This is a genomic window from Proteiniborus sp., assembly GCF_040308045.1.
Taxonomy (GTDB): Bacteria; Bacillota; Clostridia; order Tissierellales; family Proteiniboraceae; genus Proteiniborus.
The window spans coordinates 115,343-166,616 of the sequence record NZ_JAWRHZ010000022.1 but is presented as its reverse complement, the minus strand read 5'-3'; the positions used below and the strand labels follow the sequence as shown (position 1 = coordinate 166,616).

Here is a 51,274-nt window from a genome sequence, read left to right as displayed (position 1 = left end):
GTGTTCCATTTTATAAAGGGCATTTTCTACCCCTGAATACCCTGGCTTATCATCAAGGTTGAACACTATTACATTTTTAGATTCTTCTGCCTTCAGTACTGGCATCCCATAGATCGGTGTACCTTCTGCTGTATTTGCTGCTGGATTGACTACGTCAGACGCTCCTATTACTATTGCCACATCTGTTTCTTTGAATTTTTCATTCATTTCATCCATTTCTTTAAGCTTTTCATACGGTATATCTACTTCTGCCAATAGTACATTCATATGTCCTGGCATTCTACCTGCTACTGGATGTATTGCAAATTCCACTTCTTTCCCCTTTGACTCCAATAGATCAAACAATGTTTTCACTTGATTTTGTGCTTGAGCTACTGCCATTCCGTAACCTGGTATTATTATCACTTTTTTTGACTCTTCTATTATTTCTTCAATAGATTTCGCAATTGGTGCTTCTGGTGTTTTACTAGTTGTCTCTTCATCAATGCTTTTAACTTCATGTGAAGATAAACCTGTAGCACTTCCAACAGTTTTTTTACTTCGAGATGAACCGTTTAAAACATCAAGCAAGGATCTATTCATAGCTTTACACATAATTTGTGTAAGTATTAATCCTGAAGCTCCCACTATCGCACCTACTGATACTAGCAAAGGATCTCCAATTGTAAGTCCAGATATTGAAGCTGCAAGTCCAGAGAAAGAATTTAGAAGTGATATTGTAATAGGCATATCGCCACCACCAACTCTTAAAGCAAATACTATTCCGTAAGCAAGAGCAATCAATGCAATTAAAATTGAAATAGCTATGACAATTGAATTAGTAAATATTACTCCCAATATTATTAAAATCACTAAAGTTACAATAATAAGAGTTGAAATTATTTTATCTCCTGGCAATGATACAGGACGTTGAGAAATCTTTCTGTCTAGCTTACCTGCAGCTATGAGACTTCCACTTAAGGTTACTCCTCCTACAGCTAAAGCTAAAAGTCCAGAAAATTTATTGAAAATAGGCATATTACCATATCTTTCAGTAATCTCTACTAATGCAACAAATGCAGAGGCTCCACCGCCTAAACCATTTAATAAAGCTACCATTTGGGGCATCTGTATCATTTTAACCTTTTTAGCTAACAAAAGACCTAAAAGTCCTCCTAAAATTATCCCAGCCCACAATAATGGTATAGTAAGTATTTTATTATAGTACATTATACTCAATACTGCTAATAGCATGGCTAAAGCACTAATCATATTCCCTTTTCTTGCAGTTTTAGGGGAACTCATTAATTTTATTCCCCATAGAATTAATATAGATAAAGCAATAGAAATAATTTGATAAATCCCTATCATTTAGCTACACCCCATTATTTTTACTAAACATCTTTAACATTCTGTCCGTAACAACAAACCCTCCCAAAAGGTTAATAGTAGCAAATACTATAGCAATAAAACCCAGTATCTTGCTACCCTTTGCTACAGCAAAAGCAGTAGAAACTAAGGACCCTAAAATAGTTACTCCAGAAATAGCATTTGAACCAGACATTAGTGGAGTATGAAGTAAAGTAGGGATTTCCTTTATAATTTTATAACCTAGGTAAGACGCTATTACAAAAATAAGTATTAGTATCCACGCATCCATTCTTATTCACTCCTTATTTTAGACCCATCGCCTCTCTTGCGCCTTGATGAAGTAGCTCGCCATCCATAGTAACTAAAGTTGAAGCAATGATTTCATCTTCTCTATCTATTATGAATTGTCCATCTTTCACAAAAGCTGCAACTAAATTATATATATTTTTAGAAAACATCCAAGTAGAACTTGACGCCATCATTCCTGGAATGTTATTAGTACCATCAACAGTTACTCCATAATGTTCTGCAATTACTCCACTCTCTGAAAGTTCACAGTTTCCTCCTTGATCTATAGCAACGTCCATAATTACTGATCCTGGTCGCATGCTCTTAACCATCTCTTCAGTTATAACAACTGGTGCTAACTTTCCTGGAACTAATGCAGTAGCTATCACAATATCAGCATCAATTATAAGATCTCTTACTGCCTCACGCTCTTTTTCAATCCATTCTACAGGTAAGCTCTTAGCATATCCGCCTTTACCTATAGCTACTTCAGCAGGTACTCCTGGATCAAGAACTTTTGCACCTAGGCTTTTTGAATGTTCTATTGCGTCAGGTCTTATATCAACAGCAGTTACAACGGCACCAAGTCTCTTAGCTGTAGATACAGCTTGTAATCCTGCTACTCCAGTACCAATTACAACAACCTTAGAAGGTTGAATCATACCTACAGCAGTTCCTGTCATTGGAACAAATTTTGCAAGTTTATTAGCTGCTAAAAGCACACTCTTGTATCCTGCTACACAGCTCATGGAAGTTAAAGCATCCATAGTTTGAGCTCTAGATATTCTTGGAATCCCATCTAAAGTAAGACTAGTTGCTCCGCTCTTAGCTAATGATTTTATCATGTTATGATTCTTTGGAGCTGCAGGATGTAAGAATGTAATAAGTATTTGTCCTTTCTTTAGCATATCAACTTCATGTTTACCGATTTCTGAGTTAAATACTGGTTCTTTAACTTTTAATATGATATCTGATTGATTAAATAGTTCCTGTACATCAGCAATAATTTTGGCACCAACTTTTTCATAATCAGAATCTGGCATAAGTGAGTTTATACCTGCACCTTTTTCAACAAGGACTGTCGCACCATTTTGCACCATTTTCTCAACTGTCTCAGGTGTAGCAGAAACTCTTTTTTCACCTTTCATAATTTCCTTTGGAACTCCAATAGTTAATCCTTTAAATTGTGCATTTCCCATACTATTTAACCCCCTAATTTAATATTTTTATTTTTTGTAAATCTTTTCTTAATAGCTCGTTACTTCAAAGCTTTTGAAATAGGTTTTAAATAAAATGTAGAAATATAAAGTTAATAATGCAAACGTTATCAATTGCATTATATAACATTCCTTATAATGTTTACAAGACTTTAAAATTTTCTTAACAATCTACATATATAAAGAAAATACTCTTTTTCATAACTAAGCTAATTAAACATTTGTTAATACAAAAAAAACAGGTGTACCCACCTGTTTACATCAACGCTTTATTTAATTTCTTTATAGCTCTTTTTTCTATTCTTGATACATATGACCTAGAAATCCCCAGCATCTTTGCTATTTCCCTTTGGGTTTTACAGCCACCATTTAATAAGCCATACCTTAACTGAATTATAATCTTTTCTCTATCCTTTAAAACCTTATTCATTTTACAATATAATTTTTTGACTTGTATTTTTAAATCTACTTCATCTATTACTTCATCTGGCTCTGTTCCTAGGATATCTATCAAGGATAGTTCGTTACCTTCCTTATCCACACCTATAGGATCCTGAAGTGAAACTTCTGATTTTGTTCTTTTGCATGCACGAATAGTCATTAAAATTTCGTTATCTATACATCTTGCTGCGTATGTTGCTAGCCTAGTACCCTTACATCTATCAAATGTAGTTATTGCCTTTATAAGGCCAATTGTGCCAATAGAAATTAAATCGTCCACTTCTCTTCCTGTATTATGATATTTTTTTACTATATGTGCAACCAATCTTAAATTTCTCTCAACTAAAATATTTTTTGCATCTTCGTCTCCTTGCTCGTATAACAATAGATAATGCTCTTCCTCCTTCTGAGAAAGAGGCTTTGGAAAAGAACTACTACTAGAAACGTAGCCAACTAAAGGTAGAATAGGTTTTGTAACAAGAAGACCAAGGTTTGCTAACACTGCCACTAGCATTTAAGCAAACACCTCCATAATATTATGCGCTATAATTAATTATATGAAGATGTTTGGCTTTGTGTGCACGTACCACTTTAGTTTTAACCCTAAATTTCTATTTTTCAAATGTTAATTATTTATGTTTTTTATTCATTTCAATGCTGTAAATGCTTTTAGCAACTTCTTCAAAAATTGGTACCGAAGTCTTGCTACCAGAGCCTCCTTCCTCTATAAAAACTGTTAGAACGTATCTAGGATTTTTTCTTGGAAAATATCCCGAAAACCAAGCATGAGTGTTTTTTTTACCGTTTTCTGCTGACCCAGTTTTACCTGCTGCTCCACCGATATTTGACATGTCAATGTTCTTAGCAGTTCCAACATCTACAACGCCTTCAAGACATTTTTTTACTTGTTTACACAAATCTACTGGTAAAACTCTCTCTTCTTTTGCTCTCTCAACTTTCTTAACAAATTTCCCTTCTTCTGTGACAATACTATCTACAATTCCTATTTCTCGCTTGACACCATCATTTACAATAATCATCATCATATTAGATACCTGAAGGGGGGTAACTTCAATATTAGATTGCCCTATTGAAATGTTTCCAATTGAAGGACCTAACAACTCATCATTTTTAGGGAGATTTCCCCTTGATTCAATTAATATATTTTGGATCTTTTCTCCAAACCCTAGTTTTTTAGCCATATTTATAATTTTCTTAGCACCAACTTTTTGACCTATCTGTATAAAAACCGAGTTACAGGATTCAGAAAAAGCCTTATAAACAGTTAGCTCTCCATGTCCATCAGTATTATTGCATTTAATTTTAAAACTACCTAAGTCTACATATCCTTCGCAAATGAATGTATCATCTATGTCAGATAAATCCTCTTCAATGGCAGCAAGCAAAACAATGATTTTAAAAATAGAACCTGGTGGATAAGCTACCTCTATTGCTTTGTTGTAGAAGTCCATATCATCACTATTAAAATTTGCTTTTATATTATTTTGATTTAGATTTGGTCTACTTGCCATTGCTAAAATATCGCCTGTTTCAACATCTGTGACTACTATGGCTCCATTTACCTTTCTAGCATCCATGACTCTTTCTACTGATTTTTGCATGTCTATATCTACAGTTAACTTTATACTATTAGTGACGTACCTTTTTTCACTAATAGCTTCCGTATCATTTAGACCTGGAATAATTCTTTGCTTTCCATCTACGGTTACATATTTAATCCCCGAAGTTTCATTCATTTTCAGAATATCATCGTATTCTTTTTCTATTCCATATTCGCCGATATTTTCACTTTCTTTTATATAACCTATTACATGCGCAAGTAAATTACTTCCATCATATCTAATTATCCTATCTTCTATAACTATACCTTTTATAAAAGTATTATCTTCAACTACTTCGCCTAACGGTATTTCAACAATTCTATTATTAGATTTTTTTATTATTTCTATATCTTTTTCCGAAAGATTAAAAGTCTCTTTTATACGCTCTAAGATCTGACTATCTTTTAGCACTACATCTCTAAATATATAAATTGTTTTTTCAGCTGTATTATTTGTTAACTGAATGTTATTTCTATCAAATATATTACCTCTGGCTGGAGAAACTCTAATTTCTCTAATGTGTTGTTTTTCTGCCTCATGTCTATATTCTTGTCCCTTAACTAATTGAATCCAAAACAATCGAATTACAATCATTATAAAAGCCATAATAAAAAAAACGATTATTTTCATTGCTCTATTATTAATACTATTTTCAGTCTTCTTATCCATAAAAACACCTCCATAAAAGCTTATAGGATAATTATTCCCAACTTATTATGGAGGTATAATGATTTAAATATTGTTTTCTGCTTTTTTCGAAATAATTGATCTAACTTTTGTAACCATTAGATCAATAGCTACCTTATTGTATCCACCTTCAGGAATGATAATATCTGCATATCTTTTACTTGGTTCTATAAACTGCATATGCGCTGGCCTTACAGTAGTCATATACTGCTCAATAACTGAATCTAAAGTCCTTCCTCTTTCTTTGATATCTCTAGTTATTCTTCTAATTATTCTTACGTCTGAATCAGTGTCAACGAATATTTTAATATCTAGTAATTCTCTAATTCTCTCATCATCAAGTATCAAAATTCCTTCTAGAATAATTATATCCTTTGGATAAACAACTATACTTTCTTTTCTTCTTGTATGTTCTTCAAAGTTATAAATAGGTTTTTCAATAGGATTTCCATCCATTAAAGACTTTAAATGCTCTATAAGTAAATCATTATCAAATGCAAAAGGATGATCATAATTAGTCTTAATTCTCTCTTCGAATAGTAGGTGACTTTGATCCTTGTAGTATGAATCCTGCTCAATAATGACAATGTTTTTTTCTGGTAGCGAGCAGAAAATTTCCATTGCAACAGTACTCTTTCCTGAGCCAGTACCTCCTGTAATGCCAATTAAAATCGGTCTGTTCAAAACTATCATTCCTTTCTAGATTTTCTTAAAATATCCCAAGTCTCAACAGGCTTATCCATTTTAATTTTTATAATCTGTTGCGCATGAGGAGCAACCTCAATTTCATTATCATCTTTGTCCCACATTTTTTCAATTACTTGATTAAAATGTTCTTTATTTGGTCCAAAAACCTCAATTTCATCACCAGCAAATATTCTATTTCTTTGTTCAATTGTTGCTATACCTGTGTCATAGTTATAATCTAATACTAATCCAACAAAATCATATGTCCTTATATATGAACTACTAGCATATAGTTGCTCATTGCCAGTTGGTTTTTTAAAATAAAAACCCGTTGTATGATCTCTATGACTTGCTTTTTTTATTTCCTCAAGCCATTTTTCATCATATCTATAATTCAATGGATCAGCTAAATATTCATCTATTGCCATTCTATATGATCTTACTACTGTGGCAACATAGTAAGGGCTTTTCATCCTGCCTTCAATCTTCAAACTTTTAATTCCAGCACTAATTAATTCTGGTATGTGTTCTATTGTGCAAAGATCTTTTGAATTATATATATATGTTCCTTTTTCATCTTCATAAATTGGATAATATTCGCCTGGTCTTTTTTCCTCAACTAAATTATACTTCCATCTACAAGGCTGAGCACATTCACCTCTGTTTGCATCTCTATGTGTCATATAATTACTTAAGAGACACCTTCCAGAATAGGATATACACATTGCACCGTGAATAAATGTCTCAATCTCTAATTCGGGTGGTATTTTTTCAATAATTTCCTTAATTTCGTCTAAAGATAACTCTCTAGCTAATACTATCCTTCTTACTCCTAACTTGTGCCAAAAAATTGCTGATAAGTAATTTGTTGTGTTAGCTTGAGTACTAAGATGTATCTCCATGTTTGGTGCAATATCTTTTACTACCGATACTACACCAGGATCAGATACAATAACAGCATCTACACCAATTTCGTCTAAGGTTTCAACATATTCTGGTAATTCACTTAAATCTTCATTATGTGGAATGATATTTAAAGTTACATATACTTTTCTTCCTCTTGAGTGGGCAAATTCTAAGCCTTCTTTAATCTCATCAATAGTAAAATTCTTTGAAGAAGCTCTAAGACCAAAAACTTCTCCACCTAGGTATACTGCATCCGCACCATATGCTATAGCTATTTTTAGTTTTTCTAAGTCTCCAGCCGGAGCTAAAAGCTCAGGTTTATTCATCCTTTTTTACCTCCTTTTTATAAGTTATAGCAACACCATCTCCTATCGGTATAACGCTTGATTCAAAAGCATTATTACTAGTGATATAATCTAAATAATTTCTCATCCTTTTAACTATAGTTTTTTTTCTTCTTACAATTAATTCGTCACTAGCTACCATTCCTTTATACAGAACATTGTCTGATACAATAATTCCTCCATGAACTAAGTTTCTTATGCAATGTGGAAAAAACTCCATATACTGCCCTTTCGCAGCATCTATAAAAATAAAATCAAAATCATCATTTATGGTTGGTAGTACTTCCTCAGCTTCACCTTTAATTATCTTTATCATACTAGAATATCCATTATCTTGTATGTTCTTATTCGCAATGCTTATCATATCATCTCTTTTTTCAATTGTAGTCACTTTCCCATTGCTTTCCATTGCGCTAGCCATTACTAATGCAGAATACCCTATTGCAGTTCCAATTTCTAATATTTTTTTAGGTTTGGAGATTTTAATCAATACCCTTATGAGCTGTGCAACTTCTGGATGAATTATTGGTACATGATTAAGCACAGCATACTTCTCAATCTCCAAAAGAAAATTATCCTTTATTGGAATAAGATTTCTTATATATTCTTCTATACTACTTTCATTTATATTGCTCAATAGACTCTCTCCTTGTTGTAAAAAGTCACAAATAATACGTGGGTAAAGTCTCCACGTATTACCTATTTCTAAAAATATTCTGTCCAACAATACTAATTAAAATACTTATACCAGTATCCCTACTATTGCTGAAACTTTTAACCTATATGTTAATTTTATAAAGTTAAATCTATTTCTTTTTTCGTATTCTATTTATTGCTTTTAAATGTTCCTCATACGTTACGCTAAAAGTATGAGTACCTGTCTCATCCTCATTGAATACAAAATATTTATAATCCACATCAGCAGGGGTAACTGCAGCCTTTATTGATTCTATTCCCGGAGAAGCTATTGGTCCAGGTGGTAAACCTTGATTAATATAGGTGTTATAAGGTGATTCAATTAAAGTATCAGCATTTGATAATACTGGTTTTCTTTCACCTAGAATATATTGAACAGTAGCGCAAGATTGTAGCATCATTCCAGTTTCCAGTCTATTATGAAAAACGCCAGATATTATTTCTCTCTCACTTTCAGCTCTGCCTTCCCTTTCAATAATCGAAGCTAGAGTAACAACTTGATTTAAATTTAGGTTCAATTCTCTAGCCTTTGATTTTATTTCGTCAGTATATAATTTGTCAAATCTACTTAACATTTTTCTAATAATGTCCTTCTCACTTGCATCAATATATATTTCATATGTGTCAGGATATAGATAACCCTCAAGAGATAAATCTTCTGGAACTTCTTTCAAGAACTCAAATTCTGATGAAAAATTAGAAACCTTTGAAGTCAATTCGAGAAAGACTTTCATATCAGCTATACCCATATCACCTAATCTTTCTGCGATCTGTTTTAGCTCAAATCCTTCTGGTATAGTAAAGATAATAGAGTCCTTAGCAATTCCTCCTGATACAAGCTTCTTCATAATTTCTTCCTGCGTCATTCCATTATTTAGAGTATATTTTCCTGCCTTGAATTTCCCATCCATTTCATCATATTTAGCAAATATCCTGAAAATCAATTCATTTTTTATAAGATTACTGTCTTTTAAAATTTTCGCAATGCCACTTGTTGATGCACCCTTAGGTATTGTTATCTGTATTTCCTTAATATTTTCTATTGCAACTGGTTGCAACTGGTTGTCCACAAATATTTTAATGCTTATTACTGCTATTAGAATAACAAATAATATAACAGTAAAAAAGTAAAGCAAAACAGGCTTTTTACTTCTTTTTTTATTATTTCCAATAATCTGGGTCATAGCTCTCCCCCTTTTACTCAATTGTTTATTAAATTATACAATACTTACTATTTCAAATACAAGGAGTATAAACAAAAATCAACAATTAAGTACATTTTTTTACAAGTTCACATAATAATATTATGTGAACTTGTAGGTTCTTATTAAAAAATATTAATTATAACAACTTTTCTTCATTCTCTGATATGCGTATAATACTATATTGCCAAATAAGCCAACAGCAATTAATTCTCCAGTTCCTATACCAACGGCTACTGCCCAGTAAGTCATTTCAGGGAAAAAAGATGATACCCAAATTGATACTAGTAGGGCATTCAAAATAACTGGAGGTAAAATACCTAAAAATTTACTAGGCATCTTGCTAGTTAAATATGCAGAAACTAGCGTTATTAGGCTTCCTCCTACAACATCAATAAGTCCATATCCTGAGGAAAAAGTAAGTATTAGATTTGCAATAAAACAGCCAACAAAAACCCCTGGGATAGCTGCCGCTTCTACTAAAGGCAACAACACCAATGCTTCTGCAATTCTAACTTGTATAGGTCCAAAGGCAAGTTGCCCTAGTGGGATTTCAATTATTACTAAAATGACGTATAATGCTGCAATCATTCCTGCTTTTGATAAATATTTTGTATTCATTCTTTTCCTCCTTGCATAAAAATTGTTACTAACTAAAGAGAAGTCGTAGTAAATACTACGACTATTACACTTCCATAATAATTGGAAGAATCATTGGGTTTCTTTTAATCTTTTCATAAAGGAAATTTCTTAAAGCATCTTTAATATTTGATTTCAGTGTAGCCCAATCAGTAATTTTATTTTTTTCGCATTCAATTAAAACTTCTCTTACAATCATTCTAGCTTCTTCCATTAAATCTTCTGATTCTCTTACATATACAAAGCCTCTAGATACTATATCTGGTCCTGATATTACACTTCCATCTTGTTTACTTATGGTAACCACTATAACAATGAGTCCATCCTCTGAAAGATGTTTTCTATCTCTTAATACAATATTTCCTACATCACCAACACCGAGTCCGTCTACTAATATATTTCCTGCAGGTACACTCCCAGCTATAACTCCACTATCTTTAGAAAACTCTACTATAGAGCCATTTTCAGCAATAAAGATATTTTCCTTTGGCATTCCTAGTTCACTAGCTAAGCTAGCATGTCTTTTTAAATGTCTGTATTCACCATGTATTGGAATAAAAAACTTTGGCTTCAGTAAACTATGCAAAAGCTTTAATTCTTCTTGACAAGCATGACCTGAAACGTGTACATCAGCCAATGATTCATAAATCACATTAGCACCTTTTTTAAATAACTGGTTAATAACCTTTGATATTGTTTTTTCATTGCCCGGAATTGGACTAGCAGAAATAATCACTAGATCTCCTGGCATCAACTCCATCTTTCTATGATCTGAAGAAGCTATTCTTGCTAATGCAGACATAGGTTCACCTTGACTACCAGTAGTAATAACCACTATTTTATTATCAGGATATCTATTCATATCATTTATATCAATTAATGTACCCTCAGGTACATCCAAATAACCTAATTCTGTAGCTACTTTAACTACATTTACCATGCTCCTACCAGATACAACAACCTTTCTATCAAATAGAACGGCAGAGTTTATTATCTGCTGTACTCTATGGATATTAGAAGCAAATGTAGCTACAATGATTCTTTGCTTAGCAGTCGAAAATATATCATTAAATGTATCTCCAACTGTTTTTTCTGACATTGTGTATCCAGGTCTTTCTACATTAGTACTATCAGCTAATAATACAAGAACGCCTTTCTGTCCTATTTCTGCAAATTTATGAAAATCCATTACTTCTCCATTAATTGGTGTATAGTCAATCTTAAAATCCCCAGAATGAACTACTATTCCGACAGGTGTATGGATAGCCAAAGCTACAGAATCAGGTATACTATGACTAGTTCTTATGAATTCAATATTAAATTGACCAAGTTTTATGCTCTGAGATGGTTTTACTACGTTCAAAATGGTATTATTAATATTATGCTCTTTAATCTTGTTCTCCACAAGTCCAAGAGTAAGCTTAGTTCCATATATAGGTATATTAATCTTTTTAAGAACATAAGGCAATGCTCCGATATGATCCTCATGTCCATGTGTTAATATAATACCTTTTATTTTTTCCCTATTTTTTAATAAGTATGTTATATCAGGAATCACTACATCTATTCCTAGCATTTCATCTTCAGGAAAAATCAATCCACAGTCAATAATTATGATATCTTCTTCATATTCTATTACTGTAATGTTCTTACCTACCTCATATAACCCTCCTAAGGGAATTATTTTCAATTTTGATGATTTTTTTGCCACCTTATCACTCTCCTTTTAGTTTCTCGCATAGATATATAATTAAAAGCCCACGCTCAAATAATTTTATTTCATATCTCAATACCAATTTTATTTATTTCTTATTCCATCTATTATTATTCTGTCCATAAAACCATTAAAAATTTCAAAGAGTCATAGCATACAGAAACCATTATAATAACTTTTTCTTGATTAAGTAGGATAGTAATATTATATAGTTATAAAAAAATAAATCCCAAAATGGGATTTACTATTTACAATCTTTACAATAACCAAAAAACTTTACATTATGATCTAAAACTCTAAAATTTTTCTGTTTTTCGATTTCCGATTCAAGATTTTCAAGTAAGTCCAATTCAACTTCTAATACTTTACCACAATTTAAACAAATAAGATGATGATGTTGGTGGTCATTAGAAGCAGAACTTAGTTCATATCTACTACACCCATCATTAAAATTGAGCTTATATATAATATTTAATTGTTCAAATAGCTGTAGTGTTCTATAAACAGTAGCAAGACCAATTTCAGGATATTTATCTCTTACACTATCGTATATTTCTTCGGGGCTCAGATGTCTACCGTTATTCTCTAAAATAACGTCTAGTATAACCCTTCTTTGTGTTGTAAGTTTATATCCTTTTTCTTTAAGTTTTATTTTTAATTGGTCAAAGAAATTATCATCCATCGTTCCACCTGCTTAATTACTTTCTAATATATAGTCTATTATTATAGCATGTAAAAGTCAACAAATATGTAAATATTTATTGACGATTTCACTAATTAATGGCCCTAAAAAAGGTTTATTATAGCATTTCATCTACAATAGCTTCATATACAGAAACTGCATTTTCAAGTTCTTCTTCGTCTTCTATATTAACTAACACAAAATCTCCATTCTCATCATATTCGATTCTTAATATATATGCTCCATCTTCTGATTCTTCTTTTGTTAGTGGAAACAATACTGCATATTCATCTTCTTCAATATCAAATGTAGCCATGACTTCAAACTTCTGTTCCTTACCATTATCATCTATTAACGAAATAATGTTATCATCTTTCGACATGTTATCATTCTCCTTTCTTATATTTTTCTAGATAAGAATTTAAAATATACGTTGCAGCTACCTTATCAATAATATCTTTTCTTTTTTTTCTACTTACATCAGCATCAATTAGCAATCTTTCTGCAGATACTGTAGTTAACCTTTCATCCTGTAATATGACCTCATTATTGAATTTTTCTTTGAACTTATCTACAAACTTTAGGACTTTTTCTCCTTGTGGTCCAATAGTGTTGTTCATGTTTTTTGGTAATCCAATTACTACTTCTTTAACATCATACTCATTAATTAATTTAGCCAATTCAGCAAAATCACTTTTGATGCCTTTTCTCCTTATGGTGGTAATTCCTTGAGCAGTAATTCCTAAGGGATCACTTATTGCTACCCCAATAGTTTTATCTCCCACATCTAGTCCCATTATTCTTTTCATATATTCCTCCGATTAAATTACTTTTATACAGAACTCTGGACAAACTCTCGCACAATAGCCACAAAAAACGCATTTTCCAGCAACTGGAACTGCCTTGTTATTGACTAACTGAATTCCGCCATTTTTACAAGTTTTTACACACGAGCCACATCCTATACACCAATCTGCAATTTGAAGCTTTCTTTCTTTCTTTTTTAATCTTTGTTTTATATCATTAGGTATATACCCATAATTTATTAAACTTACATCTGCATCTACTTCGTCCTTGCTTTGCATTCCCATAGCAAATGAGTGTAAATAAGGTATTTTCCTCACAAAGTCTACTGCTTCCTCCACATTTTTAATTAGATGTCCTCCACCTAATGGCTTCATCCCATAAATACCCTTTCCACAATCATAGGATACTTTTAGTGCATCTATCATTTGCTCTACAGTTCCATCCTGTATTCCAATTCCTTCCTTGTTTATTATTGGAAATATCACTTCGATTTCATTATATTTATTAGCTGCTGTTACTGCTTCTATTCTATGAGTAGATATGCCTATGGCTCTTATAATTCCTTTTTCTTTAGCTCTTATAAAATATTCTATGGCTTCATAGTGCCCTCGAATTGTATGCTTACTTTCCTGTTCATGTAATAGAAAAATATCTATATAGTCAGTTCCTAATTCATTTAAAGCTTTTGATAAGCTTTTTTCAGCTGTTTCATTAGAATAAGAATATGATTTTGTTGCTATAACAATATCTTTTCTGTTAACTGTTTTTAGCGCCTCTTTAATATGTTGATAATTATTATATATTTCTGCAGTATCTATAAAATTTATGCCTTTCTCAAAGGCGTAGCTTATTATTTTAGCACCTTCTGAGATACCTAAATTTGCTTGTAGAGGGCCAATGGTTAATGACCCAAAGCACAACTCAGATACTTTTATCCCTGTATTGCCTAATATCCTATTTTCCACTGTTTCATCCCCTTATATTTCTGTCATATCCTCTAATGAATAATACATTAAAATAGCTAGCAAATATGTATTCGAAATAGCTGCTAAAAGTACTCCAGAATCATTTACTAATAACCCTATGATGTTACCTATTAGCACACTAATAAGCCCAATTAAAAAAATTCTATTATTTTGAATGATTCTAGTTATTTGTTTCTTACAACCTAATATCATAAAAACTTCTGCTAAGACAGTTGTTAATAACACTTTTGACCATATAGAGCTTCTTATTAGCTTTATATTCATCTGAATCTTTCTTAGTATAATACTCACTATTGACATAGGTCCGTTGTTAATAATCTCCATAAGTGTTCTACCTAAATGCGTGGGATTGGGATTAATATAAATATCGATTATGCCAATAACTAAAATAAATAACAAAACAATAATACCAATTAAAATAGATTTTTTCAAATCAATCTTAATTTTTAAAAATTCTAACAAAAAAATTATAGATGCAAATAATACGGAAATAGTTCCTCCTACATTTGCTCCTAAATTTGGATGAGAAACACAGAAAACTGTAAGCGGTAATAGCAATAGAAAGAATTTGTTTCCTTTTGTCCTTTCCATATAAAAAGTAGTAAGGAAAACCATAGCAGGTAAAATGATGCCTACTAATTCATTCCCAATTCCAAAATATCTAGCTCCTATAATTGGATCATAACTTAGTACTGAATATTTTAGAAGATTACCTCCTAATAATAAATCTATCACTAAAGCTAAATAAGTTATAGTTAGCAAAGTAATAATTTTATTATTATTCTTAATAAAACGCAAAACAATCAATATTCCTACTGTCATTAAAAAAGAAACTATAAAAAACGCATAAGAATTCGTCAAATCAAAGACTGCAATTAATAAAAAAACAAGTGGTAGAGTTAATATTAATAAAAGTAAAGACTTTATCGTTCGAGTTATTCTATTAATAAAAATCCCTTTCATAAACATTGCAAATATCCCTAGTATAATAATAGCTATAACTAAGATGCTATAAAAATTTAGATACGGTGCTCTAAGTCTTGAGACCATATTAGTTCTGTTATTAAGATGATTAATAAATGTTGTTTTATCGTTAGTAACTGCAGTAGTTATCACATGACCAACAAAAAAGTTATTATCTGCATTTATGTAATTTGTAATAGTTGGTGCAATATCAATGTTAGCTACTATACCAATTCTTCTAGTTGTTCCCGATGTTAACATTCCTTTATGTTCTCCTCCATCCCAAATTACAAGTGGAGAAAGTTTGCTATTATCTATTCTGTCTTCCGGAGAATTTGGGCTAACAACCATTAACATAGACTTATTATCAATAACTTCCTTCATTAGTTTCCCAATAAATTCATCAATATCTCTTAATATTATTTTTCTTTTCTCAAAAAAAACATCATCAGAAAGATTACTGCTATAGTAGCTTAGTCTATTTAAATCTCCTGTTTCAATAACAAAAAATGAAGCATCTGTTTTTTTATCTTTTATTTCACTTAACATTTTATTAAAATCAGTTTTTAGACCAAAAGGATAACTATTGTCACTAGTAAGGATATCATCGATGTTCCCGAAATCTAACAATCCATTGCTATCCATTCCAATAAGACAGTTGGTTCTAATAAAACTATCAGCAGTATCTGAATTACCAAATACTGCTGTCTTATGGCTACTATTATGCAAATTATCTCCCAAAGCACCTATTACAGAATTATAATTTTTATTATTATTTATACTATTAAGCCTGTTTATTTCAATATTAGCTATATTATACGCTTTTGCAGACTTGCCTGTTCTTCTCTCGTAAATACTCTGGACTTCCTTGTCCAAATTAAAAAAAGTCGCAGTATCATAGCTTGAATAAGCCTTAGATGAAGCATTGATAGTAATGTATCCCTCAGCCCCCTTATATCCATTGACACCTCTTGTATTCATAAGCCCGATGCTTCCATCGTCAATTATAGTTTTTAGATTATTCATATAGTCAATATCATACAAAGACAGTCTATTAATTATAACCATATAAACTTTTTTGTCATAGGTAACATTATCATCTGCATATGTAATTGATGAAAACATTATAAATAAAAATAAAATAAAACAAACTATGCTTTTCTTCTGTAAACCGCTCAGCAATTAGACCTCTCCTATTATTTTTTTTCTAAATATTTCTTTAGTATTTCCTCTAGAAGTTCATCTCTTTCTAGTTTTCTAATAAGTGTTCTTGCATTATTATGACTTGTTATATAAGTAGGATCTCCGGACAATATGTACCCTATTATCTGATTTATTGGATTATAGCCTTTTTCTTCTAATGCTTCATAAACTGAAAACAATATTTCTTCAGCTTTACTTCTATTATCCTTAGAGACACTGAATTTCATTGTTTGGTTAATGCTGTTCATGAAAACACCCCCTTATATATTTATATCATATATTTTTAATTGTATACACATATTTATTAAAATTCTACCTAGTGGTATCAAAACATAATAGAAATATACTATCTAAATTATAGAAATGTTTGCTCAACATTTCTATTTTGTTTCCTTGGTTCATATATTGTACAAATCCACTAGGTAGCTTTAATAAATAAACTACTTAAGCTGAGATATTACAATATCTTTTACTATACTCAAAGCTTCATCTACTTTTGAAGGATCTTTACCACCAGCTTGAGCCATATCTGGTCGTCCACCTCCACCTCCACCAGCTATCTTTGCAACTTCTCTGACTATGTTACCTGCGTGTATTCCCTTGCTTGTTAAATCTTTAGTTGCCATTGCTACAAATGAAACTTTATCTTCTAGTACTGATCCAAAAACAATTAACACAGAGTTCATTGAATCTCTTGTTTTGTCTCCTAATTGTCTAAGGCTGTTCATATCCATTCCATCAATTCTTTTGCTTATGACTTTAACTCCATTAATATCCATGCTTTCATTAATTATATCATCTAGTTTAGACATAGCCAAATCTGATTTTAATTTCTCAACTTCTTTTTCTAAATGTCTTATTTCGTCAGCTACTTGTTGTGCTCTATTTATTATGTCCTTTCTATTCGATTTTAGAATATCTGAAATTTGATTTATCTGAGTATCGATATCAGCAAAAAATTCATATGCCTTTTTCCCTGTAATAGCTTCTATTCTTCTTACTCCAGAAGCTACACCAGATTCACTAATTATCTTAAACATGCCTATCTGACTTGAATTAGAAACATGTGTACCTCCACATAATTCCTTACTATATTCTCCAATTTTAACTAATCTAACTACATCTCCGTACTTTTCATCAAATAAAGCTGCTGCTCCTTGTTTTCTAGCCTCATCTAAAGATGTCTCAATAGTATTTACTTCAAGTCCTTCAAATATCTTATTATTAACGATTTCTTCAATTCTATCAATGTCTTCTTTTTTTATAGCTTCAAAATGAGTAAAATCAAATCTTAACCTTTCTGGCATTACTAAAGAGCCTGCTTGATTCACATGTTCACCAAGAACCTCTTTTAAAGCTTTATGAAGTAAATGAGTTACTGAGTGATTTCTGGCAGTCGATAATCTTTGTGATTTATTTATTTCTGCATGAACTTCAGCACCATTACTTAATGTTCCTTCTAGCACTTCTACAAAATGTAAAATCTGTCCAATATTATTTTTCTTTGTATCATCTACTTTGGCAACAAAATCATTTCCCTTTAACAATCCAGTGTCACCAACCTGACCTCCTCCTTCTGGATAAAAAGGAGTTTCATCTAATAATATTATACCCTTTTCATTAGTACCTAATAATTTTTCTGAATTTCCTTCCTTTAAAACTTCAACTATTTTTGAACCTAGGCTAGTTTCAGTATATCCACTAAATTCGGTCTTGAGCTTAGTATCTATTGGTAGCAAGCTATCTTTACTCCAAGCTTGATTATCTCCTTCTTCTCTTGCTTTTCTAGCTCTCTCTCTCTGTTTTTCCATTTCTGTGTTAAACCCATCTTCATCTACTGATAAATTATGTTCTTCTAGTATTTCTTTAGTTAAGTCAAGAGGAAAACCATAAGTATCATACAGTTTAAAAGCCATTCCTCCGCTTAATACTTTTTCATTGTTTTCTATAATATTTTCAATGTATTCATTAAGTATGTTTATTCCTTGATCTATTGTTTCTTGAAATTTCTCTTCTTCAATCTTTATTATTTTTTGAACATGAGGTAGCTTATCAATCAAATCAGGATATGCCTCTCCCCATAATTTAGCTACTGTAGCCACTAAAGTACTTAAAAAATCATTTTCTATACCTAAAAGCTTCCCATGTCTAGCAGCTCTTCTGATTAATCTTCTTAGAACATAACCTCTTCCCTCATTACTTGGCAATACTCCATCAGCAACTAAAAATGTCATAGCTCTAATATGATCAGTAATTACTCTTATGGACATATCTTTCTTTTCATTTTCTCCATAGGTAATTCCACTTACTTTCTCAACCTTATTTAACAGTTGTTTAATTACATCAGTATAAAATATGTTTTCTGCATTTTGCATTACTGCAGATATTCTTTCAAGACCCATACCAGTGTCTATATTAGGATGTGGAACTGGATTATAATTGCCTTTTTCATCTTTATCAAATTGTGAAAAGACAAGATTCCAAACTTCTACATACCTATCACAATCACAACCTGGCTTACAACTTTCACTACCACATCCATATTTTTCTCCTCTATCCACATATATTTCAGAACAAGGTCCACATGGTCCTACTTCAAGTTCCCAAAAGTTATCCTCTTTTCCCAATTTTACAATTCTGTCAGATTTAATTCCTATGTGCTTATTCCAAATTTCATATGCCTCATCATCTTCTTCATAGATAGATACCCATAGTTTCTCAACTGGTATCTCCATTCTTTCAGTCATAAATTCCCATGCCCATTCAATTGCTTCCTTTTTAAAATAATCTCCAAAAGAAAAATTACCTAGCATTTCAAAAAAAGTAGCATGTCGAGCTGTTTTACCTACATTTTCAATGTCTCCAGTTCTAACGCACTTTTGACAAGTAGCCATCCTTCTTCTAGGTGGTTCTTGAGCACCTGTAAAATATGGCTTCAAAGGTGCCATACCTGCATTTATCAGTAATAAGCTTTTGTCGTTCTTAGGCACTAATGAAAAACTTGGTGCAACTAAATGCTCTTTTTCACCAAAAAATTCCAAAAATTCTTTTCTAATTTCATTTAGTCCTACTTTTTTCATGTTTTTCTCTCCTCTCAATAAAGTATTTAAAAATAAAAAAACCCATCCCTATATCCAAACTTAGGGACGAGTTTACCCGCGGTACCACCCTACTTACTAAAACCTAGCCTCTCGATAAGATAACGGATAAACCGGGAACCTCTACAAAACTTTCAAGGATCCAACTCCAGGGTTGCTTCAATATTCTCTCCTAAACGCCTTCCAGCCATGAGCATTCTCTCTATAAGGTTTGAAATATTTACTAATCCCTTTCATAGCCATTTATATTAAATTTTACATTAAGTTTTCATTAAATACATTATATGCTGAGTTATTCTATAGATAGGATTATAGTTTAAAAGCCGTATTTTGTCAATACAGGTTATATTCGAGAAATTTTATCTATTATAAAACCTGAAGTTACCTTTATAACTATTGCTACAGGAATTGCAAAAATCATTCCAACAATTCCAAAGTAACTTCCCCCTATTAATAATGCTAACATAACTCCTACTGGGTGAATTCCAACACTATCTCCAACAATTTTAGGTTCTATAACATTGCACTCTATTTGCTGAATAATTATAAAAGAGATAATAACCCATAGTGCTTTTAAAGGACCTTTTAATATTGCAAACACTAATGCAGGAACTATACCTATTATAGGCCCAAAATATGGGATTATATCTGCTATACCAGCAACTAAGCCAATAATTATGGCAAAATCTACACCTATTAGTAGTAACGCAATTGAAGTTGATATCCCAACAAATGCACAAACAAGCAATTGTCCTCTAACAAATTTTCCTAGAACTTTATCAACTTCTCTCACAATCTGCATTATATCGTTTCTTAGATTTTTAGGAATTATAAGAATTATCTTTTTCTTAAAATACTCCTTATCCTTCAAAAAATAAAAAGTTAGAATTGGTACTATAATAAAACTTATCATTTTTGGAAATATACCAATTAAAGAGTTAGTAATATTTCTTAAATAACCAAGAAGTAATGCTTGAACATCTCTAAGATTTTCTAAAAATATCTTTTTTACTTCTTGAAACCCCGGTGGTAATTTGTCTAGATGCTTAGAATACTTTACAAAAAAATTATTAAAGTAATCATATGTCTTATTAAAATAGCTAGGCATTAGCTTTACTAAGTTTTCAAATTCACTAAATACCTTTGGTACAAGAGACAATGAAACTATAACAATAATAGTTATTAGAAATAAATATACTATCAATATGCTATAGGATCTTTTAATCCCTTTTTTTTCTATTAAGTTAACTAACGGATTAAGCAAATAAGATAATACTATAGAATAAAACGTTAACAATAATATTTTAGTAATCTTGCTAGGACCTTTAAACAAATTATATAAAATAACCATAAGAAAAATTGTAATGGAAGTAATAATTATTTTTCTAGGTAGAAAATGAAGTCTTTTTTCAGGCTTTACATATTTGTTACCAATATTTATTAAAAAATATATAAATAACCCAATTAGTATCGTTATAAATATATTTTGTAAATAATCACTTAATCTTAACAAATTGTCCATAATATGGCTCTCCTGATGTGAATTAAAGGCAGCTAAGCTGCCCTATTAAAGTAATCCTATGTTGCTAACAACATTTGACATTATTCTTTTACTAGCCTTCATCATCCTTCTTCTTTGTCTTGGACTCATCTTTGTAACTGCATACATCCCTGCTGTAGCACCTATTAGACTACCTGCTACAATTCCTGAAAAAAATCTTCCTTTCATATTTTCACCCCTCTTTAAAGATTCTCTATACTTAGTTTGATACAAATCCCTAAAGTAATTCTAGAAGTTTTTTGTAATCTTCCTTATATCTGTCAAATAAACTTTTCGTTTCGTTTGAAACAATGACTGAGTTCTCTCCAAAAACTATTCCTGTAGTATAAGGTAAAACGTTTCTTCCTTCTTTTATATCTTGGATTAATCCATCTGTAAGAATAAACCCAATAATCTTTCCTTTTTCTTCATCTATTAGAATATCTTTAATATGTCCCAAGCTTTCACCTTCTTCAGTTAATACTTCTTCCTCAACTATTTTCTTTTCATTTAATAGTTGATTTAGTTCTGGCAATGTACTACATGTTTCTATTACATTTTCGTTCTTTACAATCAGTGCATCTTTTCCAATAAAAACAATATTATTTAACTGTATTATTTTAGCCTCTCTAAAAATACTTCCCTCGCTTACAACAAATCCCATTATCCTATATTTTTTCTTTGAAAAAATTGCTTCTTTTACAGATGCAATTCTAGCTCCACTTTTTTTACATACTACTGGAATTCCTATTAATTCACTTACTTTTCTCAATTATATAACTCCTTTAAAAATTTCTGTATTATTAGTATTCCACATTCGTAAGCTAATATTATTTAAGTTTTCTTTCTATAACTGAAACTAAAAAAGCTACTGTTATCCAGTAGCTCTAAGCTTAATTACATATGATCATGAACATCTTCATCAGGATTAAAATCTTCTAATCCTTTTATTATTATGTTGTTTTTCTTAGAGTAATCAAATAAAGCTGACTTAATAGCTTGCTCAGCTAACACAGAACAATGCATTTTAACTGGAGGTAATCCATCTAATGCTTGGGCTACTGCTTTATTTGAAAGCTGCATTGCTTCCTCTATGGTTTTTCCCTTTATCATTTCTGTAGCCATACTTGAAGAAGCTATAGCAGAACCGCATCCAAAAGTTTTAAATTTCACGTCTACAATAGTGTTATCTTCAATTTTTAAGTACATTTTCATTATATCTCCACATTTAGGATTCCCAACTTGGCCAATCCCATCAGCATTTTCAATTTCTCCTACATTTCTTGGATTCATAAAGTGATCCATTACTTTTTCTGAGTACATTTATTTACCCCCTTATCTCTTTCTTATTTTTACATTTTCATATAGCGGTGACATTTGTCTTAATCTGTCAACTATCTTAACTAAGTTATTTACTACATAATCCATTTCTTCCTCTGTATTAAAATCTCCTAATGTTAGCCTTAAAGAACCATGTGCAATTTCATGAGGGAGCCCTATAGCCAATAAAACATGTGAAGGATCTAACGAACCGGATGTGCAAGCTGATCCGCTAGATGCAGATATTCCCACCATATCTAAACTTAGTAACAATGCTTCCCCTTCAATAAATTCAAAGGAAAAATTCACATTTCCAGGAAGCCTTTGTTCAGAGTGCCCATTTAATCTAACATAGTCAATATTTGCATAAATATCTTTTATTAGTTTATCTCTTAATTTTGTAAGCTTTTGATTATGTTCATCAATAGTCTCATATGCTAATTCTATAGCTCTTCCAAAACCTACTATTCCAGGGATATTTTCTGTACCAGCTCTTCTGTTTTTTTCTTGTGCACCTCCATGTATATATGGATGAATCTTTATTCCTTGTCTTACATAAAGAGCACCTGCCCCTTTTGGTCCATATATCTTATGTGCAGACATAGACAGTAAGTCTATATTTAAATCTTCGACATCAATTTTAATATTACCTATTGCTTGAACAGCATCTGTGTGAAAGTATATCTTATTTTCTCTGGCAATTTTACCAATTTCTTTTACTGGTTGTATAGTACCAATTTCATTATTTGCAAACATTATTGAAATCAATATTGTCTTGTCAGTTATTGAGTTTTTTAATTGTTCAATATCCACTAATCCATTTTCATCTACGTCTAAATAAGTAACTTCAAAACCATTTCTTTCTAAATATTCACATGTATGAAGAACTGCATGATGTTCTATTTTTGAAGTAATAATATGATTGCCTTTATCCTTGTTTGCTAGTGCAACTCCCTTTATTGCCCAATTATCAGCTTCTGAGCCACCAGAGGTAAAGAAAATTTCTCTTGACCTAGCGTTAATTACCTTCGCAACCTTTTCCCTAGTTTCATCAATGGCTGCTCTAGTTATCTGTCCAAGCCTATAGATACTAGATGGGTTTCCGTACTTTTCAGTGAAGTATGGAATCATCGAATCAAGAACTTCTTTTTTAACAGGAGTGGTTGCTGCATTATCTAGATAAACTTGTCTAATCATTTTTCATCCTCCCAACAAGATGTACATATTTAGGTATACTGCTAAATATAGTACATATATCCTTTCTTTTTATCTGTCACTATGAAATCATCAACCATATCTTGTAATGTTATTGAATCAATCACTTCATTAATACTATTTTTAATCTTAATCCATACGTTCTTTGTAACACAATAATCTTCTTTTAGACATTTACCAATATTCTCATCTAATACACAATCAGAAGGTGCAATATCCCCTTCTAAAGCTCTTATGACATCTCCTACTGTAATATTTTTGGGTTCATCATTTAGCAAGTATCCTCCCTGAGCTCCTCTTACGCTAATTGTTAGCCCATTCTTTCTTAGCACTGCAATTAGTTGCTCTAAATAATGCTCGGAGATATCTTGACTTTCAGCTATATTTCTTAAAGGTATAGGACCTTCTCCGTAGTGAAGAGCCAATTCAAACATAGCCTTAAGTCCATATCTTCCCTTCGTTGAAAGCTTCATTGAACCACCTCTTTATAATTCCAAGTATATTACTAGGCTTTCTTTTCTAAGTATATTATACCCTACCATTTCTGTCAACATTCAATTATTAAAAATATTTCTCATCCTTTAATAATTTCACATGACTTTATGTACTTTTGCAAACAAATGTATTAAGATTCTAACAATGAGTCACCAGATACACAAAACATACTTTGAAGAACTTTTATTATAAGACTAGAATTTTCTACTACCTTATAAAATAAATTCTTTAAAAATAAAAAAGGCCACTAACTTAGTTAGCAGCCTAAGAGGAGCGAAAAAGCTCCCCTTTTTTTATGCATCTGGAAACAAATCTTCAAATTGAGGAGGGAAGAAATCTGGGAATGGTTCGTAGTCAAAGTTATCACATATATCTGTTGGACTAAATTCCTCGCACTCAGGCGGTTCTGGGCAGAAGCCAAATGCTGGAATAAGTAATTGCACTCTTCCTACAACTTTTACAATTATAAATACTCCAACGGCAAATGACAGCACACAACCACTTAGAGTTGGTTCTCCTAAAACTCTTGAAGCTGTTTCTACTACAATTCTAAAATCGAATTCATCTCTTGCATCTGGGATAAATAATATTATGTCTTTTAAAATGTCTGGTAAAAATCCATTAATAACACTTCCGTCAGTTGTTATTACTTCGAACGGTACTCTCAATGTAAATCTTACTCTTCTAAAATTTGGTCTGTTTTGTATGTCTGTTACAACTAATGTGTTTTCTACAATAAATCCAGGTCTAAATCTAATGCTTGCAAATTTTTTATCTTCCAAATCAACTTCTATCTTTGGAAAACACTCTCTTTGTTGACAATGAGCATATACCTTATCAGTAATAATACATACTGTCTCAGTAATATAACTTAGATCATCTGGCATGAACGGGTCACCAGGACTTGGATCAAATCCGTTTACCATAGCTTTTCACTCCTTTACCCAAATATAATTTAATAAAATCATCTTTACTTTCATATTATGAATTATAGATAGAATTGTGATTGTTTTTTAATATGTTTGAAAGGATGATAATTAATGAATATTTTCGAAAAAAATAACTACATAATAAAAAATTCATCAGGAGAAACTCTTAGATTTTATTTAGACAAAAATAAAAAAATTAACTATGACTTATACGACATTACTAACGTTCTAATTGATCAATACTTAATATCTGATGATGCTATTAATAGCCTTTCATTGGATATAGATATTAGGGATAGGATACATTTGATTTATCTTACTAATGATGGAAGTTTATTCTATAGTCTTTATTCGAATAACAAATGGGCAAAAAAAACTTTGACTCAATTTGATATAAGATCAAATCATTATAGTGATTTAACCTTAAGAGTTAATAAGGAAAATATTCATATATTGTATTCCTTCTCTAATTTAATAAACCCTAAGGTATGGACTATCCAACATCTTATGGGAACTAAAGGCAATTGGGAAAAGATTAATGTAATAAGCTTCATGTCTCCTAAAAAAGTACCCTCTTACTCAATTGATTTTGATAAATTTGATAATATTCATATGGTTTATACTTCGATTATAGATGGTATACAGAAAATATATTATGTCTTCTTCAATTCATCTACAAGAAAATGGAGCCAAGTTCCCAAATTATTATCAGAGCATTCAAGCAATAATAGGCATCCTTGTATTTTAATAGACAAAATTGATAATATCCATATTTCATGGTTAGTGCATGAAAAAAACAAATATGAGGTAAAGTATATGCATCTTGCCCAGCTAGGTAGCAATAGAAACACGTGGAAGGAAGAAGCCCTTCCTCCTATAAATAATGAATTCATATATCCGATAATCCTAGAGGATAAGGATTCAATTCAAATTTTGTTGCAAGGAAATAGCGAGATTCTTTTCTTGATTTCACAAGATTATGGTTACAGTTGGAAACTAAATAACATTCTTTATATACCACAAGATATTAAAATCAATATAGCCAAATATCTTACAAATTTATCTACAGAAAAAAACATCATAAAGATGTCTCAAGTTTTATTCTATCTAGACAATATGAAGATTTTGCTAAATCAAGATTTTATAGATTATATAAATAAATATGCACAATTAAGCAAAAAAGATAATAAGAAAATTAGCATGGAAACTAAAGGATTCATGACTTCAATAGATTATGCTGATAATAGAGACTTTCCGTCAAGTGATAATGAAGAATCTTTTAAAAGGACGAAAGAACGCTATGATAATCCAAATGAAATTGAGTTAATCTTACATAATTTATCAGACATATCAAATAATCTTGCAAAGATAATAGATATTACCAATAATTTTGCTTCTCAATTTATGGATATAGACAATACTCTACTTGCACTTAAAGAATCCATCGATATTAGTAATCAATGTTATAATGACATAGATAGGAAAATAAAAGAAATCATTGATAAAGACTCCAAAAAAGGATTTTGGTCAAAACTTTTTAGACGTGCCTAACTGCTTATATTAAAATTGATAGCTTCATACACCTTAATACCATCTTTTCTTTCTACGCAATAAAGACCTTGTATTTCTTCGCTAAAATCTCTCGAGTACTGCTTTAAATAATTTAAATCATTAAGCTTATTAAATTTAATAGAGTAGCTACATCCTCCTCTTAAATGACAAGGTGTAGATATTAACTGAAATATTCCATAACCTGATTTCTCTAGCTTGTAATATAGTTGTACAGCATAGTTTTTAGATTTGAATACGGTTATATAGTATTTTCCTCTACTTATTGTTTTAACATCCATAATATCACATCCTTTATGTTATATGATATAAATATGTTTTTAATGGTTAATATTGTTACAAAAACTTTTCTCCTTAAGGAGTGTAAATGTGAAAAAAATTTCTGTTATTACTTGCACAAATAGGCCAAAATATATTGATAATGTTTTTGAAAACTTTAATAGACAACTATATAAAGATAAAGAACTAATAATTATATTAAATAATAATAAAATGAATTTAAAAGAATGGATAAAGAAATCAAAAAAGTATCCTAATTCTTCAGTTTTTCAGGTAGATGAACATAAATCCTTAGGTTACTGTTTAAACTATGGTATTGAAAAAGCAAATTTCAATATAATAGCTAAGCTAGATGATGATGATTATTATGGCCCTGAGTATCTTTCTCAAGCAGTTAAAGCTCTAAAGTATGCTGATGTAGTTGGTAAATATACTACCTACGTTTACTTCGAAGACAGTAAAATCCTAGCTATTAGAAATCCAAAAAGAGATAACAGATATGTATATAGAGTAGAAGGGCCCACACTGGTATTTAAAAAAGAGATATGCGATAAAATAAAATTTCATAATAAATCATTAGGAGAAGATATACAATTTTGCAAGGATTGTATTAGAAATGGGGTCAAAATATTTGCTACAGATAAGAACAATTTTGTATACATAAGGCATGGTTCATTAGATAAACATGCTTGGAATATTAAAGATGAGCTATTCAAGAAATTATGTAGAATAATTGGTAAAGTTGATGATTACAGAGTATACTCTGATAATTATGACAAAAATAATATAGACAACTAAATTGGAACCTATTACTTCCAACTTAGTTGTTTTTCTTATCTAATTATAATGTTTTCTCTGAGCCATGTTCTTCTGTTATCACAAATGCCTACGTCACACATAAAATAAACTAAGATAGGTTTCTACTATTTACAGTTCCAAGACTTTCACTATTTTATAACCCAGAAAGATAAACAACTCATCTGTAATGTGCAAAAAGTCTTTCCATAACAATCTTAGTATTTAGAATAAAATCCACTATTATGTAGGAGGTAAAAATTTGAATAAAAAACCTATAAGCAAATCTAAATCCTCTTATCTCAAAAGAAAAAATTCAACAAAAGTAAATAGTAATAATATATATTTATCTAAAATAAATAACATCAGTCTACCTAAGGTAACAGTTGTAGTTAATACAATGAGAGAACACTCTCTAGAAAATGTATTTGAAAATTATGACCGTCAACTATATACAGAAAGTGAAATGATAATAGTTCTAAATAATAATTGCATGAATCTAAAAAGTTGGAGAGTAGAAGCATCAAAACATAAAAAAGTTAGAGTCTATCAACTTGATGAGGATATTACTGCAGGCAGTTGTCTTAATTTTGCTATATCTAAGGCTAAATGTGATATTATTGTAAAATTTGATGATGATGACTACTATGGCCCTAAATACCTATATAGCATAGTCCAAGCTTTTAATAGAACTAATGCAGATATAGTTGGAAAAGCTGCTTCATTTGTATATTTTAAAAAGTCAAAGATATTAGCAATTAGGCATCCTCAAAAAGAAAACAAATATGTTTACCATATGGATGGGCCTACTATGAGTATAAGAAAGTATGTCTTTAATAAAGTTAAGTTTAGGGATATATCTAGGGGTGTTGACACCTACTTTTCTAAAGATTGTACAGCAAATGGATATAAAATTTATTCTACAGATAGATTTCATCACGTCTATATAAGACAAGAATCTCCTCAAAAACATTGTTGGCAGATTAGTGATGAGGAACATTTAAAGATGTGTGAAATAGTTAAAGAAAATATAGATAGCTTTACAAATATTGTCGATATATAATTCCTTACCAATGTTTAATTAAGGAGGAAAAAATGATTCAAAAGCCTGTAAATAAAGTTATGAATAAAATAAAAAAAAGTAAGAAAATAATAAATAATAATAAAGAAGAGATATCTGTATACCATAAAAAAAATAAGTCTCCGTGCATATCTATTATTGTATGTACAATGAGAAAAGACTCTTTGGAAAATGTATTTGAAAATTTCGATAGACAATTATATGAAAATAAAGAAATGATAATAGTTTTAAATAATAATAAAATGAGCATAAAACAATGGGAAAAAAAAGCTAAATCCTATGAAAATATTAGTATATTTCAACTTGATGAGAATATCACTTTAGGTAGTTGTTTAAATTTTGCTGTTTCTAAGACCAAATATGATATCCTAGCCAAATTTGATGATGATGATTATTATGGGCCAAAATATTTATCAGATTCTATTAAATTTCTAAAAAATGCTGATATCATCGGTAAAGCGGCTTCCTTTGTTTATTTCAAAAAAAGTAAAACTTTAGCTATTCGTTCTCCTTTAAAAGAAAATAAATATGTAAAACATATGGATGGGCCTACATTAATTATAAAAAAACATGTATTCGATAAGATATTATTTTCTGATATCCCTAGAGGCGTTGATACACAGTTTTCTAAAGATGCTATTAGTATAGGTTTTAAAATTTATTCTACTAATAGATTTCACCATGTATATATTAGAAGCGAATCATCAGAAAACCATACTTGGAAAATATCTAATAATGATTTGTCGAGATTATGCAGAAAAGTTAAACAAGGAATTGTAGATTTCACCCCATTTGTTGATATCTAATATGTAAAAAAGGCTATTATTTGAACTAATAGCCTTTTTGTTCTTTTTAATTTGATTTCCCTATTGAATAATATTCAATACCTTTCTCCCTAACTTTCTTTCCATCTAACATATTTCTTCCATCAATTATCATAGGATAATTCATACTATCTTTAATTTTGCCTAAATTTAAAGAATTGAACTCATCCCACTCAGTACATATGATTATACAATCAGAGTTTTCTATTGCATCATACAAATTATAACAATACATAATATTAGAATAAATATTTCGAACCTTATCTATCGCTATCGGATCATAGCACTTAATATTAGCATTGTTTTTTATCAATTCTTCAATAATAGTTAGTGATGGTGAGTCTCTTATATCATCCGTTTTTGGTTTAAAAGATAGCCCTAATATGGTAATAATTTTTTTTTCTAAACTTCCATACTTATTTAGCAATATTCTAATAGGTATAAATCTTTGTTTTTCATTAACTTCAATAGCCCCCCTAACTATTTTAAAATCAATACCATGTTTATCACCAATTTTTACTAAAGCTTTAGTGTCCTTGGGAAAGCAAGAGCCTCCATACCCAATGCCTGCTCGTAAAAACTTAGGAGAAATCCTTTCATCTAATCCCATTGCATAAGCCACAGTTTCTATATCTGCACCTACTTTATTACACAAGTTTGCAATCTCATTAATAAAAGAAATTTTAGAAGCTAAAAAAGCATTTGAAGCATATTTTGTTAGCTCAGCAGTTTCAGGTGATGTATATATAATTTCGCATGTAAAAGGCTCATATAGCTCTTTCATTATTTTCTTTGCTCTAAGTGAATCACAACCTATTATGATTCTATCTCCATTAAAAAAATCGTGTAAAGCTCTTCCTTCTCTTAAAAATTCTGGATTAGAAACAATATCAAAACTATCTACTGAAACACCATTCTCAAGAAATATCTTATTAACTTTCTTTTGAGTTCCTATGGGAACAGTACTTTTAATGACAATTAATCTATAATTTAAAATATTGTTTGAAATTTGACTTATTACTTCATAAACTTGACTCATATCAATATCCCAATCATTCTTCTCAGGTGTCCCTACAGCAATAAATATCACATTGGATTTTTCTATTCCTTCAATAATATTGTTACTGAAAGTAATGTTTTTCTTCTCCAAACACTCTATAAGCATATCTTCAAGTCCTTCTTCATATATGCTTGGTATTCCATTATTTAAACTAACAACTTTATTAATATCTATATCAACACAAATTACATTATTACCTAGTTTAGCAAAGCCTAGTGAAGTTACTAGTCCTACATACCCGGCGCCAATAACACATATTTCCATTTCCTCACCTTCCTACTTGTATATTCAATCAATAATTAATGTGACATCAGTTTAATATATTTTATGAAATACATAAACTTTGTGATAGCTTTTAAACACTTTTGCACCAATACTTCTTCATTTCATATATTGAAGTAGGATTAAATGAGTTCTATATAAGTTACAGAATAACTCATTGGAAATTTAATAATCTTGTTTATGTGTTTTATGGATATGTATTTTTCTTTTATATTATCTAGAATACTAATTAATTCCTTTAGGGGTGTAAAAATGATAAAAAAAAATAAAGCTGTTAATAAAACTAGTAAAATAATAAAAATTAATAAAAATCATGAGAACAAAAAAGTAGCTCAAAAAACCAAATTAAATCTCATCGGTAAAAATAACACTAATATGCCTAAAAAATATATACCAGGAAAAAAGATGGTTATTATATGGAGCGAATTTAACACAATGCCCTTCAGTAATAAAAGATTTTCTGAAAGCTGGATAGAAAATAGAATAAATGTTTTTATGAAGTTTACTTTGAATAGCTTAAAGTCCCAAACAAACCAGAATTATTTAGCCTTAATAAAATATGAGGATAAATCTAAAGACATTATCACTAAGATACTAAGTAAGTATCCAAAGCTTCCAAATAACGTTACCTTTATTGCGAAAAGTAAATATGAAAAAAAGGTAATTGAAAAAGCAAAAGGGTTTGACTATTTATATTTAGTGCGTCTCGACTCAGACGACATGTATCATAAAAGCTTTATACAGCAGCTATTTGATTATAAACACCATATATCCACAGAAGCAATTATAAACCAGAACGGGTATATCTATGACTCTATAAAAAAACAAATAGCGAAGTTTCCTCAGATATCTCCAAACTATTATACTTTAATTTATAAGGTAGATGATTATATATCTGGAAAAAGATATAAAATACCAGGTGGACATCCAAATGTAATAAAGCTTCTCAACCACGAAATATTAAAAAAGCCAAACTACATCCGCCTTGTTCATTCTACAAATGATTCATCTACATTTAGACTTGCTAATCGAAAATATATTATTAGTGATAAAAATAGAATGAATAAAATCTTAAATGATTTTATGTAATGGTGCGATAGTTCAAATCAAAGGAATTATTATACCTTGAAAGGATGTCAATAATGTCTAAGAATAAATCTGTCACTTCTTTAAATCCTGTAAATAATAAGAAAATCAGGCAAAAAATACTATGTCTAGTCCTATGAGAAAGGAAATAGATAAGAAATCAATAAAGGTTAATAATACTTTTTCTAACTTATCTGTTTCAATTTTAGTTTCTACAAATAAGCCAAAATATATGGATAATATACTTGATAATTATAAAAGGCAAATTTACAAAAATAAAGAATTAATAATTATTTTAAACAATAATGACATGGATATTAATCTCTGGAAGAAAAAAGCAGAGTCATACGATGATACAAGAATTTTTCAAATTGATGAGAACAAGGATTTGTCTGATTGTATAAACTTTGGAGTATCTCAATCATCATCAGATTTAATAGCAAAGTTTGATGACGATGACTATTATGGACCTAATTATCTAAACGAAGCAGTAAATGCTATTATTTCAACAAAAGCAGGTGTAGTAGGAAAATCTAAATATTATGCTTATTTCGAAGGCATAGAAAGAATAGGTATAAGAAAAGGTGGTTCGGAAAATAAATACACAAATTATATTCATGGACCAACTCTTGTTATGAAACGAAGTATAATCAGAAAATACAAATTTAAGAATATGAGTCATGGCGCAGACCAACGTTTCTTAAAAGATTGTCTAAAAAACAGCATAAAAATCTATTCTACAAGCAGCAAAAACTTTATCTATAATAGACATACCTCACTAAAATATCATACTTGGAAAATAAAAAATGAGAACTTTATGAAACAGTTTAGATTATTGCCAAAATCTAAAAATTACAAGAGCTATGCAAATTAGTAACATTATATTAAAACATCATTCATTGGAGGATTCAAAATGAAATGGATTATAAAAAATCCCTCTTCTACAGATTATCGTCAAAAGAAATGGGGAGACTATCATGTTGGCAGGTGTCTTTCTAAATATTTAGAAAGACTTGGAGAGAATGTAGAAACTGATTATCATAGTAAATGGTATAATGGTAAAAAAGCTGATATAATATTAGTGCTTAGAGGAAAATATCCTTATAAGGTTAAAAAGCATTCTGGGCTTAATATATTGTGGAACTTTGGACATCCTGAGGATGTTACTAAAGAAGAGTATGAATCATATGATATAGTTTTATTAGCTTCAAATCAGTATTTTAAAGTCTTAAAAAAGCAAATTAAAAAGCCCGTATATCCTTTTTTACTTTGCACTGATCATGAAGAATTTAACAATAAAAATAAAGATAATGTTTTAAAAAGAAAAGACTTCATTTTTGTTGGCAATACCCGTGGAGTAAAAAGAAACTGCGTGTCTTGGGCAATAGAGTACAATGTGCCCCTTAAAGTATGGGGGCGAGGTTGGGAAAAAATGATAGATAAGAAATACATTGTTAGTCAATATATGGCAAATGAAAAACTTGCAGATTTATATTCAAGGGCAAAAGTTACCTTAAATAATCACTGGCCAGATATGCTAAAATACGGATTTGTCAACAATAGAGTCTTTGATGCTCTAGCATGTGGTTTACCAATTATATCTGACTATAGCGAAGAACTGTTTAGCTTATTTCCGAAGGAAATTCTATATTATCGAAATAAAAAAGAATTTAAAAAATGTATAGACGAAATTAATTCAAACTATTTTGCTATAAAATCAAATGTGGATAAAGCCAATAATAGAGTAACGAAAGAATTCACATATGAAAAAAGAGCTAAAGAATTAATTGAATTAATAAAGTCAAACAGATAGATAAAAAAATCGACAAAATATTATTGCCTGGGGGATTATTATGGTAGCAGGTGCATCAAGTATATTAAGCATTTTATTGATAATCGCAGTAGGTTTTATAATCTCAAAAATTGGATGGCTTGAAAATAAGACTGGAGATGTTTTTTCTAAAATTATCATAAACATCTCCCTTCCATCTCTTATGATAACAAACATTTCTCAAAGATTTAGCAATAACACTTTAGTCCAATACAAATATGGAATAATTATTTCCTTTGCTTGTATACTAATTTCCTACTTGATTAGCTATATTATTGGAAAAGTAACAAAGATTGATAAAGTTAAGCTAGGCTTATTTTGTGCATTATTTACTTTTTCAAATACAATATTTATAGGATTACCTGTAAATATTGCTATATATGGAGAAGATAGTATACCTTTTGTATTATTATACTACTTTGCGAATACAACATTATTTTGGACATTAGGTGTGTATAATATAAAGAAAACCAAATACAACAAAAAGGTAAAGCTTTCTATTAATATGGCTATTAAGAAAATACTTTCTCCTCCTTTATTAGGTTTTATAATTGGTCTCATAATAGTATTGTTAAATATACAGCTCCCTATTTTTATAGCAGATGGGCTAAAACACATAGGTAACTTGACAACTCCACTATCCATGTTTTTTATTGGATTAGTCATTAGTTCTGTAAAGCTACAAAACATTAAATTTGACTTATACAGCTGTCTGATAATAATAGGTAAATTCTTTATTACTCCATTTATTGTTTTTATGTTCTTACACTTTTTTGATTTTCCAGCATTAATGAAAAATGTTTTTATTCTTGAAGCTTCAATGCCCATTATGGCGCAAATAGCTGTTGTAGCAAAACACTATGAAAATAATTCCGAATATACTTCTTGGCTAATAACCTTTACCACGATAATAAGTATTATTATTGTCCCTTTTTTTGCTGTGCTCCTTGTATAGAAAAAAGAACATTACTTCTCATGTCTCATTAGAAAAGTAATGTTCTTTAAATTATAGAATCTCGCCGTCTCTTTGAATATACTTTATTCTTAAATTCCAATCAATTAAGGTATCATACCAATTTACTGTTCTTGTTTTTGGATCATTCCAATCTAATGTTTTATCCTCTAATCTATTCCATATTTCAATCGCTGCTTCTTCTATAGTATGTTTAGTTTCAAATCCTAGTGCTCTATTAATCTTATCAAAACTTACTCTATAAGATCTTTTATCAGGATCTCCATACCAAGCAAATTCGAAAGGCTTCCCAATTCCCTTACTTATTTTTTCTCCTAACTCCAATATCTGAATATTAAAATCGTTTGAGCCTACATTGAAAATTTCTCTGTTTACCTTATCTACATCAGCTTCCATTACAGTAATAAAAGCCCTTGCTGTATCTTTAACGTGTATGTGTGGCCTCCATTGTGTTCCATCTCTTAAAAGATTAAAATACCCCAGTTTAAAATATGAACCAGTCATTCCATTTACTACTAAATCAAATCTCATTCTGTATGAAAAGCCAAATACTGTAGCTTGCCTCAATGCTGTAACACAAAAATCCTTATCTCCTAAAGGTAAAACTGCATTTTCTACTAGATAATTAGCTTCTGCATAAGTTGTTAAGGGATTTACCTTAGATTTTTCTGTTAATTCTCCTTCTTGAAAACCATATATGCTACAAGAACTAGCTAAAATATATCTTTTTACCCCAGCCAATTTCGCCAAATGTGCAACTCTACACCTACCTAGATAGTTTATATCAAGAGTTTTTTGTTTATCTAATTCACCAGAAGGATCATTAGATATTGCAGCTAAATCCATAACAGTATCAATATCCTCAAAAACTTCTTTCCTTGCATCCCTAATATCGCCTTTTATTATTTCTATTTTATCCTTAATTTCCTCAAGAGAGTCAATTCCAAAAAATAATCTATCTAAAACTCTAACCTGGTACCCTTTTTCTAACAATAATCTGACTAGAGTCGAACCAATATATCCAGCGCCACCTGTTACAAGAACTTTGCCCAAATTTCTCACTCCTCTAGCTTCTTAATATAGTATTAAATTGCTATCTTTACCTAAAATAAAAGTATTCGCCTTTCTGTAGGAATTATTTGAAACAATAGTACTGTTTCTCTCTATAATACTAGAATCAATAATATTACTAATTTTCAGTATAGAACATTTATCTAATACAATACTATTTTCTATCTGAGAATCTATTATTTTTACATTATTCATAATAGAAGTGTATGGTCCAATATAACTATTTTCAATTATTGTATTGCTACCTATAATTGCAGGACCTCTTATTATACTATTAAAAATTTTAGAGTTGTCACCAATTGATATACTGCCAACTATTTTGCTTTTCTCATCAATTAGCCCTTTATTGTTTGGATTTACTTTACTTAAAAGGTGCTGATTAACATGCAATAATTCATTATAAGTTCCCAAATCCATCCATAATGAATTTGAAATATTGTATGTTACTTTATAGCTGTTATTTAGTAACCATTTTATACCATCAGTAATCTCATATTCCCCTCTCCAAGAAGGTCCAATTTCTTTGCAAGCCTTAAAAATGTTTTTATCAAAAATATAAATTCCTGTTATAGCTAAATTAGTCTTAGGGTTTCTAGGTTTTTCTTCAACATCTAAGATTTGACCTTCTTTTACCTCGGCAATTCCATAATTATAGGGTTCATCTACTTCGTGTAGAAGAATGCTACAATTACTAGATGTATCATAAAAGTCGCTTATTAAGTTTTCTAAATCCAATTCATAGTAGTTGTCTCCTATTACTACAATAAAATCTTCATCTTTCACAAAATCTTCTGATACTGAAACAGCATCAGCTAATCCTAGCGGTTGCGATTGCTGAATAAACTTAAATTTAATTTCTTTATCTTCATAACCTTTAAGAACTTCTTTAAAAAAATCTTCATTGTCATTAATAACTATACCGATTTCATTAACTTTTGCCTTAACTAAAGAATCTAGAATATAATAAATAATAGGCCTATTTGAAATGGGTATAAGCTGTTTTGGAATAGAATATGTTATAGGTCTTAACCTAGTTCCTAATCCACCACATAATATGACTCCCTTCATTTACACACCTCCAAAATATCCTAAAGCATATTATTATATTGCTGTCTAAGTTTCCATAAAATAGTTGTATCATCAATTTCTATATCTTCAAAAGTAATAGGACTGTCAATTTTGATTGGTTTTATAACTCTAACTCCTTTTGCAAGACCTATAGGCAATAGTTTTTCTTCCTTTATAGTCTCTGCTTTATCTATAAGGCCATAATAGCTATATCCTCCTATGCTATCGAGCGTATCTCCAGGAAATAAATCTTTTTTGGCCACTGTTAAAACATCTGCTATAGGTTTACCTAAAGGCTTTATTGTTGAATCACCTTCTATAACAGCCCTAGCTATCCCTACTGCCATTTCAAAAGAGCATAAATGATAAGGTCTATAAAATAAATAGTTTGGCCCATCTCCCATTTTATAATATTGTAAATCTTTTCTAATTCTAGGGTGTGATGTAGTAGCGATAACATATACTCCACCACTAGGCTCCACACCAAATACAATATCTATAACTCCCTTTGAAGATAAAACACCTCCGTTTTCTTTGGTATCTAAGACTTTGGTTACTGTTTCTAAAGAAGCACTAGGCAGATGCATTCCTCTAATATCAGGTACTAAACCAGTAGCATTGGAAACTAAAGCCATTTCTATACTCATTTTGCTACCATCAGTAAAACAAGATATTTTATAAGGATTCTGCTCTAATTTATCTGCCCATTTTCTAACTGTTGTAGGATTTGCATGTTTATCATAAAATTTCTTAAACTTTCCTGCAGCAACAATATCTAATCCCAATAATCTCGCAAAGCGATGTAACCCCATTATTACTCCAGGCTCATCTCCTTCTTGATCACTAAATGTTACTCCATTTTCCTCTGCAATTTTACTTAATACCGGCCCTACAGTAACATCCGTTTCTGGATTTGCAATAAAATGTTTTTTATTATTAAGTGCTGCTAAAGCTAAACTGGCTCCAACCATTACATCCCCTGTAGTATCTACAACTATTTCAGCCTCTGATTCAGCCAATAGTAAAGGGTTAGATACTATCGCAATCTTTCCTTCTCTTATTGTCTTATTTAATTCATATTCATCTTTACAAACTTTACTTAGCTCTCCGATTTTACTTTGTTTTATAACTTCTTCAGCTTTATCTACACTTCTATTTGCAACAGCAACTACTTTTATTCCTTTCATTAAACTGATTTGATTTATTAATCCTCTCCCTATAAAACCAGTCCCTGCTACTGCAACTTTAATAGGGCATCCTTCGATTTCTCTCTCGTTAAGTTTATTAATAAGACGTTGTGACACCATCATTTGAACCTCCAATTATAAAATCCAAAATTAGCTTTCATATTTCTTATTTATAAGTCTATTTTTATTTTTAAAATCTTCTAGTGTTCCCCATTTTTTATCTTGTTGTGACAAGATAATCTCTTGAGAACCACTAATAGGCCAATCTATTTCAAGAAAACTATCATTCCAAATTATTCCTCCCTGATCTGTTGGAGTATAAAAGTCAGTACACTTATACTCAAAAATTGCATAATCCGAAAGTACATAGAAGCCATGGGCAAAACCTTCTGGTATATATAACATTTTTTTGTTTTTCCCTGATAATATTATTCCATACCACTTCCCAAAAGTATGGGAATCGATTCTTAGGTCAACTGCAACATCATAAACTTCTCCTACTATTACTCTAGTTAATTTTCCTTGAGGCCTACTATTCTGAAAATGTAAACCTCTTAAAACTCCCTTTATAGAAAAAGAAACATTATCTTGAACAAATTTTTTATCTATTCCATATTTTTTAAACTCATTCTCATTATATGATTCATAAAAGTGTCCCCTGTTATCAATGAATATTTCTGGTTCAATAATAAAAAGCCCATTAATACAAGTGTTTACAATATTAAACTCAGCCATAAAAAGCCTCCCAATCATTAAGAATACTACTAATAGTTTTGCTACTTCATTATATGAATCAGGCTATTATCTGACACCTCTAATTCTACTATTGCTCGGGTAATAGCCAAATAGCGACATATATACTTTTTTTCCTTAATTTAATATACTTTTATGTAATTATATGTAAAGAAAAGTATAATCATATAATAATAGATAAGGTGATAATAGTTATAAAACAGTTATTTATATTAAATTTATTTATATTTTTTAAAAACAAGAAAACCTTAGCTTCAGTAAGCTAAGGTTTTCTTATTTATATTTATTATGTTATTTTCCGAGTTTGATTCTTAATTTTTCTAGCATATCACTAGTCATTGATGACAAATCATATTTTGGATTCCATCCCCATTCTTCACGAGCTGCACTATCATCTAGGGAGTTTGGCCATGACTCAGCGATTTTTTGTCTTACAGGATCAACATCGTAATCCATAACAAAATTAGGCATATGTTTTTTTATCTCTGCATAAACATGCTCAGGAGCAAAGCTCATAGCTGTTACGTTAAAAGCATTTCTATGAATCAATTTACTAGAGTCTGCTTCTGCAAGTTGAACAATAGCATTTATGGCGTCTGGCATATACATCATATCCATATATGTCCCTTCTGCTATAAAACTAGAATATTTTCCTTTTTCAATTGCTTCGTAGTAAATATGTACAGCATAATCTGTAGTTCCACCACCAGGAAGAGCTTCATATGAAATCAATCCAGGGAATCTAACTCCTCTAGTATCAACTCCATATTTCTGATAATAATAGTCGCATAATAATTCTCCTGCAACCTTTGTAACTCCATACATAGTAGTAGGTCTCTGTATTGTGTCTTGTGGGGTATTATCTGCTGGAGTAGTTGGCCCAAATGCTGCTATTGAACTAGGTGTAAATACAGAAACTCCAGTTTCTCTCGCTACTTCTAAAACATTAAATAAACCACCCATATTAATTTCCCATGCAAGAGTAGGATTTTTTTCTCCCACTGCAGATAATAATGCAGCAAGATTAATAACTGTATCTACATTATGTTTTTTAACTACATCTGCTATTTGTTGAGCATTAGTGACATCAACAAGCTCAAATGGGCCAGATTGAATTAATTTTTCTGATCCTGCTTTTCTACTTCTGCTACTGGCGATTACATTATCTACACCATAATTATTTCTTAAATACATAACTAACTCAGTACCTATTTGACCTAAAGCACCGGTCACCAATATTTTTTTCATGCTTTCACACCCCCATAATTTTACTAAAAATCATTTTAATAACTCCGTGACTATTATATCACATTCTTCTCTAAACTTTAATAATATTATTGTTACACTTTTTTTATATTATAGTATCCATCTTAGTAATTTTTAACCACAATATATTGTCTTTATCTTAATTCAATTGATAGTAAAAAAGAGCAGAATTTTCTTCTGCCCAAATCTTTATTTTATATCCAGTTGGATTAGCTTTTTAATTAATAGAGTCTTTTACCCTATTTAATACTGCAGCTATTTCTGCTCTTGACATTTTCGCTTTAGGTCTAAATGTACTATCTTCAAATCCTTTAAAAACACCTATATGGTTCATTTTAACAATTGAACTGTATGACCACCCAGATTTAACATCAATAAAAGGATTTTTGTAATCTGCAGTTTCTTTATTCCTATCAATAATCCTATCTAAAAGAGTTGCCATTTGTTCTCTTGTTATGTGCTCTTCAGGAGCAAATTTATTATTACCTACACCTGCAAAAATATTCTTTTCTGCAGCTATTTGTATTTCCCTATATGCCCAATGCTTTGAAGGTACATCTATAAACTTTTCTCCATTAGAAACGTCAATTTTATCTATACCTAGAGCACGAACTAAGGTAACTGCAGCTTGTGCCCTTGTAAAAGTCATATCGGGAGAAAAGTTTACACTAGAAGTTCCTTTCATCCATTTATTCCCTACTATAGAAATTATATCATTTTTTGCCCAACTGCTTTCAATATCTGTAAAGTACTTACTATTAAGCCAAAGCTTATAATAATCCCAGGTATCAGGTAACTCTTGTCCTAAAGACCAACTACCAGTACCTTTCAAATTATATTTATGGACTAATTGAATCTTGTCCTTAATAGAATCTTCATTTTCAAACCATATTGTATAGGTTCCAGAAGATAATTGGCTACCATTAACTAATAATTTGTTGTCATTTTCACTGATAGTAAAAGTTGCATATGGTGACATATAGATTTTATCAAAATATACACTTCCATTATAGTGCTTAACCACTACATCTGCCTTTGCTAAACTTATACCATTTCCTCCTAAGGATTCGTTACTATTCCAGTATCTGCCGAAAAAAGGTATGCCTAGGACTATTTTGTCTGGACTTACTTTATTTAACGCATATTTTATTGAATTTTCTACAAAGGATCTACTAGCTACGGGTCCTGGCTTACTACCATAATAACTTTCATCGTAAGCCATTATCATTAAATAATCACTGTATTTGGCTAATGCTTCATAATCATATGAACCATGCCAACCTGTAGTAAATCCTTTAGGATTAGCTGCAACTGCAACTGATAACTCCTTTTCTTGAGGAAGTTTGCTTCTCAAAATTCTCACAAAGTCTGTATAATTTTCTCTATCAGTTTCAGTTACATTTTCAATATCTACATTGATTCCATCAAGATTAAATTTCTTAATAGCTGTGACTATTTCTTCTGCTAACCTTTCTCTATTAAGTAATGCCGCTCTTCCTGAGTCTCTATCCCAATGATTGCTTAAAAAAGGAACTACCTTTATATTTTGATTATGCATATTCCTAATGAAATCTGTATTAAGCAAACTAGTGATTTCTAAGCTTCCATCATTATTCACATTAAAATAATTTGGAGAGATTACATTTATAGAATCATTAGTTTGATCAACTAATTTCATTTGATTATTTACATCTCCAAAATACAAATATGTCATATTAAATTTATTATCAGCTTGTCCTTCTTCGGTGCTAACAAAAAATACGGCTAAAATTACTATAATTATTAATGGTATTGTAACTAATAGAATCTTTTTCTGTTTCATATAATCCCTCCTTTATATACCTTATAGGAATATAAACAGGAATTCAACGAACAAATTATGTCAACTAAATTTTGCAAATATTTATTTGTTGATATATTTCACTAATAGTATTATAGCTTGCTTAATTCTACAGATAATTTTGCTGCTAATCTCGCATTATTGTAAACCAATTTGATGTTTGATTCTAGACTTTTCCCTTCAGTTATTTCTTTTACTTTAGAAAGCAAGAATGGAGTAGTTTCTTTTCCTCTTATTCCTCTGCTCTCTGCCTCTAATAAAGCTTTATTTATTGCTTTATTAATATACTCATGGTTCATTTCATATTCATATGGTATTGGATTTCCTATAACTAAGCCACCTTTAAGCTGCAAATCCCACTTTGCTTTTATTGCTTTTGCTAGTTCTGCTTCAGAATCCACTCTATAATCTACCTTAAAACCACTCTTCCTAGTATAAAATGCAGGGAACTCATCCGTTCCAAAACCTACAACTGGTACACCTTGAGTTTCTAAATACTCTAAAGTAAGTCCAATATCTAATATAGACTTTGCTCCTGCACATACGACAGCAACATTAGTGTTAGCCAATTCCTGCAAATCTGCAGAGATATCAAAGGTTTCTTGAGCTTGCCTATGGACACCACCAATTCCGCCTGTAGCAAAAACTTTAATTCCAGCTATAGCTGCAATTATCATAGTAGCTGCAACAGTTGTAGCTCCGTTCATTTTTTTAGCTACTATAAAAGGTAAATCTCTTCTGCTTGCTTTTACTATGTCTTTACTCTTTCCTAATAGCTCCAGCTCATCTTCGTTTAATCCAACTGTTAACTTACCATTTAAAATGGCAATAGTTGCAGGAACTGCTCCATTTTCTCTTACAATTTTCTCAACTTCTACTGCAGTTTTTATGTTTTCTGGATAAGGCATCCCATGAGAAATAATTGTTGATTCTAATGCTACTACTGGAAGTCCATTTTTTATCGCTGAATCTACCTCTGGTTTTATTGATAAGTAATTGTTTAACATACTATTCACTCCTCATTTCATTTAATATTTTTTCAGCTGTAATATTTGGGTTAATTGTATTCTCATGGCTTAAGGCCATCCCAGCTGTTACTAAAGAAAAATGTATTGTATCTTGTATTCTCATATCATTAATAAAACAATAAACCAACCCTGCCATAAAAGCATCTCCTGCTCCTGTAGCATTTACTACTTTTATATTTGGTGCATCTACACACATGCTAATAATTTTATCTTTATAAAATACTCCATCTTTACCTAAGGTTATAAACACTCTTTCTACACCTTTATTTAATAATATTTCTGCAGCTTTTTCTAAGTCACTATCCTCAACTATTTTAATCCCAGTTAACTCCTCTATTTCATATATATTAGGTTTTATGGTATGAAAACAACCTATAAAATCTTTCACTTTTTTAGCTTTTGTAGTGGATACAGTGTCAACAAAAAAAACTTTATGTCTAAAGTTATTTATAAGATATTCAATAATATCTTCTGATAAATTTGTGTCTATGACTATTGCTGCTGAATTCTCGATAACATGAATCTTAGATTTTATGAAATCTACATTTAATTTGTTGATAATATCCATATCCGAAATAGCAACTTTCATATCACCATTCTCATCTAAAACTGACAAATATGATGATGAAGGTGAGTTTTTTAGAACTAGGCAATTGTCAATATCAATTCCAGCTGTTCTGCACTCATTTGCAATCATATTACCATATAAATCATCACCAAAAGCTGTAATCAATTTCGTTCTAACACCTAATCTAGATAAATTCTCAGCAATATTCCTACCTACTCCTCCTGCAGAAACTTTTACTTTTCCTGGATTTGAATCATTTAATTTAAGTTTGTTAAAAGAAAATCCTTGAATATCGACATTAGCTCCACCAATAACGGTTACATATTCTTCTTCATTTAAAACATACCCTTTGCCTCTTATATACCCTTTTTTAATAAGATTACTAATATGAACAGCAACTGAAGATCTAGTAATGCCTAAATAATCAGCAATTTCTTGTTGACTTATCATTGGATTTACTTTTATCATTGAAAGAATTTCTTTTTCTCTTAATGTCATCTCAACACCAACTTTTGTTTATTGTTTAAGCTTGTGCTTAATAGTATATCAAACTATTAAAAGTATTACAATAAAGATTTGTAAAATTCTAGTCTTAAATTTTGATTTTATAGTTTTCAATATAAAGCGACTTCTAGAATAAAAAAAATCAGAGTAGAAATCATCTTGATTTCCACTCTGAAAAAAGTCTAGCTTTTTGGATTCACATTAATGAGGCCAACTACTTTTTTATTAGAAGCTATAAAACAACTCAAACTATTTTTTTAGAAGTTCTTTTATTTTTTCCTTAATATACTCAGTAATCTCTAACTCTCCTATATAAGTATTTTCATCAACAAAATCTGGTCTTACTCTAAAAAAGTTAATTATTAATTTATTCCCTGATATAATATATTCTTCAGTATGGAAAGGCACAAAAAATACTTCGATTGTATCATAATCTGCATTTCCATTATATTTGTTCAATTCTTCAACTAATGAATCAAGATGCAATTTTTTTATTGGCTGTATCATTGCATCTGTATACTCTAAATCTTCCATCATCCAAAGATTGTTGTTCCAGAATCTTCCTTCCTTCTTGTTTTTACTTTGAAATGGTTCTCTGTTAGATACTGCACTCATAGCTCTTCTAACTGATTCGTTATTGAATTCATCATCATATATGAGTTTAAAGCCTTCCATGTCTGCAACATCATTTAAATATTTTTCAGATACTTTTTCTTTATCCTTTGTTGTTTGCCAAAAATACAACATTGCTTCTACAGCTTCAAAGTTTACCTTTATTCTTTCTACCATTTTATTTTCCTCCCATACTCTTTTGTTTTTTATCTGCTCCTTATAACAAACTATTTTCCGCAGCATTTTTTGTACTTCTTTCCACTTCCACAAGGACAAGGTTCATTTCTTCCTATTTTCTTATCCTTCACTATTATCTTAGAGCTTCTATATTCTTTTGTAATTTCTTTTTTCTTTTCTTTAGTTAGTAATTCATCCCAATGAGGTAATTCATAAAGCCATGGTGCTTTAGCATCTAGCATATTAAAATACAGTTTTTCAAAGTCAATTTCAATTTCCAATTCGCTATATTCCTCTATGTTCTCCATGTCAACAGGATTTATCAAGCTTGTATTTATACCATCTAAAAAGCCTACAAATGTAACTACATCTAGATTAAACTTTTCTGATAGTTCTACCAGCTTCCCTTTTAATGTACTGTTTTTGCTCTCTAAAATTTTAGCATACACATTTTTTTCTTTCTCTAAGTATTCATTCCAAAATCTATTATATTCTTTTTCATCTCTTTCTTCATAGGCAATTTCTGTCCAACTTTCATATAGGCTCACACTTCTTCCTCCTCACAATTAGTGCTTATGGCACTAGTCAATAATGCAACTAGTACCATAACCAATTTGTTTTTTGTTAGAATTCTGCTGAATTCACTGTTCTAGGGAAAGGAATTACATCTCTAATATTGCTCATCCCTGTCATATACATAATAGCTCTTTCAAATCCTAATCCAAAACCAGCATGTTTAGTACCGCCATATTTTCTTAAATCTAAATACCACCAATAATCCTTACTGTCAAGATCTAATTCTTCCATTCGTTTTTTCAAAATTTCTAGTCTTTCTTCTCTCTGACTTCCACCAATTATCTCTCCAATACCTGGCACTAATAAATCCATTGCTGCAACAGTTTTATCATCGTCATTTAATCTCATATAAAAAGCCTTGATATCTTTTGGATAATTAGTTACAAATACAGGTTTCTTAAATACTTCCTCTGTTAAATATCTTTCGTGCTCTGTCTGAAGGTCGCATCCCCATCCAACAGGATATTCGAACCTATCTTTAACTTTTTCTAGTATTTCAATTGCTTCTGTGTAAGTAATAATTCCAAAGTCAGAATTTACTATATTGTTAAGTCTATCAATTAGACCTTTATCAATAAAGGAATTGAAAAATTCCATTTCTTCTGGAGCATTTTCCATAACATATTTAATAATATATTTAAGCATATCTTCAGCCAACTTCATATCATCTTTTAAATCTGCAAAAGCTATTTCTGGCTCAATCATCCAAAATTCTGCTGCGTGTCTAGCTGTATTTGAATTTTCTGCTCTAAAGGTAGGACCAAAAGTATAAACATTTCTAAATGCTAAAGCATAGCTTTCAGCTTCAAGCTGACCACTTACAGTCAGATTTGTCTCCTTGCCAAAAAAGTCTTGTTCATAATCAACCTTTCCATCCTTATCCTTAGGTATATTTAACAGGTCAAGAGTAGAAACTCTAAACATTTCTCCTGCTCCTTCAGCATCGCTTCCAGTAATAATAGGTGTATGCACATAAACAAACCCTCTATCTTGAAAGAACTTATGAATTGCATAAGCCGCTAAGGATCTTACTCTAAATACTGCAGAAAAAGTATTGCTTCTTGGTCTTAAATGAGCAATAGTTCTTAAATATTCCATACTGTGCCTCTTCTTTTGTAGTGGAAAATCCGTAGTAGATGCTCCTTCTAATTCAATTTTATCAGCTTTTATCTCAAAAGGCTGTTTTGCATTTGGTGTTTCAACCAATACTCCTTCAATTATTAAAGCAGAGCTTATTGCAAACTTTGATACTTCTTCGAAGTTTGGTAAGGTTTCATCATATACTATTTGGACGTTTTTAAAGAAACTACCATCATTTATTTCAATAAATCCAAAAGACTTAGAGTTTCTGATAGTTCTTACCCATCCAGCTACTTTAATTGTTTTGCCTAAATATTCATGTTGCTGTCTAAAAATATCTTTTACTAAAGTATAGCTCATAATACTTCCTCCTTCTAATTATTTATTTGAGTGATTTTATATTCAAATAAAAATAATTTAAGCAATAAAAAAAGCCTATCCTCCCTTACAGGGACGAAAGGCTGTATTCCGCGGTACCACCCTAATTATCACATAATGTGACCAACTCTTCAACAGTACTATTTAATACTGCTCGCTATTAACAGTGCGACTCCGTCTAAGCCTACTCTTTCACAATTTCGGTTAGAGACTCTGAGATGTTCTTCAATATAGATTTCGTACTAACATTCCACCACAGTTAGCTCTCTATAACTACCTTCTATATCTACTCTTCTCTTCATAGTCTTTATTTGTTTTATTTACCAGTATTATAATATTTAACAACCCTTTTGTCAAATATTATTTGTTAATAATTAATTTTCCAAAACAATATTAGCAAAAAAGTTTATTTTTATACCTAAGTTAAACTTTTCATTATTGTTTCTAATAACTGTACCACATAAAAATACTTTTGAATATAATTCAATAAGAATATTTATTATTAAAGTAACCTTGAACACATATAATTATACTAGTTTTGTTAAAAGGGGATATGAATAATGAAAATACTTGATTTTGATGTTACATTATGGGAAAAAATTAAGCTTCCTGTTTCAAAACTCTATAGTGATAAACCTAGAAATCCAGTAAATAAAAAAATAATCATAAAACGCTCTAAACATAATACAATGAAAAGCAAAGATAATATGACTAAGAATAATAAAATCAAAAGCAATGGTATATCAATAATAACAATAGTTAATAGTGATAAATCAATAGATGTAGTATTTTCAAACTATAAGAAACAATACTATTTGAAAAAGGAAATGCTAATAGCTATAAATAGTAGTACTTGTGATGTTGAAAAATGGTTGTTTTATTCAAGAAAATATTCAATGGTAAGAGTATACTACCTGGACAATTTGACTCAAGAAGAATGTATAAAATACTGTATTGAGCGCTCCATATACAAGAGATTACTCTTTTTCTAAAATATAAAAGGCTTCTATTGAACATTATAAGATACTTTTTTGAAATCTATATAGGAAAGTTCATATTTATAAAAGCAATAAAGTAAGAACTTTCCATATATATTATAAAAAATGTGTTATAATCCAATTGTAGACAAGTGACAATATATATTTTCTATATTATTTTGACAGAATAGAGTCTATCCTATCTAATATTACTTTATCAATATTTTCATCAAATTTTCTAGCAAAAAGACATCTTGATTTAAGTAGTGATGGATAATCTAATATAGAAAAAACCTTGGGATGAGGAGGGTTTTTTATCCAATCAAGTTTTATTTTATCTATATTTGACCAGTCAATATATCTTAGATTATTATTAACTACATTTTTTGAGAACTTAGAGTTCATTATTATAGTTTGAAATATTTGCTCATCTGAGAATCTTGTATATCTATAGAAATTAATTACTTCTCTATTAGCATCAACATAATCTAATACATATTTGACACATTCTCTAGTCAATGACCACCATTGAGAGCCATGGTAAGGTTTCATGTTTTTAATGAATTCCCTTTTTACTCCCATTGATTTCATTTCGGTTTCATATTGATCTTTTTTCATTACTTCATTATCATAATCATAATAATACTCAATCCTATCCATGCCTCCATTTATTAACTCCTTAGTTGGAAAAGGATCAAAGTGTATAAACTCTTTACCTTTTCTTTCCTCAAAAAAGTTTATTATTTCATTATTTTTTTTAATAGGATAATCTTGTCCGCTAAGTAAAGAAATATATTCAACATCCTTATTATTTATCATTTCTTTAAGCCCATTTATTGTTGCCTCAACAAGGCTAAATGCTCCCCAATTAGCTGAAACCCTATTATTTACAAAGTGAACTCCTTCCTTCATATTAATAGCTTTAGTAAAATCTGAAATATCTACTTTTTTATCTACGTGAATGTAAATAAAGGAACCACTAAAACAGAGTCTATCAACAAGTCTTCCTAATTGTTCAGGATTTTTATGTGCAAGTATTAGATAACCAATATTCATTAGAACACCTCAAAATCATATGATAGCATTGCCTTATAGTTATTATATGCATTGCTTATAATAGTGCTTATTTGCTTTACACTATTTCATTTTTAACATACTTATATCTCTTGCATATTATATATAAATATGTATTGGGATAATATTTGTTTCGAATTATAACGAGGTGATAGCTTGAAAAATCCAGTCAATAAATCGTATAAAAAGCTCATAAATATTTCAACTGATGTTAAAAAAAATAACAGTCCTAAATATAATAATTCTATTACAAATAAAACAAGTAATGGTGTTTCCGTAATAACATGCACTCATATGTATTGCTATATGAATAATATTATTAAAAATTACATTAGACAACAATATCCAGAAAAAGAACTGATTATTATTTTAAATAGTAATAAATTAAGGCTTAATGAATGGAAGTATAAAGTGAGAAATTTTAAAAACATTAGAGTGTTTCAATTAAATGAAAGTGTTACTGTAGGCTCTTGTATGAATTTTGCTGTTGAAAAGAGTAGATACAACTATATAGCAAACTTTGACCATGACGATTATTATGGCAAAAATTATTTATATGACTACATGAAGATAGCTGAAAACAAAGATGCAGGTTTATTTGGTAAGAAAACTCAGTTTGTTTTTTTTGAAAAAAATAGTATTCTAGCCCTTAGAAATCCTAGAAACGAAAATAAATATGTGGATTTTATTGATGGTCCAACTGTATTTTTCAAAAAAAGTATATTTAAAAAAGTACATTACATTGACTCTGATAAAGCAGATAAACAACTATCTTATGATTGCAATAAAGTAGGAATCAAAATATATTCAATAAATAAAGAAAACTTTTGTTATATTCGGAGAGCATCAAAAGATATGCATACCTGGAAAATCGAGGATAATGATTTTATGGCTCTTCCATTTACTATTATTGGAAAAATAAAAAATTACAAACAGTTCGTAAATAAAGAAAGATAAAACTATGTCACTATCATTAGATAGTGACTTATTCACTATACCTTCCAATCTATCAAAGACTCTACTGCATTTATGTCAAAGGTTGGTATATTAAGCTCTTTATTTACTTTGTACCTCTCACTAAAAGAATCGTCTATAAAAATGGAATTTAGCTCATTAATAAAATCTGATTTTTCTTCTCCTTTTTCAATTTGAATAATATTATCAAATAATTCCCTTATCCTAAATCTTGAAAGAAGCTTCAATACATCTCCTTCATGTTTAGTTAGTAAATATATTTTTTTCTCATTATTTAAACACTGATATAGAAATAATACTATTAACGAATTAATTTTATTTTCAAATATTAAACAATCATCTAGGTCTACGTATACATTTTCATAATAATAGCTTAATTCATATTTGCATGTAAGTGATCTATCCATTTGCAATTTTCCTGGATTTTTTATAAGCTTTATATCAATACCAAGTCTATCATAAAGGCTTAAAATCGGAAGATTTATCCCAAAATTTCTGTATAATCCCATTGATCCTGCTACTCTTGGCCCTATTTCGAGTAAAGTTAATTCTTCTTTTTTGTTTTCCTTAACCTGAAAAAACCACACGCCTCTCAAATTCAGGTTATCATTTATTTGTTTTGCCATAGTATTAAATCTAGCATCTATAGTAGGTGAAGTATCAACACTAATACCATTATATATTCTCTTTCTTTCTCTTCCTCCAACAAATATCAAATTGGAATATCTATCCGTGAAGCAATCAACTGTAAATTCTCTACCTGGTAAATATTCTAGAATTAAAAGAGTCTTATCAAGATTTCTATAAAATCCAACTTCTTCCAAGGATTTAGCCAAATACGTCCCCTTGGAGCCTTGGCCTATATCAGGTTTTAGAAATACTGGATACTCTATATTCTTGTCGAATTCTTTATACATTTTAGGTACATTTATTTTATTTTTAAACACTTCATATGTTCTGCTTTTTGATCTGCACAACTTACATGTTTCATGAGTAGGAGAAATAACTATTGCTCCTAGCTTATCTTGGTATTCAGAAAGCTTCAATACTACACTATCATGAGCAGGAAATACAAAATCAATTTTATATTCTAAAATTATCTTTTGTAGTTCTTCTATGAAGCTTTTATCATCTATATATGAATTCATTTCAATATAATTCTTAAATACATATTTCCCGTGATTTGAATACTGACTAGAAGCACCGAACAATTCAAAATCCCTTGAATATGAAAGTGATCTGTTAATTTCTAAACCTGTTTCAGATCCACATGGAAATACTAAAACTCTTCTTTTCATTATCACTCCTCCATTAAATGAATTCGCAATA

General features: G+C 30.2%; 50 protein-coding genes and 2 other annotated features. Of the genes, 10 read left to right on the top strand and 40 right to left on the bottom strand.

Annotation, left to right across the window (positions count from 1 at the left end):
• From ABV008_RS04140 to ABV008_RS04020, 25 genes are all read right to left on the bottom strand, one after another.
• Positions 1-1,350 (bottom strand): NAD(P)(+) transhydrogenase (Re/Si-specific) subunit beta (locus ABV008_RS04140; RefSeq protein WP_352418554.1); only part of this gene is annotated, 1,350 nt, incomplete at its 3' end.
• 4 nt (positions 1,351-1,354) lie between these two features.
• Positions 1,355-1,639 carry an NAD(P) transhydrogenase subunit alpha part 2 gene (locus ABV008_RS04135; RefSeq protein WP_352418553.1) on the bottom strand — a complete coding sequence of 95 codons (285 nt, stop codon included), beginning with the start codon at positions 1,637-1,639 and terminating at the stop codon, positions 1,355-1,357.
• Positions 1,640-1,652: 13 nt separating this feature from the next.
• A complete protein-coding gene (locus tag ABV008_RS04130; RefSeq protein ID WP_352418552.1) occupies positions 1,653-2,837 on the bottom strand; it encodes an NAD(P) transhydrogenase subunit alpha in 1,185 nt (394 codons plus the stop codon).
• A gap of 274 nt (positions 2,838-3,111) precedes the next feature.
• Positions 3,112-3,810 (bottom strand): RNA polymerase sporulation sigma factor SigK, encoded by a 699-nt coding sequence (gene sigK, locus ABV008_RS04125; protein ID WP_352418551.1) that lies wholly within the window; start codon positions 3,808-3,810, stop codon positions 3,112-3,114.
• Positions 3,811-3,925: 115 nt separating this feature from the next.
• On the bottom strand, positions 3,926-5,587 hold the full coding sequence (locus ABV008_RS04120) for a peptidoglycan D,D-transpeptidase FtsI family protein (protein ID WP_352418550.1): 1,662 nt from the start codon (positions 5,585-5,587) through the stop codon (positions 3,926-3,928).
• 63 nt (positions 5,588-5,650) lie between these two features.
• Positions 5,651-6,289: a uridine kinase gene (udk, locus tag ABV008_RS04115; protein ID WP_352418549.1), complete on the bottom strand. Its 639-nt coding sequence runs from the start codon at positions 6,287-6,289 to the stop codon at positions 5,651-5,653.
• Positions 6,290-6,294: 5 nt separating this feature from the next.
• Positions 6,295-7,524 carry a peptidase U32 family protein gene (locus ABV008_RS04110; protein ID WP_352418548.1) on the bottom strand — a complete coding sequence of 410 codons (1,230 nt, stop codon included), beginning with the start codon at positions 7,522-7,524 and terminating at the stop codon, positions 6,295-6,297.
• Positions 7,517-8,179, bottom strand: coding sequence for an O-methyltransferase (locus ABV008_RS04105; RefSeq protein ID WP_352418547.1), 663 nt, complete (start codon positions 8,177-8,179; stop codon positions 7,517-7,519). The genes ABV008_RS04110 and ABV008_RS04105 overlap by 8 nt, the downstream gene beginning before the upstream one ends.
• Before the next feature lie 169 nt (positions 8,180-8,348).
• Positions 8,349-9,422, bottom strand: coding sequence for an endolytic transglycosylase MltG (mltG, locus tag ABV008_RS04100; RefSeq protein WP_352418546.1), 1,074 nt, complete (start codon positions 9,420-9,422; stop codon positions 8,349-8,351).
• 153 nt (positions 9,423-9,575) lie between these two features.
• The gene (locus ABV008_RS04095) at positions 9,576-10,061 is read right to left on the bottom strand and encodes a QueT transporter family protein (protein ID WP_352418545.1); all 486 of its coding nucleotides are present in this window, start codon (positions 10,059-10,061) and stop codon (positions 9,576-9,578) included.
• Between the two features lie 64 nt (positions 10,062-10,125).
• Positions 10,126-11,790 (bottom strand): ribonuclease J, encoded by a 1,665-nt coding sequence (locus tag ABV008_RS04090; RefSeq protein ID WP_352418544.1) that lies wholly within the window; start codon positions 11,788-11,790, stop codon positions 10,126-10,128.
• 247 nt (positions 11,791-12,037) lie between these two features.
• Entirely contained in the window at positions 12,038-12,475 is a 438-nt protein-coding gene (locus tag ABV008_RS04085; RefSeq protein ID WP_352418543.1) for a Fur family transcriptional regulator, read from the bottom strand.
• A 118-nt stretch (positions 12,476-12,593) separates the two neighbouring features.
• On the bottom strand, positions 12,594-12,857 hold the full coding sequence (locus ABV008_RS04080; RefSeq protein ID WP_352418542.1) for a DUF1292 domain-containing protein: 264 nt from the start codon (positions 12,855-12,857) through the stop codon (positions 12,594-12,596).
• A 4-nt stretch (positions 12,858-12,861) separates the two neighbouring features.
• Positions 12,862-13,284 carry a Holliday junction resolvase RuvX gene (gene ruvX / locus ABV008_RS04075; protein WP_352418541.1) on the bottom strand — a complete coding sequence of 141 codons (423 nt, stop codon included), beginning with the start codon at positions 13,282-13,284 and terminating at the stop codon, positions 12,862-12,864.
• A 12-nt stretch (positions 13,285-13,296) separates the two neighbouring features.
• The gene (locus tag ABV008_RS04070) at positions 13,297-14,247 is read right to left on the bottom strand and encodes an aldo/keto reductase (protein WP_352418540.1); all 951 of its coding nucleotides are present in this window, start codon (positions 14,245-14,247) and stop codon (positions 13,297-13,299) included.
• A gap of 12 nt (positions 14,248-14,259) precedes the next feature.
• Complete coding sequence (locus ABV008_RS04065) at positions 14,260-16,413, bottom strand: hypothetical protein (RefSeq protein WP_352418539.1); 2,154 nt, start codon at positions 16,411-16,413, stop codon at positions 14,260-14,262.
• Between the two features lie 14 nt (positions 16,414-16,427).
• Positions 16,428-16,682: an IreB family regulatory phosphoprotein gene (locus ABV008_RS04060; protein WP_352418538.1), complete on the bottom strand. Its 255-nt coding sequence runs from the start codon at positions 16,680-16,682 to the stop codon at positions 16,428-16,430.
• A 192-nt stretch (positions 16,683-16,874) separates the two neighbouring features.
• The gene (gene alaS, locus ABV008_RS04055) at positions 16,875-19,514 is read right to left on the bottom strand and encodes an alanine--tRNA ligase (RefSeq protein WP_352418537.1); all 2,640 of its coding nucleotides are present in this window, start codon (positions 19,512-19,514) and stop codon (positions 16,875-16,877) included.
• 59 nt (positions 19,515-19,573) lie between these two features.
• Positions 19,574-19,778, bottom strand: a binding site (T-box leader).
• A 97-nt stretch (positions 19,779-19,875) separates the two neighbouring features.
• A complete protein-coding gene (locus ABV008_RS04050) occupies positions 19,876-21,054 on the bottom strand; it encodes an AI-2E family transporter (protein ID WP_352418536.1) in 1,179 nt (392 codons plus the stop codon).
• A gap of 45 nt (positions 21,055-21,099) precedes the next feature.
• On the bottom strand, positions 21,100-21,261 hold the full coding sequence (locus tag ABV008_RS04045; RefSeq protein ID WP_352418535.1) for a YtxH domain-containing protein: 162 nt from the start codon (positions 21,259-21,261) through the stop codon (positions 21,100-21,102).
• Positions 21,262-21,310: 49 nt separating this feature from the next.
• On the bottom strand, positions 21,311-21,844 hold the full coding sequence (locus ABV008_RS04040; protein ID WP_352418534.1) for a PRC-barrel domain-containing protein: 534 nt from the start codon (positions 21,842-21,844) through the stop codon (positions 21,311-21,313).
• Positions 21,845-21,969: 125 nt separating this feature from the next.
• Positions 21,970-22,395, bottom strand: coding sequence for a Fe-S cluster assembly scaffold protein NifU (gene nifU, locus ABV008_RS04035; protein WP_352418533.1), 426 nt, complete (start codon positions 22,393-22,395; stop codon positions 21,970-21,972).
• A 12-nt stretch (positions 22,396-22,407) separates the two neighbouring features.
• Positions 22,408-23,589: a cysteine desulfurase NifS gene (nifS, locus tag ABV008_RS04030; RefSeq protein WP_352418532.1), complete on the bottom strand. Its 1,182-nt coding sequence runs from the start codon at positions 23,587-23,589 to the stop codon at positions 22,408-22,410.
• Between the two features lie 41 nt (positions 23,590-23,630).
• Positions 23,631-24,080, bottom strand: coding sequence for an RrF2 family transcriptional regulator (locus tag ABV008_RS04025; protein WP_352418531.1), 450 nt, complete (start codon positions 24,078-24,080; stop codon positions 23,631-23,633).
• A 315-nt stretch (positions 24,081-24,395) separates the two neighbouring features.
• Positions 24,396-25,028, bottom strand: a complete 633-nt coding sequence (locus ABV008_RS04020; protein ID WP_352418530.1) for a hypothetical protein — start codon at positions 25,026-25,028, stop codon at positions 24,396-24,398.
• A gap of 114 nt (positions 25,029-25,142) precedes the next feature.
• On the opposite strand from ABV008_RS04020, the gene ABV008_RS04015 reads away from it, so the two are divergent.
• Complete coding sequence (locus ABV008_RS04015) at positions 25,143-26,582, top strand: hypothetical protein (protein ID WP_352418529.1); 1,440 nt, start codon at positions 25,143-25,145, stop codon at positions 26,580-26,582.
• On the opposite strand, the gene ABV008_RS04010 is transcribed toward ABV008_RS04015, so the two are convergent.
• Positions 26,579-26,881: a putative Se/S carrier protein gene (locus ABV008_RS04010; RefSeq protein ID WP_352418528.1), complete on the bottom strand. Its 303-nt coding sequence runs from the start codon at positions 26,879-26,881 to the stop codon at positions 26,579-26,581. The two genes, ABV008_RS04015 and ABV008_RS04010, sit on opposite strands and share 4 nt — an antisense overlap.
• A gap of 88 nt (positions 26,882-26,969) precedes the next feature.
• Here ABV008_RS04010 and ABV008_RS04005 point away from each other — a divergent pair, with 88 nt between their 5' ends.
• The 3 genes from ABV008_RS04005 to ABV008_RS03995 all read left to right on the top strand — a co-directional run bounded on the left by ABV008_RS04005 (position 26,970) and on the right by ABV008_RS03995 (position 29,561).
• On the top strand, positions 26,970-27,677 hold the full coding sequence (locus ABV008_RS04005; RefSeq protein ID WP_352418527.1) for a glycosyltransferase family 2 protein: 708 nt from the start codon (positions 26,970-26,972) through the stop codon (positions 27,675-27,677).
• Between the two features lie 259 nt (positions 27,678-27,936).
• Complete coding sequence (locus ABV008_RS04000) at positions 27,937-28,737, top strand: glycosyltransferase family 2 protein (protein ID WP_352418526.1); 801 nt, start codon at positions 27,937-27,939, stop codon at positions 28,735-28,737.
• Positions 28,738-28,769: 32 nt separating this feature from the next.
• Entirely contained in the window at positions 28,770-29,561 is a 792-nt protein-coding gene (locus ABV008_RS03995; RefSeq protein ID WP_352418525.1) for a glycosyltransferase family 2 protein, read from the top strand.
• Positions 29,562-29,607: 46 nt separating this feature from the next.
• Here the strand turns inward: ABV008_RS03995 and ABV008_RS03990 are convergent, their stop codons facing one another.
• Complete coding sequence (locus ABV008_RS03990) at positions 29,608-30,903, bottom strand: UDP-glucose dehydrogenase family protein (protein ID WP_352418524.1); 1,296 nt, start codon at positions 30,901-30,903, stop codon at positions 29,608-29,610.
• A gap of 270 nt (positions 30,904-31,173) precedes the next feature.
• On the opposite strand from ABV008_RS03990, the gene ABV008_RS03985 reads away from it, so the two are divergent.
• The 4 genes from ABV008_RS03985 to ABV008_RS03970 all read left to right on the top strand — a co-directional run bounded on the left by ABV008_RS03985 (position 31,174) and on the right by ABV008_RS03970 (position 34,793).
• Positions 31,174-32,010, top strand: a complete 837-nt coding sequence (locus ABV008_RS03985) for a glycosyltransferase family A protein (protein ID WP_352418523.1) — start codon at positions 31,174-31,176, stop codon at positions 32,008-32,010.
• Positions 32,011-32,143: 133 nt separating this feature from the next.
• Entirely contained in the window at positions 32,144-32,881 is a 738-nt protein-coding gene (locus ABV008_RS03980) for a glycosyltransferase family 2 protein (RefSeq protein WP_352418522.1), read from the top strand.
• Positions 32,882-32,920: 39 nt separating this feature from the next.
• On the top strand, positions 32,921-33,820 hold the full coding sequence (locus ABV008_RS03975) for a CgeB family protein (RefSeq protein ID WP_352418521.1): 900 nt from the start codon (positions 32,921-32,923) through the stop codon (positions 33,818-33,820).
• Positions 33,821-33,860: 40 nt separating this feature from the next.
• The gene (locus tag ABV008_RS03970; RefSeq protein ID WP_352418520.1) at positions 33,861-34,793 is read left to right on the top strand and encodes an AEC family transporter; all 933 of its coding nucleotides are present in this window, start codon (positions 33,861-33,863) and stop codon (positions 34,791-34,793) included.
• A 51-nt stretch (positions 34,794-34,844) separates the two neighbouring features.
• Here the strand turns inward: ABV008_RS03970 and ABV008_RS03965 are convergent, their stop codons facing one another.
• From ABV008_RS03965 to asnS, 11 genes are all read right to left on the bottom strand, one after another.
• A complete protein-coding gene (locus tag ABV008_RS03965; protein ID WP_352418519.1) occupies positions 34,845-35,864 on the bottom strand; it encodes an NAD-dependent epimerase/dehydratase family protein in 1,020 nt (339 codons plus the stop codon).
• 21 nt (positions 35,865-35,885) lie between these two features.
• Positions 35,886-36,950, bottom strand: coding sequence for a glucose-1-phosphate thymidylyltransferase (locus ABV008_RS03960; protein WP_352418518.1), 1,065 nt, complete (start codon positions 36,948-36,950; stop codon positions 35,886-35,888).
• A gap of 20 nt (positions 36,951-36,970) precedes the next feature.
• Positions 36,971-38,257: an NAD(P)H-dependent oxidoreductase gene (locus ABV008_RS03955; protein ID WP_352418517.1), complete on the bottom strand. Its 1,287-nt coding sequence runs from the start codon at positions 38,255-38,257 to the stop codon at positions 36,971-36,973.
• A 30-nt stretch (positions 38,258-38,287) separates the two neighbouring features.
• Positions 38,288-38,872 carry a dTDP-4-dehydrorhamnose 3,5-epimerase gene (rfbC, locus tag ABV008_RS03950; protein WP_352418516.1) on the bottom strand — a complete coding sequence of 195 codons (585 nt, stop codon included), beginning with the start codon at positions 38,870-38,872 and terminating at the stop codon, positions 38,288-38,290.
• A gap of 309 nt (positions 38,873-39,181) precedes the next feature.
• Positions 39,182-40,138: an L-threonine 3-dehydrogenase gene (locus ABV008_RS03945; RefSeq protein WP_352418515.1), complete on the bottom strand. Its 957-nt coding sequence runs from the start codon at positions 40,136-40,138 to the stop codon at positions 39,182-39,184.
• Between the two features lie 235 nt (positions 40,139-40,373).
• Entirely contained in the window at positions 40,374-41,978 is a 1,605-nt protein-coding gene (locus ABV008_RS03940) for a glycosyl hydrolase family 18 protein (RefSeq protein ID WP_352418514.1), read from the bottom strand.
• A 110-nt stretch (positions 41,979-42,088) separates the two neighbouring features.
• Positions 42,089-43,003 carry a pseudouridine-5'-phosphate glycosidase gene (locus ABV008_RS03935; protein ID WP_352418513.1) on the bottom strand — a complete coding sequence of 305 codons (915 nt, stop codon included), beginning with the start codon at positions 43,001-43,003 and terminating at the stop codon, positions 42,089-42,091.
• A 1-nt stretch (position 43,004) separates the two neighbouring features.
• A complete protein-coding gene (locus ABV008_RS03930; protein ID WP_352418512.1) occupies positions 43,005-44,090 on the bottom strand; it encodes a PfkB family carbohydrate kinase in 1,086 nt (361 codons plus the stop codon).
• A gap of 255 nt (positions 44,091-44,345) precedes the next feature.
• The gene (locus tag ABV008_RS03925; protein WP_352418511.1) at positions 44,346-44,885 is read right to left on the bottom strand and encodes a TDE2712 family protein; all 540 of its coding nucleotides are present in this window, start codon (positions 44,883-44,885) and stop codon (positions 44,346-44,348) included.
• Positions 44,886-44,935: 50 nt separating this feature from the next.
• On the bottom strand, positions 44,936-45,433 hold the full coding sequence (locus ABV008_RS03920) for an SEC-C metal-binding domain-containing protein (RefSeq protein ID WP_352418510.1): 498 nt from the start codon (positions 45,431-45,433) through the stop codon (positions 44,936-44,938).
• A gap of 76 nt (positions 45,434-45,509) precedes the next feature.
• Positions 45,510-46,901, bottom strand: coding sequence for an asparagine--tRNA ligase (gene asnS, locus ABV008_RS03915; RefSeq protein WP_352418509.1), 1,392 nt, complete (start codon positions 46,899-46,901; stop codon positions 45,510-45,512).
• Positions 46,902-46,987: 86 nt separating this feature from the next.
• Positions 46,988-47,230 (bottom strand) — a binding site (T-box leader).
• Between the two features lie 249 nt (positions 47,231-47,479).
• On the opposite strand from asnS, the gene ABV008_RS03910 reads away from it, so the two are divergent.
• Positions 47,480-47,911, top strand: a complete 432-nt coding sequence (locus ABV008_RS03910) for a hypothetical protein (RefSeq protein ID WP_352418508.1) — start codon at positions 47,480-47,482, stop codon at positions 47,909-47,911.
• Positions 47,912-48,070: 159 nt separating this feature from the next.
• Here the strand turns inward: ABV008_RS03910 and ABV008_RS03905 are convergent, their stop codons facing one another.
• Complete coding sequence (locus ABV008_RS03905) at positions 48,071-48,952, bottom strand: beta-1,6-N-acetylglucosaminyltransferase (RefSeq protein ID WP_352418507.1); 882 nt, start codon at positions 48,950-48,952, stop codon at positions 48,071-48,073.
• A 264-nt stretch (positions 48,953-49,216) separates the two neighbouring features.
• Between ABV008_RS03905 and ABV008_RS03900 the strand changes: the two genes are divergently transcribed.
• On the top strand, positions 49,217-49,927 hold the full coding sequence (locus ABV008_RS03900; RefSeq protein WP_352418557.1) for a glycosyltransferase family 2 protein: 711 nt from the start codon (positions 49,217-49,219) through the stop codon (positions 49,925-49,927).
• A gap of 35 nt (positions 49,928-49,962) precedes the next feature.
• Here ABV008_RS03900 and ABV008_RS03895 read toward each other — a convergent pair whose 3' ends face one another.
• Complete coding sequence (locus ABV008_RS03895) at positions 49,963-51,243, bottom strand: ATP-grasp domain-containing protein (protein WP_352418506.1); 1,281 nt, start codon at positions 51,241-51,243, stop codon at positions 49,963-49,965.
• Positions 51,244-51,274 lie beyond the last annotated feature (31 nt).

Excerpts from the sequence above, each read along its gene's own strand:
- ABV008_RS04135 (WP_352418553.1), bottom strand. The coding sequence starts at position 1,639 with ATGGATGCGTGGATACTAATACTTATTTTTGTAATAGCGTCTTACCTA.
- ABV008_RS04130 (WP_352418552.1), bottom strand. The coding sequence starts at position 2,837 with ATGGGAAATGCACAATTTAAAGGATTAACTATTGGAGTTCCAAAGGAA.
- sigK (WP_352418551.1), bottom strand. The coding sequence starts at position 3,810 with ATGCTAGTGGCAGTGTTAGCAAACCTTGGTCTTCTTGTTACAAAACCT.
- ABV008_RS04120 (WP_352418550.1), bottom strand. The coding sequence starts at position 5,587 with ATGGATAAGAAGACTGAAAATAGTATTAATAATAGAGCAATGAAAATA.
- ABV008_RS04110 (WP_352418548.1), bottom strand. The coding sequence starts at position 7,524 with ATGAATAAACCTGAGCTTTTAGCTCCGGCTGGAGACTTAGAAAAACTA.
- mltG (WP_352418546.1), bottom strand. The coding sequence starts at position 9,422 with ATGACCCAGATTATTGGAAATAATAAAAAAAGAAGTAAAAAGCCTGTT.
- ABV008_RS04095 (WP_352418545.1), bottom strand. The coding sequence starts at position 10,061 with ATGAATACAAAATATTTATCAAAAGCAGGAATGATTGCAGCATTATAC.
- ABV008_RS04085 (WP_352418543.1), bottom strand. The coding sequence starts at position 12,475 with ATGGATGATAATTTCTTTGACCAATTAAAAATAAAACTTAAAGAAAAA.
- ABV008_RS04080 (WP_352418542.1), bottom strand. The coding sequence starts at position 12,857 with ATGTCGAAAGATGATAACATTATTTCGTTAATAGATGATAATGGTAAG.
- ruvX (WP_352418541.1), bottom strand. The coding sequence starts at position 13,284 with ATGAAAAGAATAATGGGACTAGATGTGGGAGATAAAACTATTGGGGTA.
- ABV008_RS04060 (WP_352418538.1), bottom strand. The coding sequence starts at position 16,682 with ATGAACAGCATTAACCAAACAATGAAATTCAGTGTCTCTAAGGATAAT.
- alaS (WP_352418537.1), bottom strand. The coding sequence starts at position 19,514 with ATGAAAAAAGTAGGACTAAATGAAATTAGAAAAGAATTTTTGGAATTT.
- ABV008_RS04050 (WP_352418536.1), bottom strand. The coding sequence starts at position 21,054 with ATGGACAATTTGTTAAGATTAAGTGATTATTTACAAAATATATTTATA.
- ABV008_RS04045 (WP_352418535.1), bottom strand. The coding sequence starts at position 21,261 with ATGAAAGGAAGATTTTTTTCAGGAATTGTAGCAGGTAGTCTAATAGGT.
- nifU (WP_352418533.1), bottom strand. The coding sequence starts at position 22,395 with ATGTACTCAGAAAAAGTAATGGATCACTTTATGAATCCAAGAAATGTA.
- nifS (WP_352418532.1), bottom strand. The coding sequence starts at position 23,589 with ATGATTAGACAAGTTTATCTAGATAATGCAGCAACCACTCCTGTTAAA.
- ABV008_RS04025 (WP_352418531.1), bottom strand. The coding sequence starts at position 24,080 with ATGAAGCTTTCAACGAAGGGAAGATATGGACTTAAGGCTATGTTTGAA.
- ABV008_RS04020 (WP_352418530.1), bottom strand. The coding sequence starts at position 25,028 with ATGGTAAACGGATTTGATCCAAGTCCTGGTGACCCGTTCATGCCAGAT.
- ABV008_RS04015 (WP_352418529.1), top strand. The coding sequence starts at position 25,143 with ATGAATATTTTCGAAAAAAATAACTACATAATAAAAAATTCATCAGGA.
- ABV008_RS04010 (WP_352418528.1), bottom strand. The coding sequence starts at position 26,881 with ATGGATGTTAAAACAATAAGTAGAGGAAAATACTATATAACCGTATTC.
- ABV008_RS03995 (WP_352418525.1), top strand. The coding sequence starts at position 28,770 with ATGATTCAAAAGCCTGTAAATAAAGTTATGAATAAAATAAAAAAAAGT.
- ABV008_RS03990 (WP_352418524.1), bottom strand. The coding sequence starts at position 30,903 with ATGGAAATATGTGTTATTGGCGCCGGGTATGTAGGACTAGTAACTTCA.
- ABV008_RS03985 (WP_352418523.1), top strand. The coding sequence starts at position 31,174 with ATGATAAAAAAAAATAAAGCTGTTAATAAAACTAGTAAAATAATAAAA.
- ABV008_RS03980 (WP_352418522.1), top strand. The coding sequence starts at position 32,144 with ATGAGAAAGGAAATAGATAAGAAATCAATAAAGGTTAATAATACTTTT.
- ABV008_RS03975 (WP_352418521.1), top strand. The coding sequence starts at position 32,921 with ATGAAATGGATTATAAAAAATCCCTCTTCTACAGATTATCGTCAAAAG.
- ABV008_RS03970 (WP_352418520.1), top strand. The coding sequence starts at position 33,861 with ATGGTAGCAGGTGCATCAAGTATATTAAGCATTTTATTGATAATCGCA.
- ABV008_RS03960 (WP_352418518.1), bottom strand. The coding sequence starts at position 36,950 with ATGAAGGGAGTCATATTATGTGGTGGATTAGGAACTAGGTTAAGACCT.
- ABV008_RS03955 (WP_352418517.1), bottom strand. The coding sequence starts at position 38,257 with ATGGTGTCACAACGTCTTATTAATAAACTTAACGAGAGAGAAATCGAA.
- rfbC (WP_352418516.1), bottom strand. The coding sequence starts at position 38,872 with ATGGCTGAGTTTAATATTGTAAACACTTGTATTAATGGGCTTTTTATT.
- ABV008_RS03945 (WP_352418515.1), bottom strand. The coding sequence starts at position 40,138 with ATGAAAAAAATATTGGTGACCGGTGCTTTAGGTCAAATAGGTACTGAG.
- ABV008_RS03940 (WP_352418514.1), bottom strand. The coding sequence starts at position 41,978 with ATGAAACAGAAAAAGATTCTATTAGTTACAATACCATTAATAATTATA.
- ABV008_RS03935 (WP_352418513.1), bottom strand. The coding sequence starts at position 43,003 with ATGTTAAACAATTACTTATCAATAAAACCAGAGGTAGATTCAGCGATA.
- ABV008_RS03930 (WP_352418512.1), bottom strand. The coding sequence starts at position 44,090 with ATGACATTAAGAGAAAAAGAAATTCTTTCAATGATAAAAGTAAATCCA.
- ABV008_RS03925 (WP_352418511.1), bottom strand. The coding sequence starts at position 44,885 with ATGGTAGAAAGAATAAAGGTAAACTTTGAAGCTGTAGAAGCAATGTTG.
- asnS (WP_352418509.1), bottom strand. The coding sequence starts at position 46,901 with ATGAGCTATACTTTAGTAAAAGATATTTTTAGACAGCAACATGAATAT.
- ABV008_RS03910 (WP_352418508.1), top strand. The coding sequence starts at position 47,480 with ATGAAAATACTTGATTTTGATGTTACATTATGGGAAAAAATTAAGCTT.
- ABV008_RS03905 (WP_352418507.1), bottom strand. The coding sequence starts at position 48,952 with ATGAATATTGGTTATCTAATACTTGCACATAAAAATCCTGAACAATTA.
- ABV008_RS03895 (WP_352418506.1), bottom strand. The coding sequence starts at position 51,243 with ATGAAAAGAAGAGTTTTAGTATTTCCATGTGGATCTGAAACAGGTTTA.